We start from the raw sequence: 41,497 nt of genomic DNA, 5'->3' as shown, positions 1-41,497 counted from the left end.
AAGCGTGAAGATATTCAGCGTGGGCAAGTATTGGCGAAGCCAGGTTCAATTACTCCACACACTAAGTTTGAAGCAGAAGTGTATGTATTGAGCAAAGAAGAAGGTGGACGTCATACTCCATTCTTCAAAGGCTACCGTCCACAGTTCTACTTCCGTACAACAGACGTAACTGGAGCAGTAGAGCTTCCAGAAGGCGTAGAAATGGTAATGCCTGGTGACAACATCAAGTTCGTAGTTGAACTGATTGCACCAATCGCAATGGATGACGGATTACGTTTCGCAATTCGCGAAGGTGGCCGTACCGTAGGCGCTGGTGTTGTATCTAAGATTCTAGATTAATTTTAGTTAGCACCACGAAAGAAAGGCTTCCCTCGGGAACAATGCCAGTCAGCTTAACTGACTGGCATTATCCCTCGGGAAGCCTTTTTTATTGGTAAATGTTCAATATGAGGTGTTACTCTTATATCCATACGCCATTGAGGAGCGCAGCTTGAGCATGACCACTTGGATTAGCCATCGCGGTTATTGTGGAACTAAAGATAAGCCGATAGCCACCGAGAATACAGCGGCAGCATTTTTGGCAGCAATAGAGCATGGCTTCGAACATCTAGAAACTGATTTGCGAGTGAGCCGTGATGGCCACATCGTGCTCTGCCATGACGCCGGCTTATCTCGCGTAAGTGGGCGCAATGCCCAAGTACACGAGTTAACTCGCAAAGAGCTTAGCAAAGAGCGCTTACAGCATGGCGAAACGTTACTATTCTTTGATGAGTTCCTGGAACACTTCGCCCATTTACACTGGATTCTCGATATTAAACCTGAACAGGCAGAGCAAACTGTGGCCATCTTGCAGCGGCTGCGTAGCGACAAAGCAATCGATGAGTTTTTACACAGTCGTGCGCGCTATTTGTTCTGGCATCCTAACCATCAACAACAACTCACCCATATCTTACCCGAGGCATTTTGCTTAGCGCGCGAGCGGCATTGCTATTTAGCGGGTGCCGCAGCGCTATTTGGCCTTCCTGCATTAGCGAATATTGAGGCGGGTCAATACTATGCGGTACCACCAACGTTGCGGAACATCCCTATCTTGAGTGAGCGCATTGTGCGTAATTTTCATGTGCGCGGAGCGAAAGTAATTGGTTATCTGCCAGAAAGCCCTGAACACCATAAACGTGCGTTAGCGGCAGGTGTAGATCAATTGCTTACCAATCACACACCACGAATTCTGCAACAGCTGAAATAGTTTATTCTGCCAATCACGAGGGTGCGGCTACCATTGCGATGGTGAACGTGATAAAAATAACCTTCGGCAAAAAACCAATAAAAATAACTAAACATGCGCTTTAAACCTCTGAAAGCCAGAAAAATTCACCGTTGGCTCACGCTATTATTTGGTATCCAATTAATTATATGGAGTATCACTGGTGCGGCTATGGTGATACTGCAGTTGCCGTATATTCACGGCGATCATTTGGTGCAACCTGCAGATCGCTCTGTTACCGAGTTTGCCTATCTGGAGAACATTACTTCGGTAGCCAATGAATATCCCGATGCTACAGAAGTTACCTTAGTAAATCGGTATATTAATAACGAGTTTCAGCATGTGTTTGTGGTGAGCGGCAATGCAACCCGTTTGCTTGATGCCGCTACTCTTCAGCCTGTTATCATTAGCGAGCAGGATATTCGCGCACTTGCCAAGCGCTACTATGCCCCGAGAAATGCCCCAAAAACTGCCCCAAGCAACGGCCAAGCACACAACCACGAGCCGAGTATTTCCCAGTTACAGCTCTTAACAGAACCAACAGAATCTGAACTGGCAGCTCGCCATTTACCTGCTTGGCAAGTTCGTTTTGTGGATACCTCCAATACCACCCTGTATCTTTCGGCAGTTACCGGGGGCTTGGTTACGCAACGACACACGGCGTGGCGCTTTTTTGATTTCATGTGGATGCTGCATATCATGGATTATCAAGATCGTAGCGATATTACTAAGCCTTGGTTGCTGGCGTTTACGGTGCTTACATTGCTGATTAGTGTTTCCGGGCTAATGCTTCTAGCGCAGAAGTATTTATCTCGCCCATGGCGTCGGTTATGGAGAGATTCGTAATGATAGGTAAGAGGTCGCGCAAAAGTAAAATGGGCTGGCTTAGCAGTTTGCATCGCCGAATTGCGCTGGTGTTAGTTATCCAAGTAATGATTTGGTGCGTTACGGGTTTCTATTTCAGTTGGCAAGGCCGCGAGGGCCTTACGAATGAAGAGTATTGGCATCAGTTACCAGCACAACCACTATATACCAAACAACGTTATATAACGCCGGATCTGCAACTGCAAAATCTTGGCAACGTACGCTCCGTGCGGGTGCGTATTATCGATAATGTGGCGCAGTTTGAGGCCACCTATGTGGCAAACAACACGCCGGGGCACCAGCAAGCGCCAAATCGCAGTAAAGCAAGCTCCTACGCTGTGGCATGGTTTGATGGGGAAACAGGACATCGTTGGCAAACCAGCGCTCTCACAGCGCAGCGGTTGGCGGTAAACTCATATTTAGGTTCTGGCATGTTTAATGGTATTCGCGATGTACAGCGCAGCGTTGAATTCCCGCATTGGGCTGGGCCTGGATTTCGGGTAGATTTTGCCGACGATTTGAATACCCGAGTATATATTGATGAATCCAGCGGCGCAGTGCTCGGGCACCGTAATGACCGTTGGCCTCTCATTGATTGGATGTACCGCTTGCACTTCATGGATTACTCGGGCAAGCGCGATTTTAATAACCTATTCATCATTTTCGCAGGCTTACTCAGTGTATGGCTTTCTATCACCGGCATTTTAATGATTGCGCGGGTTTGGAAACAGGGCGGATTTGTTGCCAAGCGCTGATTACCGTACAATACGCGGCTACGCGAAAGTACCAAGCCAAAACGAACGCTGTACGCAGCGAACCATAAGAATTAAAGGAGAACGGCATGGCCGCTGCTCAGAATAATCAGAACAATTCTGCAAATAATCTTCCTAAACGAGGATGGTTTACCCGGTTTCTAGACACCGTTGAGTGGCTAGGTAATTTACTACCGCACCCGGTAACCTTATTCGCAATGTTTGCCTTATTCGTTGTATTCGCCAGTGGTGTAGCCGCATTTTTTGGCGTGAGCGCTGCGGATCCGCGCCCTGGTAACGAAGGGGTAATGATTACCGTAAATAGCTTAATGAGCGGCGAAGGCTTGCGCTGGATGGTTTCCAATCTGGTAACGAACTTTACCGGTTTTGCTCCGTTAGGTACGGTTTTAGTGGCAATTTTAGGGGTTGGTGTGGCCGAACGTTCGGGCATGCTTTCCGCCATGATGCGCGGTATGGTAATGGGCGCATCTCCGCGCATGGTTACCGTTGTTGTAGTATTCGCCGGTGTTATTTCGAATACTGCTTCAGAGCTTGGCTACGTGGTGCTAGTACCCTTAGCCGCAATGATATTCCACTCTTTAGGCCGCCACCCACTAGCCGGCTTAGCCGCAGCATTCGCAGGTGTTTCTGCCGGTTACAGTGCCAACCTGTTCATTGGTACCGTAGATCCACTATTAGCAGGCTTCACCACAGAAGCCGCGAATTTGCTGGATGCTGATTATGTAGTTGGCCCTGAAGCGAACTGGTTCTTTATGATTGTCAGTACATTTTTGATCGCTGCGTTAGGCGCTATCGTTACTGAAAAAATCGTCGAGCCGAAACTAGGAAAATATAACCCAGATGAAGCCGATCCTGATTACGAGGATGATGGCAATGTGAAGATGGCCAAGTTAGATCCGCAGGAAAAACGTGGCTTAGCATTTGCGGGATTAACATTTCTTGGTTTGGCTGTGTTGTTAGCGCTTACTATCGTTCCAGAGTGGGGTGTTCTGCGTAATCAAGAAACCGGTGGCGTTGCTCGCTCGCCGTTCTTGAACGGTATTGTGGTATACATCTTTATTACCTTTGCGATTCCAGGTTACGTGTATGGTTATGTAACGCGCACTATGAGTAGCGATGTTGATGTTATTCACGCAATGTCGAAAACCATGAGTAGCATGGGCCTATATATCGTGCTGGTATTCTTCGCTGCTCAGTTTGTAGCATTCTTCGGCTGGACCAATTTCGGCACCATTATGGCGGTTAACGGGGCAGCGTTCTTAGAGGCCATAAACTTAACCGGGCCCATGGTATTTATATTCTTCATCTTAATGTGTGCATTCGTGAACCTCATGTTAGGTTCTGCTTCGGCCCAGTGGGCCATAACGGCCCCGATCTTTGTGCCGATGCTGATGCTGGTTGGTTATGCTCCAGAGTTAGTGCAGGCGGCTTATCGTATTGGTGATTCCGTTACTAATATTATTACTCCGATGATGAGCTACTTTGGCTTGATTTTGGCAGTTGCTGCGCGGTATAAGAAAGATATCGGTATAGGCACCTTAATTTCAGTTATGTTGCCGTACACCATGGTGTTCTTTATTGGCTGGGTAGCCTTGTTCTATATTTGGGTGTTTGCACTAGGTTTGCCAGTAGGGCCGGGTGCAGCAACTTATTATTCTATCGACGGCTAGAACAAGAGGCTGAATGCGCATACTAATAGCGAGCATACTAGTTTTATTAATGCACTCACTTGCAATTGGGCAAGCGAGTGCAGCTCGCCATATTGATCAAAACCTAGCGGAAGATGCAAACGCTATAACAGAACGTATCCCCGTTTATGTTGCAGCTTACGAATTTCCCCCGTACTACTCTTCGCGTTTACCACATCATTTTCTTGGTGAATTAATCAAGGCACTCAATGCTCGCCAAGTAACTTATCATTTCAGTATTCGTGAAGTTCCCCCGCAAGAGCGCTATTCTGCAATCTCGAAAAATGGCTGTTGTGATGTGATTTTCTTTGAATCGGAAACTTGGAGATGGTCTTCTGAACATGAATATACCGCCTCTGCGCCACTCATGCATGGTGCCGATCGGATGTATTCATTACAGAATGATAATTGGCTACCAACCGATGAAGATCGTGTGGGAGGAGTAGTAGGATATCATTACAATTATACTCAATTTGATATTGATGCTGGTACCTCGGAGCAGGAATTTATGATGTATCGAGCTGATTCGCAGCTCACTTTGTTGAACATGTTGCGCAATAACCGGATTCAGTTCGCAATGTTTACTGATGAGTTTGTGCATTGGTTAGCCGTACAAAATCCAGAGTTAATTGAAGATTTGTATGCCGCGCCGGAAGCGGATACCGTTTACACTACGCAAGTGTTGGTAGGGGCAAATAGCAGCATCGAATTTGTAGAACTAATGGAATTAGTAAACGAATTATTTGCAGAACCAGAGGTTATTGCCGCGTTAAAATATTACGGATTACAGCGGTTAGAGCAGGAGCACCAAGTGCACGCCGAGGGATATACAGAACAGCAGCAGTAAGCCTTGTTGGTGCTGATAAAGCTAGTGATAAACCGAGAGCCCTAACCGTTGGGCAAACTCAGTAACCATTTGCACCGCCCGAGTAGGGTTGCCGAAACGATTTAAAGGTGGGCTCCACGCCGCAATTACCCCATAATCCGGAACCACGGCAACAATACCGCCGCCTACGCCACTTTTTGCTGGTAAGCCTACCGTAAACGCAAACTCACCCGATTGATCATACATTCCGCTAGTAGAAAGCAGCGCATTAATGCGGTGCGCTGAACGGGCATCACAAATGCGCTTCTCAGTGCCAGGTTGAATACCCTTGTTAGCCAGAAACCCTAAGCTTTGTGCAAGCTGTAAACAGTTCATTTCTACCGAGCACTGAAAAAAGTAGTGATCAAGCACCGAAGGCACATCGGCTTCAATATTTCCGAAGCTTTTCATTAAATAGGCTAACGCAGCGTTACGATTACCGTGTTCTTTCTCTGATTCCCACACTTCATGATTGGTGTACACAGATTCGGTATCCGCTAGGTACCGAATGTATTGAACCAGCGCACTTTTACTCGCCGAATAGCGGCTGGTAAGCACATCAGATACCACGATGGCACCGGCATTAATAAAGGGGTTGCGCGGGATACCGTGCTCCCACTCTAACTGCACTACCGAATTGAAAGCCTGCCCTGATGGTTCCATACGTACGCGTTCCCACAAGGAATCGCCAGCACGCTCCATGGCCAAGGCGAGGCCAAAAATCTTCGAAATACTTTGAATCGAAAAGCATACATCAAAATCACCGGCAGTATGGGTGGTACCATCCAGTTCAACCACTGCTATACCCACGTGCTCAGCCGCAACTTCCGCCAGCGCTGGAATATAATCGGCTACTTGCCCGCCGAGCGGCGCTTCACGAGCTTCCGCTACTAGCTGCTCGAGCAGGCTGCTGCAGTTCTTGGGTTGCTTTGGTGTACCTTCCATATGCGTCCTTAATGATGTTGTGTAGTTACCTTAACCGAATTGGTACCTACTGGCTATTTGGCAAGCATCGGCTTCAAGAAGCGCGCAGTATGCGAACCTGCGTGCTCACTTACCTCTTCGGGTGTGCCGGCAACTAAAATTTCGCCGCCGCCGTTACCGCCCTCAGGGCCCAAATCAATTAGCCAATCAGCCGTTTTCACTACATCCAAGTTGTGCTCAATAATAACAATCGTATTACCATGATCACGCAAGCGGTGCAGTACTACCAGCAGCTGCTGAATATCATGGAAATGCAAACCTGTAGTTGGCTCATCTAAGATATACAAGGTTTTGCCAGTATCGCGCTTGGAAAGCTCACGAGCCAATTTAACCCGTTGCGCCTCACCACCGGAAAGTGTGGTAGCCGCTTGCCCCAAACGAATGTAGGAAAGGCCAACATCTATTAGGGTTTGTAGTTTGCGCGATATCGCTGGCACCGCATCGAAAAACACGCGCGCATCTTCTACGGTGAGATCAAGCACCTCATGAATCGTTTTGCCCTTGTACTGAATTTCTAAGGTTTCGCGATTGTAACGCTTGCCTTTACACACATCACAAGGCACATACACATCCGGCAAAAAGTGCATCTCCACCTTAATCATGCCATCGCCTTGGCAGGCTTCACAGCGGCCACCTTTCACGTTAAAGCTGAAGCGGCCCACTTTATAACCACGTGCGCGCGATTCCGGTACCCCAGCAAATAGCTCACGAATGGGTGTGAAAATCCCAGTGTAGGTAGCTGGATTAGATCGTGGTGTGCGGCCAATGGGGCTCTGATCAATATCTACTACTTTATCGAGTAACTCTAAACCATGCACACTATCGTGCTCGGCAATTTTGCCGGTAGTAGCGCCATTCAGCTCATGGTGAGCTAATGGAAACAAGGTATCGTTAATTAACGTAGATTTACCCGAGCCTGATACGCCGGTTACACAGGTCATTAACCCAATCGGCAAACGTAAATCCACATTTTTTAAGTTATTACCGCGCGCGCCTTTAAGCTCTAACCACTCTTTACCCGGTTTATGACGCTTTTTCGGAATACTAATTTCTCTGCGGCCAGAAAGATAATCGGCGGTAAGTGAACCTTCTGCTTTCAGGATATCTTCATAGGTACCTTGGGCGATAATTTCACCACCATGCACACCCGCTCCAGGGCCGATATCAATTACATGATCGGCGGCGCGAATGGCATCTTCATCGTGTTCCACTACCAATACCGTGTTGCCCAAATCGCGCAGGTGGCGCAAAGTATCCAGCAATCGTTCATTATCACGCTGGTGTAAGCCAATGGAAGGTTCATCTAGTACATACATTACCCCAACCAAGCCGGCACCAATTTGGCTAGCCAAACGAATACGCTGAGCCTCACCACCGGATAAAGTTTCTGCACTGCGCGAAAGGTTAAGGTAATTAAGGCCCACATTCACCAAGAAGCGGAGCCGATCATTAATCTCTTTCAGAATCTTTTCGGCAATCGCCGCTCGTTGGCCAATTAATTCAATTTCAGTGAAAAAGGTTAAAGCATCGCCAATCGAGAGCTCTACAATTTCCGGTAGGGTAGTGTTGTTTACAAATACATAGCGCGCTTCTTGGCGCAACCGGGCGCCATTACAGGCGCGGCATGGCTTGGTAGCTAAATACTTGGATAAATCTTCCCGTACCGCGCTAGAATCAGTATCACGATAACGGCGCTGCATATTCGGTAAAATACCTTCAAACGGATGCTTGCGCACAACGGTATCGCCCCGATCATTTACGTAGTTGAACTTCACTTCCGTAGCGCCAGAACCGTTCAGAATTAGATCGCGAATATCATCGGGTAATTCGCTAAATGGCGCATTCAAATCAAAGCTAAATTGCTTGGCTAGTGAACGCAGCATTTGATAGTAGTAAAAGTTACGCTTATCCCAGCCACGAATTGCACCGCCAGTAAGGCTAAGCTCAGGGTTACCCACCACCTTATCCGCATCAAAATATTGTTCCACACCCAAACCATCGCAGGTGCCACAGGCACCGGCCGGATTGTTGAATGAAAATAAGCGCGGCTCTAATTCTTGCATGCTGTAGCCACAATGCGGGCAGGCAAAATTAGCGGAAAAGATAACCGGTGGTGTTTTGTCGTTTTCATCCATCGGCACAATCATAGCCGTGCCGCCCGACATCTCTAGCGCGGTTTCAAAAGATTCTGCCAAGCGCTGTTCTAAGCCTGGGCGAACCTTAATGCGGTCTACTACCACTTCAATGTTGTGTTTTTTGTGCAGCTCAAGCTTGGGCGGATCGCTTAAATCACATACATTGCCATCTACCCGAGCGCGCAAGTAGCCTTGCATCGCTAAGTTTTCTAAAGTTTTTTGGTGTTCGCCTTTGCGCCCTTGCACCACCGGCGCCACTAACATTACTTTGCTGCCTTCCGGCATTGCCAATACTTGGTCTACCATTTGCGAAACAGTTTGTGCAGCAAGTGCCACGTTATGTTCCGGACAACGAGGTTCGCCAATGCGCGCAAACATAAGGCGCAAGTAATCATAAATTTCGGTAATGGTGCCCACAGTAGAGCGTGGGTTATGAGAAGTGGATTTTTGCTCAATGGAAATTGCTGGCGAAAGGCCCTCAATAGAATCCACATCGGGCTTTTCCATAAGGCTCAAAAACTGCCGCGCGTATGCAGAAAGAGATTCTACATAACGGCGCTGGCCCTCAGCATACAAGGTATCAAATGCTAGAGAAGATTTACCAGAACCGGAGAGGCCGGTGATTACCACCAACTTATCTCGCGGAATTTCTAAGTTGATGTTTTTAAGATTGTGGGTGCGGGCACCGCGTACTTCAATTTTATCCATAACATCCTATCTTCGCGCAAATTGTAATCGGCCATTATTGCACAGATCACCATGTTTCTTGAAGTAAACTGGCCAAAATGGGCACTTAAATCGTAATGAAAATTGTAACGAGGATTTGTAACTGACGGGGGAGGTTAACTTCTGTTAAACTTGCTCCTCGTAATTTCGCTAAGAGTATCATCACTCTATTTTCGAATTGGATAAGCACCGCGTAATGAAGCATTCCGGATTAAACCGCACAGAGAAAAAAGCCGCCGCCGCGCTCGCCTCAATATTTGGGTTACGCATGTTGGGGCTGTTTTTGATCATGCCGGTATTGGCAATTTATGGTCAACAGTATCCAGATTACACGCCACTGCTAGTGGGTGTTGCCATTGGCGCTTATGGCCTTACTCAAGCACTACTGCAAATTCCAATGGGTATCCTTTCAGATCGTATCGGTAGGCGGCCGATTATCATTACTGGTTTGGCTATTTTTGCCCTCGGTAGTGTAGTGGCAGCAATGGCTGAAACCATGCAAGGCGTAATTATTGGCCGAGTAATACAAGGCGCTGGCGCAATTGCCGGGGCTGTATTAGCACTGGCCGCCGATTCAGCGCGGGAAGATCAGCGGCCCAAGGTAATGGCCGCGATCGGCATGGGCATTGGCCTTTCATTCGTGCTAGCACTAATTATGGGGCCGGTGCTCGGTAATATTATTGGTATGTCGGGTTTGTTTTGGTTCACTGCGGTGCTCGCCGTAGGTGGCATATTGCTCATGTGGAAAGGCATGCCTGTTACCCATCAAAAAGTACCTAGCCGTGATGTTCTGCCGGTGCCAGCAGAACTGGGCCGGTTAATGAAGAACACGCAGTTACAACGTTTAAACTTCGGCATTTTTGTATTGCATGTAGTGCTCACCGCATGGTTCGTAACCTTGCCGCTACAACTTGTAGATGCGGGCTTAGCCGCACAGCATCATAGTTGGCTGTACCTACCTACTTTATTACTTTCATTTGTAGTAATGATTCCCATGATGCTCATTTTGCTGCGGAAAAAGCAGCAAGTGTTGGGGATGCGTTTAGCAATGCTGATGCTGATTATTTCCTTGTCAGCCATTGCTGTATTTTCCGGGCAATTATGGGGTTTGGTAGTTTCAGTTTGGCTATTTTTTATTGGTTTTAACTACCTTGAGGCCAGTTTCCCGGCATTACTAACCCAGCATGCACCCGCGGGAAGTAAGGGAAGTGCCAGTGGTTTGTTCACTACTTGGCAGTTTTCAGGGGCCTTTGTAGGCGGTGTTGCAGGTGGGTATTTATTCCAAAGTTTTGGCGCGATTGGCGTTATGCTTTTTTGTATCAGCCTGCTAGTATGTTGGTTGATATTAAGCATTGGTTTGCTACAGGTGTCTGCTACAACGCGCCTTAACATTACTACTCGCATTTTAAGCCCAGAAGAAGCGCGCGAACTTACGCAGCTGCTCGGCGAAGCGAACGGTGTTGAGGAAGCCATCGTTATACCTGATGAAGGCGCAACCTATTTAAAGATTAAGAAAGACGAATACGATGCCGAAGCAATCAAAGCGGTTGTGGCTCGTTTTCAGTAACAGATAACAGGAGAAAGATATGGCAAGCCGTGGTGTAAATAAAGTAATTTTAGTGGGCAATCTGGGCCAAGATCCAGAAGTACGCTATACCCAAAACAGTGTAGCAATCGCTAACTTTAGCGTAGCTACCAGTGAAAGCTGGAAAGATAAGCAATCTGGCGAGCAAAAAGAAATTACCGAATGGCATCGCGTGGTGTGTTATCGCCGCCTCGCAGAAATTGCTGGTGAGTACCTGAAAAAAGGGTCTAAAGTATACATTGAAGGGCGTTTGCAAACCCGTAAGTGGCAAGATCAACAGGGTCAAGATCGTTACACCACCGAAATCGTGTGTAATGAAATGCAAATGCTAGATAGCCGTGGTGGCCAAGGTGGTGGTAGCTACGATCAAACGCAAAACCAAGGTGGCCAAAGCAACCAAAACTGGGGTGGCCAACAAAGTGCCGGGCAAACTGCCGGGCAAACTTCCGGCCAAAGTGGTGCTCCAGGGGCAAATCAGCGCCAAGCACAACCGGCGCCGCAGCCTGCACCTTTAGATAATGATTTTGATGATGATATTCCGTTCTGAATGCGGCTGTCGCGATAGCGAATAGTTAGCTAAGTAGTTACAAATATGTAGCTATAAATAACAAGCCGTGTTGATATAGAACACGGCTTTTTTGTTAAATATTTTATCAATACAGCAAGAACTAATAACCAGGAGTGAACATGAACATTCGCGATAGCGTAAAAACGTTGCTGCATGAACATTGTTTTATCAATGGTGAATGGGTTGCGGCCGATAACGGCGCCACCATTGCTGTGAAAAACCCGGCCAATGGTGAAGAAATAGCGCATGTGCCCAACGCCGGTAAAGCAGAAACGCAGCGAGCAATTGCCGCTGCCGAGCAAGCATTGCCTGCATGGCGTAAGAAAACAGCTGGTGAGCGATCAGCCATTTTAAAGCGCTGGCATGGGCTGTTAATGCAGCATCAAGATGCCTTGGGCGAGTTAATGACCCTCGAACAAGGTAAGCCATTAACAGAAGCAAAAGGCGAAATAGCTTATGCCGCCAGTTATATCGAGTGGTACGCCGAAGAAGCCAAGCGCGCGTATGGTGAAACTATTCCCGGCGCGCAAGAGAATCAGCGTATTACCATAACCCGTGAGCCGGTTGGTGTATGTGTTGCCATAACCCCGTGGAATTTCCCAGCCGCCATGATTACCCGCAAAGTAGCACCGGCGTTAGCGGTAGGTTGTACTATAGTAGTGAAGCCGGCATCAGAAACGCCACTTACGGCGCTAGCAATGGCGGCATTAGCTGCCGAGGCCGGAGTTCCAAAGGGTGTGTTTAGTGTTGTTACCGGCAGTGCGAAAAACATTGGCGAAGCCTTTACCAATAGTGAAATAGTGCGCAAATTAAGTTTTACCGGTTCTACAGCAGTAGGTGCGGAACTTATGGCTGCCTGCGCACCAACGGTGAAAAAAGTATCGTTAGAACTGGGCGGTAATGCACCGTTTTTGGTGTTTGATGATGCGGATGTAGATGCCGCTGTGCAGGGCTTGATCGATAGTAAGTTCCGCAATGCCGGACAAACCTGTGTATGCGCAAATCGCGTGTATGTGCAGCGCGGAGTGTACCAAGAGTTTAGCGAAAAATTAGTGGCCAAAGTTGCCGAGCTAAAAGTAGGTAATGGCCTCGATGAAGGGGTGAAAATTGGCCCGCTGATCAGTGCTGCAGCAGTAGAAAAGGTTGAAGAACATATTGCCGATGCCCTGCAGCATGGGGCGCAAGTAGCGTTTGGTGGCGAGCGTCATAAGTTAGGTGGCACCTGGTTTACGCCAACCGTGTTAATTGATGGCAACCAGAATATGCGTTGCACGCGTGAAGAAACCTTTGGGCCGGTGGCGCCTTTAATTCCTTTTGCAGAGGAAAGTGAGGCTATCGAGTATGCGAATGCCACTGAATTTGGCTTAGCGGCATACTTTTATGCGCAGAATATAAGCCGAATTCGCCGCGTTGCGGAGGGAATTGAAGCGGGCATTGTAGGAGTAAATACAGGGCTTATCTCGAATGCTACAGCGCCATTTGGTGGCGTAAAATCCTCCGGAATTGGCCGTGAAGGTGGCCATCAGGGCTTAGATGAGTATTGTGAGCTAAAATACACCTGTATTCAGGCGTAGTTTGCGCGCGTTAGTGGTTACATCAATTGGGGGTGGCTTTGCTAAAATTGATTTACCGAGTATTTTTTACTCTAGCACTAGCTAGCCTTTTGCTTGCGTGCGCGCCACCGCGCGAGCCTGTTAATCTTGCGGGTAGCCAATGGCTTGGCTATCAACCCTTATATTTAGCTGGAGCTCCCGGCTGTGCGCAGTGCCCATTTGTGGATGAATATTATGGTGAACGTGCTTACCAGCTAACGATGATGCCATCTACCACGGTAGTTGCGCGGTTAATGGCAAATGGTCAGCTCGATGGTGCTTTGTTAACATTAGATGAGGCGCTAAGTTTACAAAGCCGCAGCAACCTTGATGTTTGTGTAGCCAGAGTACTTAGCTTTTCAGCAGGCGCTGATGCAATGCTGATGGCTGAAAATGTTAACCTCTCGAAAAAACCGCTAGTGATCGGCTATGAAGAAACAGCGCTGGGCGGCTATTTCTTGCAACGCGCCATGGATTCATTACTGCTCACTCGTGATGATATTGAAATCAGAATGTTATTGCCATCTGAACACGCAGATGCATTAAGGTCGGGTTCTGTTGATATGGTGATTACTTATCAACCCTTCATTAGCCAACTTGAGGCATTAGGCGCTCAGGTTGGTTTTGATAGCTCCGAAATCCCTTATGGAATTGTTGATGTTCTGCTCGTGCGCAGCGAAGTTTGGCGGCGCGAACAACACATGTTGGAATGGTTAGTGGGTGATCTGTGGGAATCGGGGCTGCGCAGTTTATTCGATCGGGAATCAGCCACTGAAGCAATGTTGCTCAACAATACTGGTTTAGATAGCGTGGAGTTAACCGCGGCTCTTACCGGTTTGCACTTCCTTGATTATCAAGAAAGCCGCCAAATACTGAGGGCTGAACTTACCACTATTATCCGGAAATTAAATACTTACATGCATGGCAATGGGTTGATTGAACAGCCTGCAACGCTACCCTCTTGTTATGAGTTAACGGGAGAGTGAACATGAGCTTATCAAGCATTCGCACGCAGCTATTACTCTATCTGGCGCTGGTTGGCGGTATAGCATTGGCTGCTGGAATCATGGCGATTGTGAATGAACAGGTGCGGCAAAACCATTTGCATAGTGAACGTGAAGGATATGCCATCGCGAATATTGCTCAGGGCTCTATGAACCGGGCGCTTCGGTATGAGCTAAGTACCGCGGCAGATGAAATTTTACTTGAGATCAACACCAATCGCCGTGTTCGCAATGCGTTTAATGTAAGTAAGAACGGCACTATTTTGCGCGTAAGTAACGCGCATCAGTGGAACTTAATTGATACACCGATATTTGCTCAACTTCCCGCACTAAAAGAAGAATTACTGCAACAGGCTCTTGCCTCGAATATTATTATTTTTGATACTGAGCATAGTAATGATTCGTATGCGGTATACGTGCCGGTTACCGCTATAAGCCAAGAGCTCGGCCGAGCTGTGCAACAACTGCTATTCTTTGAATATGAACATAGAATTAATTGGCAGGCTGCAGTGTTCGAGCGGCGTGAAACGATTTTTATCGCCATTGCTTTTTTCTCGCTACTATTTTTATTGTTGATGTTATTTTTGCAGCGCGGTATTTCCTACCCAGTGGAACAACTCAATGCAGCCATTGGCAAACTTGAGCGCGGTGAACTGATCGATAAAATCCCAGTGAAAGGTGCAACTGAGTTGGCGCAACTTGCCCGTAGCACTGAAAAAATGGCCCGCGAGCGATTTCGCATTGAACATCGAATTAAGTTGTTATCGAGCGCCCTAGAACAGAGTAATGAAGGGGTATTGATTACTTCATTAGAACCGAAAATCGAATATACAAACCGGGCATTGCTTAAGAGTACAGGCTATACAGAACAAGAATTGATCGGCAAAAACCCCAGTATTTTTGGCAGTGCAAAAACACCAAAGGCAATTTATACCAAAATGTGGCAAACCTTATTAGCGGGCAAGCCGTGGACAGGAGAGCTAAAAAATAGGCGTAAAGATGGCAGTGAATATTCGGAATTACAAACCATTTCCCCAGTACGGAATGAACAGGGAAAAATTACCCATTATCTGAGTATTAAACAAGATATTAGTGAGCAGAAGCAAATTCAAGAACGCTTACATTTCTTGGCGTATTATAATCACTTAAGTGGCTTACCGAATCGTTTGTCTTTAATGGAGCAGATTAGTGCGCTGTTGCCAAAGAAACTACCGAATAGCGATTATTGGCTGATCTTGTTAAATATAGATCGCATGAAGCGCATTAACGATGCGCGCGGTTATGATTACGGTAATACAGTGATCAACGCGATGGCCAAGCGCTTGCAGAACTTTTTAACCCATGATGTGTATCTCGCTCACACTGGTGCGGATAACTTTGCATGTTTTGTTAAATTTCCGAAAACCGGAAAAAATGCGTTAGAAAAAGCCAATGATTTTGCTTGGGAATTAAAGCAATTGGTTGAGCAGCCGCTCGATATTTATGGCGAGCGGGTGCAGCTTACCATGAGCCTTGGCCTTGCTAATCTTACAGCTAGTGCTTCTGCGGAAGATTTGTTCCGGCAAGCCGAAACCGCCATGCATCGAGTGAAAGAGAAGGGTGGTAGCGAGGTCGCGATATACAACCAAGATGATGGTGAGCAGGCCGAAAGTTTATTTGGTTTAGAGCGCGATTTATATTACGCGGTTGAAAACGATCAGATTGAAATGTACTTGCAGGGGCAATTTGCTCCAAATGGGCAGTTGCTTGGTGCCGAGGCATTAGCGCGCTGGCAACACCCAACCGAGGGCATGGTGCCACCCGATCAATTTGTAGCTATTGCCGAGCGCTCCGATCTTATTATTGCGCTCGATCGGCTGATGTTACGGCAAGCTGCAGCGTGTTTAGCAAAATGGCAACAACGTGATTTGCAGTGGGTTCTTTCAGTGAACATCAGCCCACGTTTCTTTCGCTCCAAGCAGTTGAAAACAGAATTACTCAATATTTTTAACGCTGCAAATGCTGATTTACGGGGATTGGTACTTGAAGTTACAGAGCGTTTATTTATCGATGATATGCAAGAAGTAATTAACCAAATGGTATCCATTAGTGAGTTGGATATACAGTTTGCGCTCGATGATTTTGGTACTGGCTATTCATCGCTGGCGTATCTGCAACGGCTACCCATTCATGAGCTAAAAATTGACCAAAGCTTTACCCGCGGGTTACCAAAAAATCATCGCGATGTTGCAATGGTAAAAATGATTACTGCAATTGCTCGCAATCTTGATTTACGTATTATTGCGGAAGGTATTGAAACGCGCGAGCAAAACGAATATTGCCAGCGCGAACATGTGAACATGCAAGGATATTACTTTGATCGGCCCGCGCCCGAATATGAGTGGCAACGGAAATGGCTTAAACCGTAAGAGTTCGGTAATAAATAATTTCTTAGCTTGTACACGCTCGAAGGGTACGGGAGAATATAGGGGTCCTGTTACAGGAGGGCTTTATGGGCACTCAAGGCAATAGCGTTAACCAACAGCTGTTCGTATTTATTTTTTCATACAATCGTGGTGATTTTCTGCGCAACTGCGTAGATTCAGTACGTCGCTACATTCCCGGTGCTGTGATTACGCTAATCGACGATCATAGTAATGATGGCGATACTCAGCAATATCTTGCCAACTTGCCCAATGGCGTGCGCTTGCATCAACCGAAACAACATGAACACGCGCGCCACGGCGGTTTGTATAACAATATGCAAGCAGCGTTAGAGCTGGCGCATGCGGCGCAAAGCAACGCCGGTGGCACAACAGAGCTAGCGTTATTTTTACAAGACGATATGCAAGTAGTACGCGATGTAAGTGCAGATGATTGGCAAAATATTATTGGTTTTTATCAGCATTATCCTCAGGCAGCTTTTTTGAACCCATTATTTTTGAAAGGGGCTCGCAAAGCCCGTGATGCACGCATAACCCAAGTGGCGAGCGATTATCCTGTGTATTTGCGCCACTACCCAGAGAAACCAAACCCACGCGGCATTAGCTATGCCGATGCGATGATTCTGCATGTTCCTCGGCTTATGAACGCAAAATGGCAATTTATCGAAGGTGAAACTGAAAATGCCAAACAAGCACAGCGCTTATTTGGCAAAATGGGTTTTATGTTGCACCCATTTGCCATGTTTTTGCCGGAGGTGCCAGTGTTTCGTGGCAAGCAGAAAACCAAAGCAGTGCAGCTCGCGGAAAAGCTGAGGGGTACCACCCCGAATCGTTTTGATGGCATGAGCGAAAATGAAGTAAAGGCTCTGAAATCTCGAGATGTGGCAAAAAAACTCCCGGTTGCGGAACACTATTTACACACGGAACGGCCGGCAAAAATGCCATTCCGTTACAGCCAAATTAACGTGTACCCCATTTTGCGCTTGTGGCATAAATTGGAACAGATATTGAAGTAATTGATTGTGTGAATCCACGCAAACACAAAAATGCCGCTAAGCTAGCCTAATGCCAGTCATTTAAGCTGACTAGCATTAGGCAGGCAAGGCCACCTTTTTTAATAGCGCATCGCTTTAAAATGAGAGGGCAAGGCCAAAACTCATTGCTTGGTTGGTAATGCTTTGTTGTTGGTGATTGGTGGCCCGAATATCGGATACTTCAGCACTAATGGTAAAGAGATCCCAAAGCGTGTGGTATACCCCAAAGGTGAGCTTTTTCTGTTCATCAAGTTGTAACGCCGAATCTAGGGCTGTGCGATTCACGCTGGAAACACCGTAGTTAACGCCGAATTTAGTGGCCCCACGAGTGTGAGTAGCTTGCGCGAACCAACCAGAGCTTTTTCGTGGTGATGCATTTGCATCGGTACCATCGATAAACAAACCGTAATAGCCCAAGCCATCGGCATTAAATGCCGAAAGTACGAAGCGGTTGCTAGCAACATTAACGGCAGCGGTTACATCTACGCCATAGGCGCTGTAGCTATTCAATGGGGTAGTTACATCTTGCTGCAAAAAGGTGCTAGAAAGGTAACCGTTACTAAAATCGTAACGTAATCTGCCATGCACGCCAGGTTGTTTACTACCGCTATCCCCAACGTAGCCATTGCCACCGAACGAGAGTAAATCTAATGGCTGAAATACACCAAAGGTTGCGCTTACACCATTGCTTGCGGTGTAGGAATAGGTAATCTGCGAAAGCCGATCAGTGAAAATATAGCCATAACCGGCAGCGCCAAGCTGGGTATTGAGTGGGCTTTTAATTAATGCTGGCGCTCCAACACCACCTAAGGACATATCCTCTAACACAATATCAATGCCAAATACCCCGTAATCACGCCCTGCTTTAAGGGTGCCCATAGTTTCATTGCCCACGGTGAAATAAGCACGGTAAGCCTTATTATCCCCATTACCATTAAAGGCGGCGTTATCAGTATTGCCGGGCTCTAGAGCAACTACTGCACTAATGGTGTAGCCTTCGCGCTCGGTGGCGGCGGCCATGCTAAAACTAGCGGGGCTATAACCATTAGTGATAGCACTGGCATTATCGCCAGTACACAACAGTGCATTGCCCGCTACAGTGTTACCGCTGTTATCGCAGCTCACATAAATTGCATGGGTGTTAATGTAGCCACCGAATTTTAGCTGCCAATTGCCATGCTCTATTTCGGTGGCTGCTACAGTGGTGCTAGCGAGTAAAGTTAGTGCGCCTCCGGCCAAGGCACCATACCAAGCTATTTTAGTGTGTGTATTGTGCATGAGTTGTTCCTCTATTGTTGTTATTTAGTGAACCGCAGTTACGCAGTTGTGTTGCAATCTAAGGGTTGCTTATTACGCGTTGCAAGCTCTATGCCAGTTTCATGTTTTTTATAAAGCACTGAAAAATATCTATTTTTATATAAGGAAAGCCAAAGCAATGAAAGTTAGCGTGTTTTTTTTCATCACTTGAAGAAAAAATTCATCATTGGCATGGCTAGCAAGGGGGGATTTTTAAGTTACACTTGATGAATAATAGAATCAAAAAGCGGATATTGATGAATATAATCATCAATATCCGATCGGCTTAGTCTAAGGTGTGAAATTAAAGATAATAAAAACAATAGTTTAAGGCTATATGCGAAGTTGGCACAGTTGTTGCTGTATTGTTAATAGAGCGCAAGCACATACGGAAAAACAACAAACGAGTGGAGAAACTATGGTAGCGGTAAGTTATTTCAAATCAGCACAACGTCTTATTACCGGCCAAGGCGCGAGTTACGAGCTACCCAGCCAGCTGCGACGCTTGAACATGCGTTTCCCGCTGATAGTTACCGACACTGGCGTGCATACTTCTGGCACCCTAACGCCATTGTTACAGCAGTTGGCTGATGAGTGTGCCGATGTACGATACGAAATTTTTGATCAAGTTCCCCCGGAGCCTGAGGTGGCGGTGGTGGAGCAGTGCTGTGCATTATTTAATGCCCAGCAACATGATAGCGTAATTGCAATTGGTGGTGGCAGTGCCATGGATATCGCCAAATGTGTTGCCGTGTTGGCAAGTTGCCATGAACGTACCAGCATTTACAGTTTGTTTGGTGAGAATAAAGTAACGAACCGCACTGTGCCGCTAATATGTATGCCCACTACCGCCGGAACCGGTTCTGAAGTTACCAATATTGCAATTTTGGCCGATGCAGAGGCGCAGGTAAAAAAGGGTATAGTAAGTGATTACTTACTTCCAGATGTGGCTATTGTGTCGCCAGAGCTTACCCTTACTTGCCCGCCAACGGTAACGGCTGCTAGTGGGGTAGATGCGCTGGTGCATGCCATTGAAGCTTATATTTCTAACTTTGCCAGCCCTATTACCGATGCTTTGGCCCTGCAGGCGATGAGCATGATTTATCGCGCTTTACCTAAGGCCTATACCAACCCACAAGATCAGCAAGCACGAGAAGATATGGCTACGGGTAGTTTATTGGCCGGGTTAGCATTCGGTAATGCTGGCGTAGGTGCCGTGCATGCACTCGCTTATCCTTTGGGTGGTCGCTATCACATGGCCCATGGGGTAAGTAATGCGCTAATGCTGCCCTACGTTATGGAATGGAACAAAATTGCTTGTGTTGAGCGAATGGTGCACATCGCTCAGCAGTTTGGCTTTCATCAGCCCGATGTTAGTGCCAAAGATACTGCAGATTGGGTAATTGCAGAACTGCACCGGCTATGTCGAGAAGTACGGATTCCCCAAGGGTTACACAGCTTTGAAATTCCGCAAGCGGCGCTTCCGCAGTTAGCCGCTGAGGCCATCAAAGTGGAACGCTTACTGCGCAATAATCCACGGGTACTAAACGAGGCAGATATTTTACAAATATACCAAGCGGCCTATTGAATAGACGCGCATTATTGCGCTTTAGCCATAACAAAACCAAAGCTACATACTAATAACAAGAGGAATAGCTGTTGAGTTCACGGAAAGCTTGGCGCTGGCAACAGCGCGCAGATGGTGCCGAAGCACCTTATACACCACTAGGGCCGTTTAAATTACGCCTACCCTTCTTGCATTATCGCTTTGAATGGCCCGATTATTTTCAGGGCTTGCTTATGTGTGCGGTAGATTTAGCTGCCATTCCACTCATGACCGAGCTGCTTGGCATGCCGTTTGAAGCTGCTATTGCTATCGTAATTCTGAATGGCCTGCTGTATTTGCTGCACCATATGTTGGGTGATCCGGTTATTCCAGGTTGGATAACGCCAGCTATTCCGCTGTTGATGCTCTATGTGGCGGCTTTTCCTGAGGGCGAAATGCGGGTGCATGCGTTAATTGCCTTCCAATTAATGCTGGGAGTGCTGGCGATAGTGCTTGGCTACACTAAGTTGGCCGCCAAGGTGGTACGCCTGATACCCGCAGCCATTAAAGCTGGAGTAATTATGGGGGCTGGTCTTGCGGCGATTACCGTAGTGTTTGCTGAAGGTGGCCGCTTTGATCAGTATCCATTTACTATCAGTATTGCTGTGGGGGTAGCGTTCTATCTTATTTTTTCTAAGCATTTTACGCAGTTACAACGGCGTAATCGGCTATGGGCGAATATTGGCAAGCTGGGTATTTTCCCCATTATTGTTTTGGCTATTGTGGTGGCACCTTTATTTGGTGAAGCCCCCTGGCCCGATATTGAATGGGGAATCACCCAGCCCGATTTTCTTTTAATGTGGAATGAATATACCGTTTTTGGCTTAGGCTTACCGCCGTTAATGATGTTTATTACTGCTATTCCTACGGTATTAGCCGCTTATATCGTGCTGTTTGGGGATGTGTTACAAAGCAAGGCGCTATTGGCCGAAGCCGATGAAGTGCGCCAAGATGAAAAAATAGATTACAACCCAAATCGTGCTCACTTAATTTTCGGTGGCCGTAACTTGGGAATGAGTATTTTCGGCCCCGACGTGGTGATGTGTGGGCCGCTATGGGCAGCCATGCATGTGGTGGTGGTAGAGCGTTATAAAAAAGGTAAAGCCGCGATGGATTCTATTTTTGGTGGTTCGGGCTCGTTTCGCTGGGGCACCAATACGGGGTTGTTACTGCTGCCCATTGTTAGTTTAGTGCAACCCATTTTAGGGATTGCGCTGGCGCTCACTTTACTGATTCAAGGCTATGTTAGTGTGCGAATTGGTATTATGCAGGCTCAAAGCCAACGTGATTTGGGCATTGCTGGAGTAATCGCCGCCATATTGGTTATTAAAGGTGCTACTTGGGCCTTTGCTATTGGGGTGGTGCTGTGTTTGCTAATTTATGGTAAGCAGTTTTTTAGTGGCGAAGCCGATACCACCTTTGTGAAAGACCAGCAGAGCAATAGCGATGAATAGAACCCGTTTAAAAGCCCCGATCGAAAATTTACAGCGCATTATAGATGCCTTGCAAGATGGCGTGTATATCACTGACGCCCGCGGCGTTACCATTACTGTGAACAAAGCTTACGAACGCATTACCGGTATTCAGCGGCATAAAATTGTTGGCTTACACATGGCTGATGTGGTGAAAGCTGGCTATATTTCGCGTTCGGTATCGCTTGAAGTACTGCGCGAGTTACAGCCGATTACTTTGGTGCAAACCATTCATGATAGCCGCAAAATTTTAGTTAGCGGAACGCCCATGTTTGATAACACTGGTAACTTAGAATATGTGGTTACTTCAGTGCGCGATGTTACTGAGCTACTGCAAGCAAAGCATGCTCAAGAACAGCTGGCTGAGTTGCTAACCATTCGCGATACCTATGGGGCGAACCGCAGCAAAGGAAAAGAGCCTGCGGCGCAGCAAGCTTTAATGATTAACCCAGAAACGCGAGCGTGCTATGAGCTGGCACAAAATATTGCTCGCACTAATGTAAAAGTATTAATTGAGGGCGAAACCGGCACCGGTAAAACTTTACTGGCACGTTTTATTCACCAGAATTCGGCAATCTCGAATGGTCCATTTTTAGAACTCAACTGTGCTGCCATGCCAGAGGCTTTGCTGGAGGCGGAGCTTTTTGGTTATGCCCCGGGTGCATTTACCGGAGCTTCTAGTAAAGGTAAACAAGGCCTGTTAGAAGTGGCGAATGGCGGCACCCTATTACTTGATGAAATTGGTGATTTGCCCTTAGCGTTACAAGCCAAACTGCTGAAAGTATTAGCCGAGAACCGAATGTTGCCGGTGGGCGGCACCGAGTTTAAAAGTACCAACTTCCGCCTTATTTGTGCCACGCATCATCAACTGCGCGAGCGAGTGGAGCAAGGCACTTTCCGCGAAGATCTATTTTATCGCCTGAGTGTTGTGCCCATCACGTTACCCCCCTTGCGCGCTCGCCGGGAAGAAATTCGGCCATTATTGGAACATTATTTGCGCCGTTTTAATCAACAGCATGAGCGTGATTGTCAGTGGTCGGCCGAAGCTTTAGCGGTGCTTGAGCGGCACCGTTGGCCGGGGAATATTCGTGAGCTAATGAATGTAACCGAACGCATGGTTGTTACTTGTTCAGGCGAACGAATAACGCCTCAGCAGCTACCTGCAGAAGTGCTTCATCAAGCAAATGCGCCGTTGGCGCCACAAGATGGCAGTTTAAAAGCGCAAGTAGAGGCGCTGGAGCAATACCTGATTGAGCGAGCCCTACAAGAACACGGCACAACTCGTGCGGCTGCAGCAGCATTAGGCATTGATCAATCTACCTTAGTGAAAAAAAACCAACGCTGGCGGCAGCAACATGCCGTTGCCCCAGTAGCACCTATAAGTAACCAATAGGATATAACTATGAGTATTAGCGAAACCGCGCGTAGTTTCATTCGCCAGCAAGCCTTGGTAAATGGCAAGTGGGTTTCTGCCGATAACGGCGCAACCTTTGCGGTAACCAATCCAGCTAACGGTGAGCACATTACCGATGTGGCCAATTTAGGAGCTGCTGAAACCGAGCGGGCGATAGCAGCTGCCCATGCCGCATGGCCAGCATGGCGCGCCCGCACTGCTGCCGATCGGGCCGGTGTATTGCGCCGTTGGTACGAATTGGTGATGGCTAATCAACAAGCGTTAGCCGAAATTATGACCCTCGAACAGGGCAAGCCAGTTGCAGAAGCCAAGGGCGAAATCGCCTATGCGGCAAGCTATATTGAATGGTTTGCTGAGGAAGCACGGCGTAGTTATGGAGAAATTATTCCAGCTGCGAGTGCGCAACAGCAAATTCAAGCGGTGCGTGAGCCGGTGGGGGTATGTGTGGCGATTACACCATGGAACTTCCCAGCAGCCATGATAACTCGCAAAGTTGCTCCGGCACTGGCGGTGGGCTGCACTATGGTAGTAAAGCCGGCAGCAGAAACACCACTTACCGCCCTTGCGTTAGCGGCACTGGCAGAACAGGCCGGCGTTCCGGCAGGGGTGCTGAGTGTGGTTACGGGTGAAGCGAAGCCCATTGGCAAGGTGTTTACCTCGAGCCCGTTAGTGCGCAAGCTAAGTTTCACCGGTTCTACGGCTGTGGGCGCCAGTTTAATGGCTGCCTGTGCCGATAGTGTGAAACGCGTATCGTTAGAGCTTGGTGGCAATGCGCCTTTTATTGTGTTTGCGGATGCAAATTTAGATGCGGCAGTGCAGGGCTTAATCGATAGCAAATTTCGTAACGCTGGGCAAACCTGTGTGTGTGCTAATCGGGTGTATGTGGCCGCTGAAGTGTATGCGCAGTTCGCCGAAAAACTGCGCCAAAAAGTAACCGCACTCAAGGTGGCCGATGGCTTTACCGCAGGTGCGCAAATTGGCCCCTTAATCAATCAAGCGGCGGTAGCTAAAGTACGCAAGCACATCGCCGATGCCCAACAGCATGGTGCAGAAGTGTTGTGTGGTGGCGAACTAGCTCCGTTAGGCGGCACCTTTTTTACCCCTACGGTACTTGTTAACTGTAATCAGAACATGTTGTGTACCCGTGAAGAAACCTTTGGGCCAGTGGCACCATTGATTTCGTTTACCAGCGAAGAACAAGCCATTGGTTACGCTAACGCCAGTGAATTTGGTTTAGCCGCGTATTTTTACGCCCAAAATATGGGCCGCATTCAGCGTGTAGCAGCGGCTCTAGAGGCAGGCATGATAGGAATCAATACTGGTTTAATTTCTAATGCCACAGCACCTTTTGGTGGCATTAAAGCATCTGGGTTGGGCCGTGAAGGCGGGCGTCAGGGCCTAGATGAATATTGTGAGTGGAAGTACCTATGTGTAGATAGCGGTGCTTAACCGCCGAAGAATCTCCGCCTAGGCTATAAATACAAGTAATAACAAACCAATAAAGCCACGCAACAGTGGCTACCTAATGATAACTAAAACGAGGAACTTACTCATGAAAGCAAATCTATCGGTAGTAGCGGCGGCATGCGCGTTAGTTTTTAGCGCAGGCTATGCCGTAAATTCAACAGCTCAGGCGCATAACCATGATCCCCATTATCAACCTAGTAATATTGAAAAGTTGCAACAGGATATGCCGAGCAACTGGGGCCGTTGGGGTGATGATGATCAAATTGGCGCGCTAAATTTTCTAGATGCACAGCAAGCACTTAGAGGTAATGCTGCAGTAACATCGGGTAAAGTATTTACGTTGCAATTACCTATGACCCATGGCGTTGGCCCGGTATTTCCTGGCCGCGTACCAACCATGCACTTTATGTCGCAAGATGAAGGGCTGTATTCAACCAATAAATTAGCGCCACTACCAGGTGGGGTAAAATACTCCGATGATGCGGTGTTTATGTATCTGCAAGGTACTACTCACGTAGATGCGCTAGGCCATGCTTGGTATGGTGATAAGGTATATGGTGGCGTTTCTGCAGAGAGCACGGTGCATGGTCATGATCATGTGGATATTGGCGTGTTAGGTGAGCATGGTATTGTTGGCCGCGGTATTTTACTTGATGTGGGCAAACATAAAGGCGGCCGCATTGGTCGGTTACAGCCAAGTGCGTGTGTTACCTTAGATGATTTAAAGGCTACAGCTGCCGCGCAAAATGCAACCATTGAAAAGCGCGATATTCTGTTGATTCGCACCGGCTCTATGGGTCGCTACTACGATGACCAGCCCGATGCAACTTGGGATGCGATGACAGAGCCGGGTTTATGCTACAGTGAGGAGTTAGTGCGCTGGGTGCATGAAATGGAGATTCCAATGATTGCCTCCGATAACTTAGCAGTGGAATTAGTGCCACAAACCATTAATGGCGATGATTATGTGATTCCATTGCATGGTGCCCTAATGCGCGATTTAGGAGTGGTGCTCAGTGAGTTATATTGGTTAGATGATTTAGCCGCTGATAGTGCCCAAGATGGTCAATATACTTTCTTGTTTAGTGCTGCACCATTGAAAATGGCCCGTGGTTCGGGCTCGCCAGTGAACCCGATTGTTATTAAATAGCAACAGCTAACCGCATTGGTACCAGTAAAACCCCACCGCTTAAAGGTGGGGTTTTACTGGTGTGGTTATGTTATTGCTAAAGAAACGCCTTAAATAAACCCATACTTACGCGCTACTACATCAAAGTACTCAAGCGTGTGCTTGGCGTAAGCCCGTTTATCTACATAAGTACCCGGGAAGAAGTTCTTCTTAAAGCCGTACGCCACCATATCTTTTAAGCGCTTTAATGGTATGGGGAAATTATCTAGCGCCAATTTGTACTCATCGCTTACCGTAGTGTTCGATACTAACCGGTTATCGGTACAAATTACCGTAGCAATACGGCTGTCTAGCATATGGCCAAAGTTGTGGTTTTTAATATTACCAATGCTTGGGTTGGTTTGCATGTTACTGGTAAGGCACACCTCTACCGCAATGCGGCGATCGGCAATGTACGATGCTAATGCTCGGCTATACGCTTCTTTATCGGTGATCTTCGGATCTTCAATCATATCCGGTGAAAACAACGAGTAGCCGTGCCCTAACCGATCGGCGTAACAGGTGGTGAGTGCGGCGAAAATACTTTCAGCCCCATAGGCTTCGCCTGCATGCACAGTTTTTAGCAGAAAGTTTTGGTGTGCGTATTCATACACTTCTTTAAATTTGTGTGCCGGGAAACCATTTTCTTGACCAGCAATATCTAAACCTACAATCGGCAAACCATCTTCATCACGCATGCGTACGCTGGCGCGAATCAATTCCATGGCCGCAGCTTTAATTACATCCATCGAATCGTGATCACGCAACAAAGTGAACAACTGAGTGTAGTATGGTGAAAAGCCTTTCTTGCCAAACGAACGCATTGCACAGTTAATAATGCCGTACTCGAATGGCGGCTTCAGCCCAGCGGAAAGGCCAACATCGGCGCGGGCATTGTACTCGGCTTTCGCTTTTGCCAAGCCGTTGTTTACCGCATGCATTACCTCATCAAAGCCAATACCCACGGTAGGATCCATCAACAACTGTGGCGCAAAACGCACTTCAATGTAGTTTACCCCTTCAGCAAGGTTATCCATGGCCAGCTCATACGCCGATTGCTCCATATTCTCAACATCACGAAGCACGGCGCAGGTGTATTGAAAGCCATTGAGATATTCGCCAAGGTTTTGATATTGGTCTTTAAAAACCAACTCTTTTAACCCCTCAACGGTGTATGATGGCAGCTCAATCTTGCTGCGTTTGGCCATTTCAATCAGGCCTTGTGGCCGCAAGCTACCATCGAGGTGCAGGTGAATATCCGCTTTCGGTATTTCACGAATGAAATCAAGTGAGTAGGTGGTTTGCGATGGGTTTGCTGATGGCTGCATCTGTAAATTACTCCTGCACATAAATTTAGCGGTGAATTATATCGCATTTTTTGTGCGTTTGCGCGGTTTTGCATTGCAGCAACATTCACTCTCGCATATCGTCCGCCCTATTGTATTGCGCGGAAAACGCACAAGCACATGCGAACTATTACGAAAGAAGACACATTATGGCATCACTTTATTTTACGTACTCGGCAATGAACGCCGGCAAAAGCACATCGTTGTTGCAAGTAGCATACAACTATGAAGAGCGTGATCAGCAGGTGGTTTTGCTTACTCCCGCGCTGGATACCCGAGCCGGAGAGGGCAAAATTCATTCGCGCCTTGGGCTTGCAAGAAGTGCAGAAACATTTACGCCGAAAACGGATTTGTTTCGCCGTGTGCAAGAGTTACTCAGCCAGCAGGTAATTGATTGTATCTTGCTAGATGAAGCGCAGTTTTTGAGCCCAGAACAAGTATGGCAATTGGCCCGAGTGGTAGATGAATTAAACGTGCCGGTAATGTGCTATGGCATTCGCACTGATGCTTTTGGTAATGCCTTTCCGGGCAGTGCTGGGTTGTTGGCGATAGCTGATAAATTAACAGAACTTAAAACAATTTGTTTTTGCGGCCGCAAGGCCACCATGGTGTATCGATGCGATGAACAGGGCAATGCATTGAACTCCGGAGAACAGGTTGCGATTGGTGGTAACGATCGATATGTGAGTTGTTGCCGTAAACATTGGGTTGAAGCCGTAGGGTTTACAAATAGACAGCTGCTGGAATAAACCAGCAGTTTTTTCCTTTAGTAGAGGGTGATTAGAACATGAAAAAAACAGGGCGTGGCTGGTTGTGGGCTGTAGCGATCATTGTGGTGATTGCAGCAGTGGCTACATGGTTAATTTGGCCAAAGGACAATGGCGAACAGCGTATTAATACCGCGAAAGCAGAAGTTCGCAATATTGAAGTGGTAGTAACGGCAACAGGCCGTTTGCAGCCGCTTGATTTTGTAGATGTAGGCGCACAGGTATCGGGGCAGCTAGAGGTATTGCACGTAGAAGTAGGCGATACCGTTGAGCGTGACCAAGTACTCGCGGAAATTGATGCAACCGTACTAGAAGCTCGGCTCGATGGCGTGCGTGCGCAACTGCGTTTTCAACAAGCACAAAAGCGTGAACGAGAAGCTACCTTGGATTTAGCCAATATTAATTTGGCGCGCCAAGAGAAGCTTTTTGTTGATCGCGCCACTTCGGAAGAGCTTGTGCAAAGTGCCGCAGCAACCGCGCGTGCTGAAGAAGCGCGCCGCGATGCAGTGCAAGCGCAAATTGAACAAACTGAATCATCATTACGTGCTGATGAAGCCAATCTGAACTATACGCGTATTTTTGCACCCATGCCGGGTACGGTTACTAACATTGTTGCTCGCCGTGGGCAAACTTTGAACGCTGCACAAACTACGCCAACCATTATGACCATTGCTGATTTATCAACAATGCGTGTGGAAGCACAAGTTTCAGAAGCGGATGTAAGCCGTTTACGTGATGGCATGGATGTGTATTTCACTACTTTGGGCAACCGCGGGCACCGTTGGTATAGCAAGCTTGATATTATTGAGCCTACGCCAAGCATTGAAAATAATGTAGTGCTTTATAACGCCTTGTTTGAAATTCCTAACCCAGATGGCGTGTTGTTACCGCAGATGACCACTCAAGTGTTCTTTGTGGTGGATAGTGCTGAAAGTGTAGTTTCCGTGCCAGCCAGTGCAGTGCGCCCAGCAGGCCGCGGCCAGTTTGAAGTGCAAGTAATGCGCAATGGCCGCCCAGAAGCGGTGCGAGTAGAAGTGGGCATCAGCGATCGTGTGCACACGGAAATCAAATCAGGCATAAGCGCTGGCGATGAAGTAGTAATTCCTACTCAAGCTGGAATGCCTCCGGGCGGAATGCGGATGATGCGAGGCTAAGCAGATGGCGAACCAAGCTTCAAGCGGCAACGAAAGTAGCCGCGAGCCAATGATTAAAATTCGTAACCTTACCAAGAGCTACCAAACGGGGCCGATTAACACCCAGGTATTGCACGGTATCAATATTGATATCAATGCCGGTGAATTTGTGGCCATCGTGGGTAGCTCGGGTTCAGGTAAATCCACCCTAATGAATATTCTTGGGTGCTTGGATAAGCCCACCACTGGTGAATATCATTTCCAAGGCCAAGCGGTTGCGGATATGAACGTAGACCAGCTGGCGAGCCTGCGGCGTAGCGCATTTGGTTTCGTATTCCAGCAATACAATTTGCTGGGTGGGGCTACAGCAGTAGCCAATGCGGAATTGCCGGCCGGTTACACCTCTATGGGCTCGGAACAGCGCCATGAACGGGCCGAGCAATTGCTTACTCGCCTAGGCCTTGAAGATCGCATGCATCATAAGCCTTCTGAGCTCTCGGGCGGCCAGCAGCAGCGTGTTTCCATAGCGCGGGCGCTGATGAACGGTGGTGAAATTATTCTCGCCGATGAGCCCACGGGTGCGCTCGATAGCCAAAGTGGTAAAGAAGTAATGGCGCTGCTCAAAGATTTATCAGCGCAAGGCCATACCATTATCTTAATCACCCATGATCACGAAGTGGCAGCCCATGCCGATCGGGTAATTGAGCTGAAAGATGGCCACATTCTCTCGGATACTCGCAGCAAAGAACAAGGCGCCCATGTAGTACCACCTCAGGGGCCCGGCGCCGGCCAGCCGGGGGCATTGCTAGATGCTGGCCGATCAGTGATTACCGCATTCACTGCGTTGCGGCAGAATATTTTCCGTACCGCACTTACCTTGCTGGGTATCGTAATTGGTGTGGCGGCGGTAATTTCGATGCTCGCCATTGGCCAAGGTGCCCGCCAAGATGTGGTGGATCGCATTAGCGCCATGGGCTCGAACTTGCTTACCGTGTTTCCGGGGGCGCCGAACCAAAGGGGCCGTTGGAGTGTGGCTACGCTGGTACCCGAAGATGTAGATGCCATTAACGAGCTGCCCGATATTCTTGCCGCAGTGCCCGAGCTAACGGGCAACCGTACCCTGCGCCGCGCTGGCTTTGATAAAGAAGCACAAGTAAATGCTACTTATCATATGTTCCCTGTGGCACGGCAATGGGATCTTGCTTACGGTAGTTTCTTTACCCAAGAAGATGAAGATCTGTATGCCACCGTTGCGGTAATCGGTAAAACGGTTGCTACCCAGCTATTTCCTGATCGGGATCCGTTGGGTGAGGTAATGCTCATCAACAACGTATTGTTCCGTGTAATCGGGATAATGAGTGAGCGCGGGGCGAGCCCTTGGGGGCAAGACCAAGATGATGTGGTTTTCGTACCTTATTCTACGGGCTCATTGCGTTTGTTTGGCCAACGTTTTCTACGCAATGTAACGGTTGCCGTGGAAAACAGCGATCCGGTAGTAATGCAACGTGCCAACGATGCCGTACATAGCCTATTGTTGGAGCGCCACGGTGTTGAGGATTTCCAAATCCGCAACATGGCCTCGATTATAGAAACTGCCACAGAAACGCAAAACACCATGACCCTGCTACTGGGCGTAATCGCCGTAATTTCACTGGTAGTAGGAGGCATCGGGGTAATGAATATTATGCTGGTGAGCGTTACCGAACGTACCCGGGAAATTGGTATTCGCATGGCAGTAGGGGCGCGCGGTGCGCAAATACGCATGCAATTCTTGGTAGAGGCGGTAACCGTAGCCTTGTTGGGTGGTTTAATTGGGGTGGGCTTGGGTTTAGGCATTACCTGGATTATTTCCAGCTTAGGTAACAGTGTGGTGTTTGCGGCTGGCCCAGTAATTATGGCGTTTGGTTGCGCATTCTTAACCGGTTTAATCTTCGGTTATGTGCCCGCGCGCAAAGCGGCGCAGCTCGATCCAGTGCAAGCGCTAGCCAGCGAGTAAAGGGGCATAAGTAACAGTTCTGGCAACGATAACTGAACGCGCTTCACCTGCGGAACGTGGCAGAAAGTTTTCGAGAAAACAGGCTCTAATGGTATTCTATGAAGCACTACTTCTACGAATGCCTGCGGAGCCTTTTTTATGTCGAATACAGCACCCTCTATTTCAGCTATTCATACCGCATCTTCAGCACCAGCCACGTTAACTATCACGCGGCCCGATGATTGGCATCTGCATTTTCGTGATGGCGATATGCTGGCCATTACAGTGCCCGCTACCGTCCGTGTATTTCGCCGCGCTATCGTAATGCCCAACCTGGTACCGCCGGTTACTACCGTAGCTTTGGCAGAGCAATATCGGCGTAACATTATGGCTGTGCTGCCGGAAGAAAGTAATTTTGAACCGCTAATGGCTCTGTATTTAACTCAAGATACCAGCCCAGCTGATGTGCGCGAAGCAGCGCAAAACCCGAATATTATCGGTTATAAACTGTATCCAGCTGGCGCCACTACCAACTCGAGTTCTGGCGTGAAAACCATTGATGCAATGGGGCCGGTATTAGAAACCATGCAAGAATTTGGCGTGCCTTTATTGATTCATGGCGAGGTTACCGAGCCTGAAATTGATATTTTCGACCGCGAGCGGGTATTTATAGAACGGTATTTAACTCCGATTACCCAGAAATTCCCGCGCTTAAAAGTGGTGCTAGAACATATCACTACCAAAGATGCCGCCGATTTTGTGCGCGAAGCCCATGATCTAGTGGCGGCAACCATTACGCCACAACATATTCTTATGAACCGCAACGATTTGTTGGTGGGTGGCGTGCATGTGCACAATTATTGCTTACCGGTTTTAAAACGCCGAACGCACCAAGAAGCGCTGCAACAAGCGGCCATTAGCGGCAACCCGAAGTTTTTCCTCGGTACCGATTCTGCCCCTCATGTGCAAGCGGCAAAAGAAACGGCCTGTGGTTGTGCTGGCTGTTTTTCTGCCTTTACCGCTATCGAGCTCTACGCGGAAGCCTTTGGGCAACTGAATGCGCTAGATAAGCTTGAAGGTTTTGCTAGCCACTTTGGCGCTGATTTCTATGGCCGCCCACGTAATACCGAAACCATTACCTTGTTACAAAAACCATGGCATGCACCAAAAACCGTTACTCATGGTGGTGAAATCTGGGTGCCGTATTGGGCCGGTAGAGCGTTACAGTGGCAAGTGGAGTAATAGCTACTTACTAGCAATCGGGTTGCTTGCATGCGGCATAAAATAATGGTTATCGAGGCATTTTCGTAATAAGTTATATAACAACACTCATAGTTTTCTGCTTGCAGAAAGTATTTATACTCTTTTATCAGGAAGTTTTAACAAATCAGCTATATACTCTGTTATGTAGATAAAAATAAAAGCTAACGTAATCCACAAAGCTGAACGAAGGGTAGGACGCCATGTCGTTTTTTCGCAAATTTCCAATGATGAATAAAACCAAGCATCTATTCGCGCTTGGTATTGGTGATTCGGTTGTGTCGCTCGCGGCGCTCGAAGCATGCCCAGAAGAAGAATCTACCGGCTTAAGTTTTGCAGGTGATTATTGGAAACTGGTAGAAAGCGATACCTTGCCTGTGCAACTTGGTGATCATGCCAATGCGGTAAATGAATTACTGTTAAAACACAAGCGCTTGGGGTATAAAAACGCACCGCTTCAAATCGTGCTAAGTTCTGAGCTGATTTCCCAAGTAAACGTAGAGCGCCCAGAGCTGCCACCAGCAGAAATTGCATCTTCATTGCAATGGTCGTTGCGTGATTTAGTGCCGATTGCGGCTACCGATTTATTGGTGGATTATTTCGATCCGCCCATTCAGCCTCCTGGTAAAAACGAAATTCATGTAGTGGCCGCGAGCCGTGAGTTCGTGCAGCCTATTGTGGCCGTTATTAGCGAGTTTAACTTTAAAATTAAAGGCATTGTGCATAGCGATTTGGTGTTCGGCAGCTGGCCTGAAGCAAATCGTAGGCTCATGATGGTAACTCAGTTACCTCGTGAACGTGCGCAACTGCATATTATTGCCAACGGCCATTGGTTTGTGTCGCGTCGTTTACGTTATACCTACGATCCTTATACGCTTAAGGTAGAAGATACTAAGCTTATTGAAGGCTTTGCGCTCGAGTTACAACGTTTATTAGATTTCTTTTCGGGCCCCATGCGGCAAGATCCGATTAATGAGATCGAGCTGTTGTTCGAAAATGGTCAGAAAGAAGAGTTGTGCGAGGCCATTTCGCAGCAGCTGGGTATGCAGATAACCATCTCAGCGTATCCAGAGTGGGCGCAGCAATCAGCGAAAGCCGATTATAGTAATCTGCTAGCTATCGGTGGCCTACAGTGGTTCATGGGCAAGAACACGCCAGCCACACATGCTTATGAAGCCGCACCAGCAGCAGGGAAGGCTACCGCATGAAACATACTATAAATCTATATCGCGCAGATTTACTGCCCAAACGCCCATTTCTTGATTTTCAACGCGTACTTACCGTAATGCTCTTGGTGTGGGTAGCAGCGGTTGGCTTGCGTGTTGTGCTAGAAGTGCAAGCGCTTAGCCTTACTAACCAAGTAAACGTAGCGCAACAAGAACAGCGGCAGAAACAACAATTGCTCACGCAATTATCCGCGCAAGTAGCGCAGCTGCGAGTAGATCCAGAGCTTGAGCGGCGCGTGCGAGTACTACGTGCCCGAACGCAAAACCAACGCAGTATTTTAGTAGAGTTTCGCGAAATCGGCCGGGTACAAAGCTTCGATTACGCGGCGATTCTTACCGAGTTAGCGCAAGTGCATCAAAACGGCATTTGGCTTACGAAGGTAGAAGAAAATAATGGCGTGTTGAATTTACATGGCTTCACTGTGGATCCGGCCATATTGCCATATTGGATGCAGCAGTTCCGCGATAAAGAGCATTTAAGCCGCCGCCACTTTGGCCGCATTCAAATGAACCGAGTAGAGGATATCGGCTTAAGTTTTGTGGTTTCAGGCCTAGAAGTTGAAGGTGATGCTCGCCCGGCAAGTTCAGCGGTAGATGATGCCGTAGATGAAATTGAAGCGGAAGATGCCGATGAAAGCGCCAGTACGCAGCGTTTAGAAGCCAGCTATCTTTTGGCACGCGCACGCATGGCGTTGGTAAGCACGGAGGCTACATTATGAGCGGAATTTATTTCAAACAAGTAATGAAGCGCGGCCAAGCTTGGTTTGGCGATAAATCTAATCGTGATCAGTGGGTGTTAGCGGTACTCGCGATATTTGGTTTTACTTGGTTGCTTTATATTTTAATGGTAGAGCCGGTGTTCTTAGATCGAGAAGATAAGGAGCGCCAGCTTGCGCAACTTACCGCTTCTACCGCCCAATATGATCGGGAAATTCGCCAGCTACAAGGGCGCTTAAATGAGAACCCGAATCGGCCTCTAGAACAGCAATTGCGGCAATTAACCCTGCAATCAGAGCGTTTAAGCACTGAGCTTGCAGAAGTGGCGTACTTTATCGAGCCGCATGCACTTATTACCTGGATGCAAAGTATGCTCGAGGGTACAGCGCAGCGTTCATCTACTAACCAAGTATCGGTGCGGTCTTTTGTTATTCAGCCGCCGGCCGTATTTTTAGAGAATCGTGTGGAATATCCAATTTATCGGCATGATGTAGAAGTAACCCTAGAGGGGCGCTACTTCGCCATACGCGATTATTTAAATCGTTTGCAAGATTTGCCTTATGGCTCGTATTGGCAAGGTATTCAGTATGAAGTAGAGCAACATCCGAATTCACGGGTTACCTTGCGTTTATTTACGCTTACGCAGCAGAAGGTTACGGAATGAAACGATTAGCTTTTACATTAACCGCTGCAATAGCAGGGAGCTTGTTGCTATCGAACGCGAGTTTCGCGAATAGCGAACGCGATCCAACGCGGCCACCTCGGCACGTTACGGCTATCGGCGATGGCATTACGGAAGTAAAAACATACCAAGTAAAAATGATAACCACAGTTTCTGGGAAGCGGGTAGCGCTCGTAAATGATGAACATCTTCGTTTAGGAGATTACATTGATGAATGGCGAGTAAGCCGTATCGATAGAAACAGAGTAACATTGCGGCGGGGCAACGAGGTTTTAGTGCTGTCCGTATTTGGTGAATTGCGGAAAACCGAAGTAAGGGATAACGGATGAAATTACGAAATAGCATAACAGCCATAATTACCATCGGTGTGCTCACAGGATGTGTAACAAAGCCAAACGATGAGCTACTTGCAGAAGCGGAAAACGCGTTACGAACCGGTGAATCAACCCGCAGCGCACCGGCAAGCTTGCCTTCTTCTGTGCGTGATGAATTACGCCGGCCAGCGAGCGCTTTACAAGAACAACGCCAATACGAAGAACCGCGCTTCTCAATTCAAGCACGCGATGTAGATGCCGCCGATTTCTTTGCGCAAATTACCGATGATTCGCCTTATAGCGTAGTTGTGCATCCGCAAATTACCGGGGCCATAACAGTTAACTTGCGTAATGTAACCATGCAAGAAGCCTTTGCTGTAGTACAAGATATTTATGGCTACGATATTCGCCGTGAATCGGGTATTTACCGAGTATTCCCTGCGGGTATGCGTACCGAAACCATTAGCTTAAATTACCTTGCACTAAGCCGTTTTGGTATGTCGAATACCATGATCTCATCTGGCGGTGTTGCCGACCAAGATAACCAGAATAACCGCGGTGGTGGCCAGCTGGGCGGCCAAGGTGGCGGCTTTGGTGGTGCTGGCGGTTTTGGTGGTGCTGGCGGCGGTTTAGGTGGCCTCGGTGGGCAAGGTGGTATGGGCCGCGCTGGGCAAACTGGCTCGATGATTTCTACCACTTCCGAAACTGACTTCTGGGATGATTTAGCCGATGCCTTAAGCGGCATTGTAGGTTCTGGCGATGGTCGCCGCGTGGTGGTTTCACCACAAGCAGGCTTGGCTACAGTAACTGCGTACCCGCATGAAATTCGTTCTGCCCGTGATTTCTTAAGCTCCGCCGAAAATAGTTTGCAGCGCCAGGTGGTGTTGGAAGCCCGTATCGTAGAAGTAAGTTTGAGTGAGGGTTATCAACAGGGCATTGATTGGAGCAAAGTAACTAGCCGCGTTGGCGGTGGTGTTACCGAATTCACCTTTGGCTCTCAAGATCTCGATACCAGTACCCTCGGCGGTATCGTTGGCATGCAATTTCAGAGCGGCAGTTTTAGCGGTATGTTAGAAATGCTGGCAACTCAGGGGCAGGTGCAAGTGCTCTCTAACCCACGGGTAACGGCTACGAACAACCAAAAAGCGGTGATTAAGATTGGTGAAGATGAATACTTCGTTACCGATGTATCTACCACTACAGTTACTGGTACTGCAACTTCTACAACGCCAAACATTCAGTTAACGCCGTTCTTCTCCGGTATCGCCCTAGATGTAACACCGCAAATTAGTGACGACGGCACCATTACCTTGCACATTCGCCCATCGGTTACTGAAACAACGGAACAGGAAAAGCGCATTACGCTATCGGGCGAAACGTTAGTATTACCATTAGCACGGAGCAATATTCGTGAAGCCGATACCATTATTCGTGCACGCGATGGTGAAGTAGTGGTGATTGGTGGTTTAATGCAAACCTCTTATACTGACCAAGTATCGCAAGTGCCGTTATTAGGAAATATTCCTGGTATTGGCGAATTGTTTAAAAACCGCCGTCAGCGCGAAGTTAAAAAAGAATTAGTGATCATGTTACGGCCAACCATTGTTGGCGTAGATACATGGGATACTGAGCTTGAGAGTTCGCGCGAGCTATTACGGCGCTGGTATGAAAGCCAGTAAGGAAGTTGCATGTATTTGTACCACTTCGGTTTTTCGGAGTTACCGTTCACGTTAACTCCGAATACCGGTTTTTACTGCGAGTTACAAGGCCATGAAGAAGCACTGCAGGTGCTTTCTACGGCGCTAAAAACCGGAGAAGGGTTCATTAAAGTTACCGGTGAAGTGGGTACTGGAAAAACCATCCTTTGCCGCAAGCTACTGAATGAAATTTCCAACCATTTTGTAACCGCCTATGTGCCAAACCCGTACTTAAACCCGAATGAGTTGCGCCATGCGATAGCAGCAGAGCTAGGGGTGGAGTACGATGATGAAGCCGATCCACATCAGTTAACCCGATTAATTGAGCAGAAGTTACTAGAAATAAATAATTCCGGCCATTCGGTGGTGTTGATTATTGATGAGGCGCAAGCCTTACCCACCGATAGTTTAGAAGCGCTACGCTTGTTTTCTAATTTAGAAACTGAAACTCGCAAACTCGTGCAGCTGGTAATGTTTGGTCAGCCAGAGCTTGATGAGCGCTTAGCAACCCGCGAGTTGCGCCAGCTTCGCCAACGCATCGGCTTTTCCTATCGGCTTAGTACGTTACGGGAAGAAGAGCTAAAACGATATATTCGCCACCGGGCGAAGCGGGCTGGCTATAAAGGCCCTGAGTTATTCCCCGATGAAGTAGTTAGCTGGCTGCATCAAGGCAGCCGCGGTGTACCACGCTTGGTAAATTTGTTAACCCACAAATCATTATTACTGGCATACGGAAATGGCAGACATACGGTAACAGTGGCCGATATTAAGGCCGCTATAGCCGATACAGAAGATGCAACCATGCCGAAAAAGCAAGATTGGCTATGGTTCACAATTGGCTTTGCGGCAGTGTGTGCAGGAATGCTCGGCCTTGCCGTTAGCCTAGGATGGATAAATTTATGAGTATCATTAACCAAATGCTGCGCGATATCGATAAGCGCGATAAGAAAGTAGATGGTGAAGAAAGCTCGAAGCCATCCGATGTGTATATTCCGAAACCAGCGCAGGATAAGCGTATTAAATTTGGTATAGCAGGAGGCGGTGTGGCAATTATTATTGTTTTAGCTATCTGGTTAGGGGTGAACCCAGGCGCAGAATTATCTGAGCCGCCAATCACTAGTACAATGGCGAGCACAGAAACCCAACTTGAGCAGCAAACCGCGAGTGCTGCGGTGGGCTCTGGTATGGAAACTAGCAGCGCAAACGTTACTGCAAATGGTATTAGCGCTGCAGAGAACGGCGCTAACGGGGCTAGTGGCACAGGAGGCGGAGCAGCAGCTGAGGATTCTTATGCGCAGAATGGTTCAGTAGTTGATGATAGCGATACAGCTGTAGCTATGCATTCGGGCGTAAATACTAGTACAACATCCGCTTCCGCAATTACCACAGCAGCTACTACAACAACAGCTGCAACAACACAAGCCGCACCACGTAATAGCGAAATGCAAGTATCGCGCACTGGCGCTAGCACGGAAGGTGGTGCAGAAGCAGCGTATCGAGATGGCATGCGCGAGTTACGCAATGCAAATCAACCTGGCGCGATTCAGCACTTTCGCACCGCGTTAGAGCGCGATGCGATGCACCATGAAGCGCGCCTCGAATTAGCAGTATTGCTGTTTTCACGCGGCGCACTAAATGAAGCACTGCAGCTATTGGCCGCAGGCCAACAGCTGGCGCCTAACTTTAATGAGTTTCGCCTAGTGGAAGCGCGAATTCTAGTGCGTGCTGGTGATCTTGAAGAAGCGCTGCAAGTATTAAATGGTACTAGTAGCATATTGCCTACAGATGCTGATATCTTTATCTTACGCGGCTCATTGGCAACTGAACTAGGTTATTATGGTGTGGCTGTGCACAGTTATCGCGAGCTGGTAACCTGGCGGCCGAACCAAGGTACTTGGTGGTTAGGCCTAGGGTACGCGTTAGAAATGAATGGTGAACGCGCAGAAGCGGCTGAAGCGTATCGGCAAGCGTTGCGGGATACGCGCTTAACTGCAGAATCAAGACGTTTTGTAATGGATCGGCGAGAGGGATTAAGTTACTAATGGCACATCGTCCGCGCCTAAGAATGCGCTTGGGTGATTTACTCGCCCATGAGCATGTAATTACTGATGAACAGCTTAGTGAGGTGCTCGCTGAGCAGCGCCAAACTGGCCGTAAAATCGGTAATATTCTCATTGAAAAAGGCTATGTAAAAGAACATCAGTTGATGGAATTCTTAGCCCATCAGCTCGATTTACCCTTGCTGAATCTCTCTGAAGTTCGCACCAGCGAAGAGAACGCTAAGCTCATTCCTGAGGTGCAGGCGCGCCGACATCGTGCTCTCGCAATAAAATCCGATGAGCACCGTGTGTTAGTAGCCATGAGTGACCCTGCCGATTTGAACGCAGTAGATGCCATAGCTGCCCTTATACAGCCCCGTGAGTTAGAGCTGGCGCTAGTTTCAGAAGGGCAGCTTTATGATGCCTTTGATAGCGTATATCGGCGCACCGCGGAAATTGAACAATACGCCAGCCAGTTACAAGAAGAAGCGAACGTAGATTCTGATTTTGGCCTCGGCAACCTAATCGATGCCAGCGATGATGAAGTAACGGTAGCGCGCTTATTAAACTCTATTTTTGCCGATGCCGTGCAGGTTCGCGCTTCTGATATTCACTTAGAGCCCGATGAAACATCGTTACGCATTCGCGTGCGGGTAGATGGCCAGTTACAAGAAAATATTCTCGATGAAAAAAACATTGCCGCGGGCTTAGTATTGCGGTTGAAGTTGATGGCGGGGTTAGATATCGCCGAAAAGCGCCTACCCCAAGATGGCCGCTTTGAAATGAAGGTGCGTGAGCATCATCTCGATGTGCGTTTATCTACCTTACCTACCGCCTGGGGTGAAGCCTGCGTAATGCGTTTACTGGATAAATCTAACGGGCTGTTAACTTTAGAAAAAACCGGTATGCCGCCTGAGTTGGTGAAGAAAATGCGGTACCACATGACCCGCCCCTACGGCATGATCTTGGTAACCGGGCCAACAGGTTCAGGTAAAACCACCACTTTGTATGGCGTGTTGAGCGAACTAAACGAACCACGCAAAAAAATTATTACCGTAGAAGACCCAGTAGAATATCGGATGTCGCGGATATCACAGGTACAGGTGAATGCGAAAATTGGCCTCACCTTTGCGCGCGTGTTACGCACTACCTTGCGGCAAGATCCGGATATCATTATGGTGGGGGAGATGCGTGATCAAGAAACCGTAGAAATTGGCCTACGTGGTGCGATTACCGGCCACTTGGTGTTATCAACATTGCACACCAATGATGCCATTACTTCGGCGATGCGCTTAATTGATATGGGCGCAGCACCCTATTTGGTAGCCAGCGCATTGCGCGCGGTGTTAGCCCAACGGCTAGTGCGGCGGGTGTGTGAAAACTGCGCCGAAGACCATGCGCCCGATGATTACCAACGCACTCTGTTGCGCGCGATGTTTAAAGAATCGCAAGCGGGTAAAACCTACAAAAAAGGCCGTGGTTGCCAATCGTGTAATAGAACCGGCTACCGAGGCCGAGTAGGCGTATTCGAGTTACTCGAAATTGATGAAGATATGATGAGCGCCTTGCGTGATTCAGATACCGAAGGCTTCGCACAAGCAGCCATGCGCAGTAAAGATTTTCGCACTTTAGCGCAAGTAGGCTATGGTTATGCGAAGCAGGGCATTACTTCGATTGAAGAAGTGCTCTCACTGGTTGCCGGTGTTCCTGATTTTGATGAAGCAGCAGAAGCCGAAGCTGAAGAGGGCGCGAGTAAGAGTAAAGAAGATACCGTGAGAAATGCCGCGGAAAAAATGGTAGCAGCAGAGTTAAAAGCAAAAGCCGATGCAACAGCGAAACAGCCGGAAAAAAGCCGTTCGCTGGCATCGTTACTCAACACTACGAATGAGACCTAAAGGCTATGCCACAGTTTCAATATCAAGGCCGAGATAGTGAAGGTAAGCGTATAAGCGGCGAACGTTCAGGTATGAACGAGCGCACTATTGCCAGCACTCTCATACAGCAGGGAATAACCCCGCTGATGATTAAGGAAATCGCCATTACCATCCAAAAAGAGGATGATGAGAAAGGCGTTTTCGATATTGATCTGCGCGATATATTTACCCGCTCGGTACCTTTAAACGATGTAATCATGTTTATTCGGCAAATGTACTCGCTTACCAAAGCGGGTGTGCCCATGATGCGCGCCATTGAAGGCTTAGCTAGCAATTCCACCAATCGTCGCTTAGGGCGAGCGCTACAAGGGATTAGTGATCAGTTAGAGCGGGGCCGCAGTTTATCGGCGGCAATGGCCGAATATCCACATTGTTTCCCCAAGCTCGTTATTGCGGTTGTGCATGTAGGGGAAAACACCGGCCGTTTAGATGAAGCCTTTTTACAGGTAGGCGAATACCTTGAGCGTGAACTGGAAACC

The 41,497-nt window shown here is 47.9% G+C and carries 33 protein-coding genes and 1 pseudogene; 30 read left to right on the top strand and 4 right to left on the bottom strand.

Translation table 11 applies throughout. The annotated features are described in order from the left end of the window. The 6 genes and pseudogenes from tuf to ACNA7P_RS07885 all read left to right on the top strand — a co-directional run. Window positions 1–339, top strand: a pseudogene (tuf, locus tag ACNA7P_RS07910) (elongation factor Tu); the annotation flags it as partial. A 157-nt stretch (window positions 340–496) separates the two neighbouring features. Beyond that, a complete protein-coding gene (locus tag ACNA7P_RS07905; RefSeq protein ID WP_416258079.1) occupies window positions 497–1,246 on the top strand; it encodes a glycerophosphodiester phosphodiesterase in 750 nt (249 codons plus the stop codon). A gap of 93 nt (window positions 1,247–1,339) precedes the next feature. Continuing rightward, window positions 1,340–2,110, top strand: coding sequence for a PepSY domain-containing protein (locus ACNA7P_RS07900; protein ID WP_416258078.1), 771 nt, complete (start codon window positions 1,340–1,342; stop codon window positions 2,108–2,110). Continuing rightward, the gene (locus ACNA7P_RS07895; RefSeq protein ID WP_416258077.1) at window positions 2,095–2,883 is read left to right on the top strand and encodes a PepSY domain-containing protein; all 789 of its coding nucleotides are present in this window, start codon (window positions 2,095–2,097) and stop codon (window positions 2,881–2,883) included. The genes ACNA7P_RS07900 and ACNA7P_RS07895 overlap by 16 nt, the downstream gene beginning before the upstream one ends. An 86-nt stretch (window positions 2,884–2,969) precedes the next feature. After that, a complete protein-coding gene (locus tag ACNA7P_RS07890; protein WP_416258076.1) occupies window positions 2,970–4,571 on the top strand; it encodes an AbgT family transporter in 1,602 nt (533 codons plus the stop codon). Window positions 4,572–4,620: 49 nt separating this feature from the next. Next, window positions 4,621–5,436, top strand: coding sequence for a hypothetical protein (locus tag ACNA7P_RS07885; RefSeq protein ID WP_416258075.1), 816 nt, complete (start codon window positions 4,621–4,623; stop codon window positions 5,434–5,436). 21 nt (window positions 5,437–5,457) lie between these two features. On the opposite strand, the gene ACNA7P_RS07880 is transcribed toward ACNA7P_RS07885, so the two are convergent. Both ACNA7P_RS07880 and uvrA read right to left on the bottom strand, forming a co-directional pair. Then, on the bottom strand, window positions 5,458–6,399 hold the full coding sequence (locus ACNA7P_RS07880; RefSeq protein WP_416258074.1) for a glutaminase: 942 nt from the start codon (window positions 6,397–6,399) through the stop codon (window positions 5,458–5,460). A gap of 53 nt (window positions 6,400–6,452) precedes the next feature. Then, window positions 6,453–9,281 (bottom strand): excinuclease ABC subunit UvrA, encoded by a 2,829-nt coding sequence (gene uvrA, locus ACNA7P_RS07875; RefSeq protein WP_416258073.1) that lies wholly within the window; start codon window positions 9,279–9,281, stop codon window positions 6,453–6,455. A 214-nt stretch (window positions 9,282–9,495) separates the two neighbouring features. Here uvrA and ACNA7P_RS07870 point away from each other — a divergent pair, with 214 nt between their 5' ends. The 6 genes from ACNA7P_RS07870 to ACNA7P_RS07845 all read left to right on the top strand — a co-directional run bounded on the left by ACNA7P_RS07870 (window position 9,496) and on the right by ACNA7P_RS07845 (window position 17,487). Beyond that, window positions 9,496–10,866, top strand: coding sequence for an MFS transporter (locus ACNA7P_RS07870; RefSeq protein ID WP_416258072.1), 1,371 nt, complete (start codon window positions 9,496–9,498; stop codon window positions 10,864–10,866). 19 nt (window positions 10,867–10,885) lie between these two features. Continuing rightward, entirely contained in the window at window positions 10,886–11,431 is a 546-nt protein-coding gene (ssb, locus tag ACNA7P_RS07865) for a single-stranded DNA-binding protein (RefSeq protein WP_416258071.1), read from the top strand. Window positions 11,432–11,571: 140 nt separating this feature from the next. After that, window positions 11,572–13,026: an NAD-dependent succinate-semialdehyde dehydrogenase gene (locus ACNA7P_RS07860; protein ID WP_416258070.1), complete on the top strand. Its 1,455-nt coding sequence runs from the start codon at window positions 11,572–11,574 to the stop codon at window positions 13,024–13,026. Between the two features lie 38 nt (window positions 13,027–13,064). Then, window positions 13,065–14,030, top strand: a complete 966-nt coding sequence (locus ACNA7P_RS07855; RefSeq protein WP_416258069.1) for a nitrate ABC transporter — start codon at window positions 13,065–13,067, stop codon at window positions 14,028–14,030. A 2-nt stretch (window positions 14,031–14,032) separates the two neighbouring features. Beyond that, window positions 14,033–16,456 carry an EAL domain-containing protein gene (locus tag ACNA7P_RS07850; protein ID WP_416258068.1) on the top strand — a complete coding sequence of 808 codons (2,424 nt, stop codon included), beginning with the start codon at window positions 14,033–14,035 and terminating at the stop codon, window positions 16,454–16,456. Window positions 16,457–16,539: 83 nt separating this feature from the next. After that, window positions 16,540–17,487: a hypothetical protein gene (locus ACNA7P_RS07845; RefSeq protein WP_416258067.1), complete on the top strand. Its 948-nt coding sequence runs from the start codon at window positions 16,540–16,542 to the stop codon at window positions 17,485–17,487. Between the two features lie 114 nt (window positions 17,488–17,601). Here the strand turns inward: ACNA7P_RS07845 and ACNA7P_RS07840 are convergent, their stop codons facing one another. After that, window positions 17,602–18,783 (bottom strand): porin, encoded by a 1,182-nt coding sequence (locus tag ACNA7P_RS07840; RefSeq protein ID WP_416258066.1) that lies wholly within the window; start codon window positions 18,781–18,783, stop codon window positions 17,602–17,604. A gap of 436 nt (window positions 18,784–19,219) precedes the next feature. Here ACNA7P_RS07840 and ACNA7P_RS07835 point away from each other — a divergent pair, with 436 nt between their 5' ends. The 5 genes from ACNA7P_RS07835 to ACNA7P_RS07815 all read left to right on the top strand — a co-directional run bounded on the left by ACNA7P_RS07835 (window position 19,220) and on the right by ACNA7P_RS07815 (window position 25,910). After that, on the top strand, window positions 19,220–20,389 hold the full coding sequence (locus tag ACNA7P_RS07835; RefSeq protein WP_416258065.1) for an iron-containing alcohol dehydrogenase: 1,170 nt from the start codon (window positions 19,220–19,222) through the stop codon (window positions 20,387–20,389). A gap of 71 nt (window positions 20,390–20,460) precedes the next feature. Then, window positions 20,461–21,861 carry a hypothetical protein gene (locus ACNA7P_RS07830; RefSeq protein WP_416258064.1) on the top strand — a complete coding sequence of 467 codons (1,401 nt, stop codon included), beginning with the start codon at window positions 20,461–20,463 and terminating at the stop codon, window positions 21,859–21,861. Beyond that, on the top strand, window positions 21,854–23,272 hold the full coding sequence (locus tag ACNA7P_RS07825) for a sigma-54 interaction domain-containing protein (protein WP_416258063.1): 1,419 nt from the start codon (window positions 21,854–21,856) through the stop codon (window positions 23,270–23,272). Before ACNA7P_RS07830 ends, ACNA7P_RS07825 begins: the two co-directional genes overlap by 8 nt. Before the next feature lie 9 nt (window positions 23,273–23,281). Further along, complete coding sequence (locus tag ACNA7P_RS07820) at window positions 23,282–24,742, top strand: NAD-dependent succinate-semialdehyde dehydrogenase (protein ID WP_416258062.1); 1,461 nt, start codon at window positions 23,282–23,284, stop codon at window positions 24,740–24,742. A gap of 103 nt (window positions 24,743–24,845) precedes the next feature. Next, a complete protein-coding gene (locus ACNA7P_RS07815) occupies window positions 24,846–25,910 on the top strand; it encodes a cyclase family protein (RefSeq protein ID WP_416258061.1) in 1,065 nt (354 codons plus the stop codon). 89 nt (window positions 25,911–25,999) lie between these two features. On the opposite strand, the gene ACNA7P_RS07810 is transcribed toward ACNA7P_RS07815, so the two are convergent. Beyond that, window positions 26,000–27,256 carry an adenosine deaminase family protein gene (locus ACNA7P_RS07810; RefSeq protein WP_416258060.1) on the bottom strand — a complete coding sequence of 419 codons (1,257 nt, stop codon included), beginning with the start codon at window positions 27,254–27,256 and terminating at the stop codon, window positions 26,000–26,002. A 167-nt stretch (window positions 27,257–27,423) separates the two neighbouring features. Between ACNA7P_RS07810 and ACNA7P_RS07805 the strand changes: the two genes are divergently transcribed. From ACNA7P_RS07805 to ACNA7P_RS07745, 13 genes are all read left to right on the top strand, one after another. Continuing rightward, entirely contained in the window at window positions 27,424–28,023 is a 600-nt protein-coding gene (locus ACNA7P_RS07805) for a thymidine kinase (RefSeq protein ID WP_416258059.1), read from the top strand. Between the two features lie 38 nt (window positions 28,024–28,061). Continuing rightward, window positions 28,062–29,195, top strand: coding sequence for an efflux RND transporter periplasmic adaptor subunit (locus ACNA7P_RS07800; RefSeq protein ID WP_416258058.1), 1,134 nt, complete (start codon window positions 28,062–28,064; stop codon window positions 29,193–29,195). A gap of 4 nt (window positions 29,196–29,199) precedes the next feature. After that, window positions 29,200–31,170: a MacB family efflux pump subunit gene (locus ACNA7P_RS07795; RefSeq protein ID WP_416258057.1), complete on the top strand. Its 1,971-nt coding sequence runs from the start codon at window positions 29,200–29,202 to the stop codon at window positions 31,168–31,170. Window positions 31,171–31,308: 138 nt separating this feature from the next. After that, window positions 31,309–32,391 (top strand): dihydroorotase, encoded by a 1,083-nt coding sequence (gene pyrC / locus ACNA7P_RS07790; protein ID WP_416258056.1) that lies wholly within the window; start codon window positions 31,309–31,311, stop codon window positions 32,389–32,391. A 221-nt stretch (window positions 32,392–32,612) separates the two neighbouring features. Next, window positions 32,613–33,617 carry a hypothetical protein gene (locus tag ACNA7P_RS07785; RefSeq protein ID WP_416258055.1) on the top strand — a complete coding sequence of 335 codons (1,005 nt, stop codon included), beginning with the start codon at window positions 32,613–32,615 and terminating at the stop codon, window positions 33,615–33,617. Then, window positions 33,614–34,354, top strand: a complete 741-nt coding sequence (locus ACNA7P_RS07780; protein WP_416258054.1) for a PilN domain-containing protein — start codon at window positions 33,614–33,616, stop codon at window positions 34,352–34,354. The genes ACNA7P_RS07785 and ACNA7P_RS07780 overlap by 4 nt, the downstream gene beginning before the upstream one ends. Next, window positions 34,351–35,016 (top strand): type II secretion system protein GspM, encoded by a 666-nt coding sequence (gene gspM, locus ACNA7P_RS07775; protein ID WP_416258053.1) that lies wholly within the window; start codon window positions 34,351–34,353, stop codon window positions 35,014–35,016. The genes ACNA7P_RS07780 and gspM overlap by 4 nt, the downstream gene beginning before the upstream one ends. After that, on the top strand, window positions 35,013–35,363 hold the full coding sequence (locus ACNA7P_RS07770) for a hypothetical protein (RefSeq protein WP_416258052.1): 351 nt from the start codon (window positions 35,013–35,015) through the stop codon (window positions 35,361–35,363). Before gspM ends, ACNA7P_RS07770 begins: the two co-directional genes overlap by 4 nt. Next, window positions 35,360–37,027 carry a pilus (MSHA type) biogenesis protein MshL gene (gene mshL, locus ACNA7P_RS07765; RefSeq protein ID WP_416258051.1) on the top strand — a complete coding sequence of 556 codons (1,668 nt, stop codon included), beginning with the start codon at window positions 35,360–35,362 and terminating at the stop codon, window positions 37,025–37,027. Before ACNA7P_RS07770 ends, mshL begins: the two co-directional genes overlap by 4 nt. 9 nt (window positions 37,028–37,036) lie before the next feature. Beyond that, entirely contained in the window at window positions 37,037–37,948 is a 912-nt protein-coding gene (locus ACNA7P_RS07760) for an ExeA family protein (protein ID WP_416258050.1), read from the top strand. Then, a complete protein-coding gene (locus ACNA7P_RS07755) occupies window positions 37,945–39,087 on the top strand; it encodes a tetratricopeptide repeat protein (RefSeq protein WP_416258049.1) in 1,143 nt (380 codons plus the stop codon). Before ACNA7P_RS07760 ends, ACNA7P_RS07755 begins: the two co-directional genes overlap by 4 nt. Then, a complete protein-coding gene (locus ACNA7P_RS07750; protein WP_416258048.1) occupies window positions 39,087–40,979 on the top strand; it encodes a GspE/PulE family protein in 1,893 nt (630 codons plus the stop codon). Before ACNA7P_RS07755 ends, ACNA7P_RS07750 begins: the two co-directional genes overlap by 1 nt. Window positions 40,980–40,984: 5 nt before the next feature. Next, on the top strand, window positions 40,985–41,497 hold a 513-nt coding region (locus tag ACNA7P_RS07745), incomplete at its 3' end, for a type II secretion system F family protein (protein ID WP_416258047.1).

The sequence above is a fragment of the Aliidiomarina sp. genome (assembly GCF_047920995.1).
In the GTDB taxonomy this organism is placed as follows: Bacteria; Pseudomonadota; Gammaproteobacteria; order Enterobacterales; family Alteromonadaceae; genus Aliidiomarina.
The sequence above is the reverse complement of the archived record's forward strand: the minus strand, read 5'-3'. Positions and strand labels throughout refer to the sequence as shown.

Bases quoted from the DNA above. Each gene is read 5' to 3' on its own strand.
- ssb (WP_416258071.1), top strand. From the start codon at position 10,886: ATGGCAAGCCGTGGTGTAAATAAAGTAATTTTAGTGGGCAATCTGGGC.
- ACNA7P_RS07860 (WP_416258070.1), top strand. From the start codon at position 11,572: ATGAACATTCGCGATAGCGTAAAAACGTTGCTGCATGAACATTGTTTT.
- ACNA7P_RS07845 (WP_416258067.1), top strand. From the start codon at position 16,540: ATGGGCACTCAAGGCAATAGCGTTAACCAACAGCTGTTCGTATTTATT.
- ACNA7P_RS07810 (WP_416258060.1), bottom strand. From the start codon at position 27,256: ATGCAGCCATCAGCAAACCCATCGCAAACCACCTACTCACTTGATTTC.
- ACNA7P_RS07835 (WP_416258065.1), top strand. From the start codon at position 19,220: ATGGTAGCGGTAAGTTATTTCAAATCAGCACAACGTCTTATTACCGGC.
- gspM (WP_416258053.1), top strand. From the start codon at position 34,351: ATGAGCGGAATTTATTTCAAACAAGTAATGAAGCGCGGCCAAGCTTGG.
- pyrC (WP_416258056.1), top strand. From the start codon at position 31,309: ATGTCGAATACAGCACCCTCTATTTCAGCTATTCATACCGCATCTTCA.
- ACNA7P_RS07820 (WP_416258062.1), top strand. From the start codon at position 23,282: ATGAGTATTAGCGAAACCGCGCGTAGTTTCATTCGCCAGCAAGCCTTG.
- ACNA7P_RS07905 (WP_416258079.1), top strand. From the start codon at position 497: ATGACCACTTGGATTAGCCATCGCGGTTATTGTGGAACTAAAGATAAG.
- ACNA7P_RS07800 (WP_416258058.1), top strand. From the start codon at position 28,062: ATGAAAAAAACAGGGCGTGGCTGGTTGTGGGCTGTAGCGATCATTGTG.
- ACNA7P_RS07805 (WP_416258059.1), top strand. From the start codon at position 27,424: ATGGCATCACTTTATTTTACGTACTCGGCAATGAACGCCGGCAAAAGC.
- ACNA7P_RS07750 (WP_416258048.1), top strand. From the start codon at position 39,087: ATGGCACATCGTCCGCGCCTAAGAATGCGCTTGGGTGATTTACTCGCC.
- ACNA7P_RS07870 (WP_416258072.1), top strand. From the start codon at position 9,496: ATGAAGCATTCCGGATTAAACCGCACAGAGAAAAAAGCCGCCGCCGCG.
- ACNA7P_RS07780 (WP_416258054.1), top strand. From the start codon at position 33,614: ATGAAACATACTATAAATCTATATCGCGCAGATTTACTGCCCAAACGC.
- ACNA7P_RS07770 (WP_416258052.1), top strand. From the start codon at position 35,013: ATGAAACGATTAGCTTTTACATTAACCGCTGCAATAGCAGGGAGCTTG.
- ACNA7P_RS07900 (WP_416258078.1), top strand. From the start codon at position 1,340: ATGCGCTTTAAACCTCTGAAAGCCAGAAAAATTCACCGTTGGCTCACG.
- ACNA7P_RS07760 (WP_416258050.1), top strand. From the start codon at position 37,037: ATGTATTTGTACCACTTCGGTTTTTCGGAGTTACCGTTCACGTTAACT.
- mshL (WP_416258051.1), top strand. From the start codon at position 35,360: ATGAAATTACGAAATAGCATAACAGCCATAATTACCATCGGTGTGCTC.
- ACNA7P_RS07755 (WP_416258049.1), top strand. From the start codon at position 37,945: ATGAGTATCATTAACCAAATGCTGCGCGATATCGATAAGCGCGATAAG.
- ACNA7P_RS07885 (WP_416258075.1), top strand. From the start codon at position 4,621: ATGCACTCACTTGCAATTGGGCAAGCGAGTGCAGCTCGCCATATTGAT.
- ACNA7P_RS07880 (WP_416258074.1), bottom strand. From the start codon at position 6,399: ATGGAAGGTACACCAAAGCAACCCAAGAACTGCAGCAGCCTGCTCGAG.
- ACNA7P_RS07850 (WP_416258068.1), top strand. From the start codon at position 14,033: ATGAGCTTATCAAGCATTCGCACGCAGCTATTACTCTATCTGGCGCTG.
- ACNA7P_RS07825 (WP_416258063.1), top strand. From the start codon at position 21,854: ATGAATAGAACCCGTTTAAAAGCCCCGATCGAAAATTTACAGCGCATT.
- ACNA7P_RS07840 (WP_416258066.1), bottom strand. From the start codon at position 18,783: ATGCACAATACACACACTAAAATAGCTTGGTATGGTGCCTTGGCCGGA.
- ACNA7P_RS07815 (WP_416258061.1), top strand. From the start codon at position 24,846: ATGAAAGCAAATCTATCGGTAGTAGCGGCGGCATGCGCGTTAGTTTTT.
- ACNA7P_RS07895 (WP_416258077.1), top strand. From the start codon at position 2,095: ATGGAGAGATTCGTAATGATAGGTAAGAGGTCGCGCAAAAGTAAAATG.
- uvrA (WP_416258073.1), bottom strand. From the start codon at position 9,281: ATGGATAAAATTGAAGTACGCGGTGCCCGCACCCACAATCTTAAAAAC.
- ACNA7P_RS07890 (WP_416258076.1), top strand. From the start codon at position 2,970: ATGGCCGCTGCTCAGAATAATCAGAACAATTCTGCAAATAATCTTCCT.
- ACNA7P_RS07795 (WP_416258057.1), top strand. From the start codon at position 29,200: ATGGCGAACCAAGCTTCAAGCGGCAACGAAAGTAGCCGCGAGCCAATG.
- ACNA7P_RS07785 (WP_416258055.1), top strand. From the start codon at position 32,613: ATGTCGTTTTTTCGCAAATTTCCAATGATGAATAAAACCAAGCATCTA.